The organism is Mucilaginibacter lappiensis, from assembly GCF_050433765.1.
Taxonomy (GTDB): Bacteria; Bacteroidota; Bacteroidia; order Sphingobacteriales; family Sphingobacteriaceae; genus Mucilaginibacter; species Mucilaginibacter lappiensis_A.
Genome location: NZ_JBNPWP010000003.1, coordinates 115,343 through 173,013 on the forward strand (window position 1 = coordinate 115,343; position 57,671 = coordinate 173,013).

Sequence of the window (57,671 nt, forward strand, 5' to 3'; positions counted from 1 at the left end):
GATGATCCGAAGGACACACACCGCCATTCATCAAACCTTTTTGGTTTGCACCCGGGCCGGCGTATAAGCACCATTAAAACACCTGAGTTGGCACAAGCTGCTAAGGTAAGTCTGCTGGCCCGTGGGGATGTATCAACAGGCTGGTCAATGGCCTGGAAAATGAATTTTTGGGCACGCCTGCAAGATGGCGACCATGCTTACAAGATCCTGACCAACTTTATAACATTGGTTGGCGGATCAGGTGTAAACTATAACGAAGGTGGAGGCTTATATTCTAACCTGTTTTGCGCGCACCCGCCATTTCAAATAGACGGGAACTTTGGCTATGCGGCCGGGGTAGCAGAAATGTTGCTTCAAAGCCAAATCGATGAGATCCAGTTATTGCCTGCCTTACCCAAAGTATGGGCAACCGGCAATGTTCAGGGTTTACGTGCCCGTGGCGATTTTGAAATTACCAATATGGAATGGAAGGCTGGTAAAATTGTTAAACTATCTATCAAATCATTAGTCGGTGGCGAATGCAAGCTGCGGGTTCCTAATGCTTTAAAAGCGGATGCCGGGGTTTCAAAAAATACAGGCGACGGACATGATTATAAATATAGCTTTAAAACCCAGGCCGGTAAGGTTTATAATTTTATGGCGGCTAATTAATAGGTTGAATTTATTTAATGGGTAGATGGTTCAATAACCGGTTAAATTGATATTTAATTGGTTATTCCGGGGGATTGTCCATCTACTTCAAAGGTTTATCCATTTTTTGAAATACAATAACCAAATACATTTACCCTAACCAATAAAACACATCCAGTTATATACCGCAACCCCACAATTATATACCTGGCTGTGCTTTAAATCGATAAAAATTTTAAAAGGCATATTAATTACGTTCATTTCTTTTGATCAATACTTCTATATAAAGGCATGATAAAATTTAAACACCTCATTACTTTAATACTATTAATCAGCACTTTTCTGTCTGTTAAAGGACAGGATAAAACCAGCCATTGGAAAGGATTCGAAAAAGTACAGTTAACAATTGATGGTCATGAGGCATATTATGTAAAACCGCCGCATCCGCTGGCTGGTAATCCCTGGGTATGGCGCGCATCATTCCCAGATTGGCATACTGAGATTGACAGCATATTGCTGACCAAAGGTTTCTATGTTGTATTTGTGAATGTTGATAACCAGTATGGTAGCCCTGCCGCTTTGCAGGTTTGGGATAAGTTTTACGCTTACCTCACCGGTAAATTGGCTTTCGCTCCAAAGGCAGCCCTTGAAGCGGTAAGCCGCGGCGGATTATATGCTTATGGCTGGGCCAAACGCAACCCTGATAAGGTGAGCTGCATTTATGCCGAAACACCCGTATGCGATTTTAAAAGCTGGCCAGGCGGCAAAGGAAAAGGTCCCGGCGATGCCAATGCCTGGGCCGAGTTAAAACAGGTATATCACTTTACCGAAGAACAGGCTATGGCCTATAATGATAATCCTATTGATAACCTGGAGGGACTTGCATCATTTCGTGTACCTGTATTGCATACCATTGGCCTTGATGATAAACTTGCCCCACCTGCCGAGAATACCTATTTATTTGCCCAAAGATATATAGCTGCCGGCGGACCGGTAAGCATCCACCCCATAACCCAGGGCCCTAAGGAGTTGCAGGGACATCATTTTAATATTGATCGCCCTGATTATTATGCCGATTTTATTTTCAATAATTCATATCCTGTAAAAAATATCCTGCCTTATAGCAATTACTTTAAAACAGCAGGCAAACTCAATAATTTTTATTACGCGGTTACCGTTAAGAAAAAAGCTACTGTTTCTTTTCTTGGCGGGTCTATTACTTTTAATCCCGGCTGGCGCCAAAAGGTTTGCCAGTATTTAAAGGAAACCTATCCGGCAACTGATTTTCATTTTATAGCTGCAGGTATACCTTCTTTAGGTAGTTTGCCACACACTTTCAGGCTTCAACGAGATGTGCTTGATTCAGGCAAAACCGACCTGTTGTTTGTAGAGGCTGCCGTGAATGACAGGGGAACTGATAGCACCACACAGGTACGTTCCTTAGAGGGGATTGTACGCCATGCAAAAAATGCCAATCCGCTAACGGATATCATATTTATGGCTTTTGTTGATCCTCAAAAAATGGATAATTACAGCAAGGGCAAAGTATCACCCGAACTGGTGAATCATGAAATGGTTGCCCGCCATTATAACATCTCCTATATCAACCTGGCGCTGGAGGTGAATGATAAAATAAAGAACAAAGAGCTAACCTGGGCCGACGACTTTAAGGATATCCACCCATGGTACCACGGTCAGGAGTTATATTTTGCCAGTATCAAAAGCCTGCTGCAGGCCTGTGTCGAAGATCAGTATAAACTTCCGTTTAAAACAAATCTGCCCAAACCCATTGACAAAGCACGTATTGAAAACGGCAGCTATTATGATCTGTCGAATGCCAAATTAGATAAAGGATGGCAGATAACCCCAAACTGGAAACCATCAGACGGGCTGCAAACCCGCGATGGTTTTGTTAACGTACCGGTGTTAAATGCTACTGAGCCAGGTTCAGAATTATCACTACCGTTTAAAGGTAACGCTGTTGGCATAGCGGTAGTTGCAGGAGGAGATGCGGGTACTATATCATACGCTATTGATAAAGGCGAATTTAAAGACCTTGACCTGTTCACTGAATTTAGCAGCTGGCTGCATTTGCCTATCTACCATTTGTTGGGCAGCGATTTAAGCAGTGGCAACCATGTGCTGAAAATTAAAATAAGCGATAAGAAAAACAGCTCGAGCAAAGGCAATGCCTGTCGTATCGTACATTTTTTGGTGAATAATAAGTAAACTATTAATAAACCTAATATGATAAAGAAAAAAGCGGGGCTAATGATAGCGCTGGCAATTAGCACCTGCATGGCTATTGCCCAGCAAAAAACTCCTAAAACGGTTATGGATCAGTTTATGGACAAACGTTTTGGCATGTTCATCCATTTTGGTCCGGTAACCCAGCGTGGTACCGAAATAGGCTGGAGCCGTAATAACCAAGTGGCACAAGCCGACTATGACAGCTTGTACCATGAATTTAATCCACAACTATTTAATGCCGATGCCTGGGTAAAAACCGCGAAGGATGCGGGTATGAAGTACCTGGTAATTACGGCCAAGCACCATGATGGTTTCTGTTTGTGGCCAACCGCATTTTCTGATTATAACGTATCAAAATCACCTTTTAAAAGAGATATAGTAGATGAACTTGCCAAAGCCTGCAAAAAGCAGGGGGTTATTTTTTGCATCTATTTTACCGTGTTAGATTGGCACGATCCCAATTACCCCATCCATAACCCCCATCATCCCGAAATTGGTGCAACAGCGGGCGATATGACCGCCTTTAAAACAACCATGAAAAACGAACTGCGTGAGTTGATCACCAAATACAAACCGTTTATGCTTTGGTTTGATGGTTATTGGGAAAAACCATGGACAGCAGCAGATGGTAAGGAAATTTACCAGTTTATAAAAAGTGTTGATGTAAATGTTATTGTAAATAACAGGCTGGGTAAGGTAAGCGATAAATTAAACGAAGAGTCGGTGGGTGATTTTTTAACACCGGAGCAAACCATAGGCAAGCTCAATATGAACGACCCATGGGAAAGCTGTATCACCATTTGCAACCAATGGGCGTGGAAGCCTAATGACCAGATGAAATCGCTTAAACAATGTATTCAAACACTGGTAACCACGGCATCGGGCAATGGTAACTTGCTGTTTAACGTTGGTCCGGCAATGGATGGCCATATCGAAGCAAGACAGGTGAAAAGGCTGCAGGAAATGGGTGCCTGGTTAAAGTTATATGGCGAAAGTATTTACAGTACACAAGGTGGCCCGTATGTGCCAAATGAAGTATATGGCGCCACTCGCAAGGGTAATAAGGTTTATCTGCATGTGTTTCAGCGGAAGGATGGCACATTAACTATTCCGGCGTTGCCAAACACAAAAATTACCAAAGCTTATTTTATGAATGGAAATGCCGTAATTGTAAAATCAGATAATAATAGCTATAAAATTGATTTGCCGGCTGTTTTGCCCGACGAAAACTGTTCAGTTATTGTTTTGGAGTTAGATAAAAGCTCCCTTGATATCCCCGTAATACCCATAAAAGCCTAATTATATTCGTACTGATGATCATCAAATATTTTACATCAATAACAACCGTATTGCTGCTTACATCAACGCTTGGCTTTGGTCAAAAACCTGCGTTAAGATTGCACTACAACAAACCCGCCGCAACCTGGGAAGAAACGCTTCCGCTTGGAAACGGACGCCTCGGAATGATGCCGGACGGGGGAGTGGACAATGAAAAAATTGTATTAAATGATATTACGCTTTGGTCGGGCTCACCGCAGGATGCCAACAACTATGATGCCTACAAAAAACTACCGCAGATCCGCGAGCTGCTACTGGCCGGTAAAAATGTAGAGGCCCAGGCCCTCATTGATAAAGATTTTGTTTGTAAAGGACCCGGTTCTGGCGGCAGACAATGGGGCTGTTACCAGCTTTTGGGCGACTTGAACCTGAAATTTGATTATCAGCAAGCCGGTGGAGCAGAAGTTAAATTCACCAATTACCAAAGAGCGCTTTCATTAGATAATGCCGTTGCCAATTGCAGCTACGAGGTAAATGGCGTTACTTACAAACGCGAATATTTTACCAGCTTTGGTGACGACGTGGACATGATCAAGCTAACAGCCGATAAGCCAGGTCAGCTAAATTTCAGCATCAATATATCCCGCCCCGAAAGATCGGTTACCAGCACCACTGGCAATACACTGCAAATGCAGGGCCGCCTTGATAACGGTACCGATGGAAACGGAATGCAATACCTGGCCAGTGTTAAAGCCAAACTAACCGGGGGCAGCCTTACCACAACTGCAAACAGTTTAGTGGTAAAAAACGCTACAGAAGTAGTTATCTATATATCGGCAGCAACTGATTTCAGGAAACCTGATTTTAAGCAGCGCATACAACATGATCTTGATGCTGCTATGAAAAAGCCTTATGATCTGCAAAAGCACTTACATATATCTAAATATCAGAAACTATTTAACCGGGTTAATATCAATTTAGGGGCAACCTGCGAAAACCCGGAAACAACCGACCAGGAACTGGTTAGTTTTCATAAAGAACCTAATAAAAACAAAGACCTGCCGGTTTTATTTTTTCAGTTTGGCCGGTATTTAAGTATCAGCAGCACACGTGTAGGTTTATTGCCACCAAACTTGCAGGGTTTATGGGCCAACCAGATCCATACCCCATGGAATGGTGATTATCATTTGGACGTAAATGTACAGATGAACCATTTCCCGGTTGAGGTAGCAAACCTGTCGGAACTTAACCTGCCATTGGTTGAGCTGGTGCGCGGCCTGGTAAAAAACGGGGAACGAACCGCCAAAGCCTATTATAATGCCGATGGATGGGTAGCCCACGTAATTACCAACGTATGGGGCTTTACAGAACCCGGCGAAAGTGCTTCATGGGGTGTAACCAAAGCCGGATCGGGCTGGTTGTGTAGCAATATTTGGGATCATTACGCATTTACCAATGACAAAGCTTACTTAAAAAGTATTTATCCTATTTTAAAGGGATCAGCACAGTTTTATAGCAGTATCCTGATCAAAGACCCCAAAACGGGTTATATGGTTACTGCCCCTTCGTCATCGCCCGAAAATAGTTTCGTAATGCCCGATGGGAGTGGCCAGCATGCCAGTATTTGCATGGGCGCTACTATTGATAACCAGATCATGCGCGAACTGTTTACCAACGTAATTACCGCATCTGAAACGTTAGGGGTCGATGCCGCCTTCCGTAATACTTTAAAATTAAGACTAAAGCAAATACCGCCCGCCGGTGTGATCAGTAAAGATGGCCGCATCCAGGAATGGCTGGAAGATTATAAAGAAACTGACCCGCAGCACAGGCACATTTCGCATTTATATGGGATCTACCCGGCTTCAGAGATCACCGCTGATGGTACACCCGAACTGGCCGAAGCAGCCAAAAAAACGCTGAATGTTCGTGGCGATGATGGGCCAAGTTGGTCAATTGCCTATAAACTGTTATTCTGGGCAAGGCTGCATGATGGTAACCGCGCTTACAAACTGTTTACCGAGATCATGAAGCCAACGTTACGTACCGATATAAACTACGGCTCGGGCGGCGGTATTTATGCCAACCTGCTGTCGGCCGGTCCGCCATTCCAGATCGATGGAAACTATGGCACTACCGCGGGTATTGCAGAAATGCTGATACAAAGTCACGAAGGTTATATCAACCTGTTACCTGCCATACCCGATAGCTGGAAAGCAACAGGCGAGGTAAAAGGTTTAAGGGCCCGTGGCAATTTTACCGTTGATTTTAAATGGGAAGATGGTAAAGTAACAAGCTACAAGGTCAAATCAACTACTCCCGGCAAGGTTAAGATAAAAGTTAACGGCGTAATAAAAACAGTAACAGCCCAAAAAATTTGAACCAAGCTATAAATCACCATAATGAATAATTTTTTAAGAACACCCGTAAAACTGATCATTGCTTTATTACTGATCCTGCCTTTTGCAGCGTCGGCAAAAACACCGGCAAATCCTAAACAGGTTACTATCCCTTACGGAGCAGGCAGCTCTATTTCATATGATCTGGAAAACGGAACATATACCGTTTATCAAGGTAAATACGCGGCATTCTCTAAAGTAATCGCCTCATTTAAAATTAATAATAAAACCGCTTCGTCAAAAGATTATACCGCCAGAGTATACAGTAAAACTACAATTAGCGATGGTTTTGGCAAGGGTACAAAACATGTGATCACCCTAACAGGTAAAAATTTAACCACAATAAAGCAGGTGTTTTACACTTACGCAAGCAGGGCGTTTTTTCTTATACAGATAGAAGCCACGGGTAAAAATCTTAAAAGCAATTCTATTACCCCGTTCTCAGGTAATATTCCGGCTGTTAATGGCGATGCACGCAGTATTTTTGTACCGTTTGATAATGACACTTTTATCCGATACAATGCCAAACCATTTGTAGCCCCATTCACCAATATGAGCGCCGAGGTAGGAGCGGTTTATGATAATACCAGCCGTAATGGTTTTATAGCCGGTTCAGTGGAGCATGAGGTATGGAAAACCGGCATCCGCAGTATCGCGAAAGCCGACATTGAGAATGCCATGGATGTTTGGAGCGGATATACCGAAGAAAGTGTAACCCGTGATAATATTGCCCACGGCGAGATAAGCGGTGATATTATTAAGTCACCTAAAATATTTGTAGGGTATTTTGCTGACTGGCGTACCGGATTAGAAGAGTATGCCAAAGCTAACCGTATTGCAGAGCCACCTTATGTTTTTAACTGGACAAAACCTACCCCTGTAGGCTGGAATAGTTGGGGCGTGATGCAGGAAAAACTTACTTACGAAAAAGCGACAAAGGTTGCTGACTTCTTTGCTGATAGCTTATCAGCCTTCCGCACAGGCAATACTGCTTTTATAGATCTGGATTCTTACTGGGATTTTATGCTGAAAGGTGGCCTGGAAGGTGATTATAGCAAGCTAAAGCAATTTGCTGATTACTGCAAAAGTAAGGGCCTGCAGCCCGGCGTATACTGGGCGCCATTTACCGACTGGGGATGGAAAGGCGGCCCGGACAGGAAAGTGCAAGGTAGCAATTATACCTACGGCCAACTTTGGACAAAAGTGGGCAACGGCTACCATGATATTGATGGTGCAAGAGCTATCGATCCAACACACCCGGGTACTAAACAACATATTGACCTGGTTATTGGTAAACTTAGGGAATGCGGTTTTAAAATGATCAAGATAGATTTTTTAGGTCACGCAACGGCAGAGTCGACCCATTTTTATGATCCGAAGGTTACTACCGGCATGCAGGCCTATCGTGAGGGAATGGAATATCTGATCAATAAACTGGGTGACCAGATGCTGATCTATGCTGCTATATCGCCAAGTTTGGCTACTGGCAGGTATGTACATACCCGTCGCATAGCCTGTGATGCTTTTAAAACCATAAAAGATACCCAATACACCCTGAATAGTGTAAGCTATGGCTGGTGGCAAACCTATTTATATAATTATGTTGATGCCGATCATGTGGTATTATCAACCGAAAGTGAAGGCGCTAACCGCGCCCGAATGCTATCCGCAACCATTACGGGTACTGTGATATCCGGCGATGATTTTTCTGTACATGGCCAGTGGAGCGCGAGGGCAAAAGCTGTGTATCAGAATAAGGAATGGCTTAAAGTTATTGAAAACGGTAAGGCTTTTGAACCCATTGAAGGCAATACCGGCGAAAACGCGTCTGAAATGTTTACCCGCAAAATTGGTAATGTTGTTTACCTGGCCGTATTTAATTACTCGGGTGATCCTAAGGAATTTACTATAGATGCGAAAAGGGTAGGACTTTCCCCGCAAAAGGAATATCTTGTTCACGAAATATTACAAAACAATAAAGCAGGCATGAACATAAAAATTGGCGCTGCCGATGCCGCATTGTATAAATTTGAAGAGAAACCATAAACTAATCTGATAACCTTATTTATTTACACTGAAAATAACCCGATAAAAGTGAGAAAAACATTCCGAAATCATTTAATGCCCTTTTGCCTGGTAGTTGGTACCGCACTTACCGCAGGCAATAGTTTTGCCCAAACCGTAACTATCCCGCTTGAAACACAAAACAATGCGCTGGTACTGCAAACCGATGCTGAGAAAAATCTTAAAATGGTTTACTTCGGCACAAAGCTGAGTAATGCGAAGGAGTACGAACGGATCCAAAAAATGTATAACCAGGCCGATGATTCTGGGATCCTTAATTCGGCTTATACGCCATCAGGGTCAGCAAATTTGGCCGAACCTGCCATTACGGTTACCCATGCCGATGGTAATAAATCACTAAACCTGGTTTATGTGAGCCATACCACTACCAAAATTGATGACGACGTTTCTTTATTGACGGTTGTACTTAAAGATCCGGCGTATGATTTTGAGGTAAAGCTGTTTTATAAAACCTTTTTTAAAGAGGATGTTACTGAGCAATGGTCGGTTATAAAACATGGCGAAAAGGGTATTGTAACGCTAAATAAATTCGCGTCGGCAAATCTTAATCTAAAAGGAGCAGGCTTTTGGCTTAAACAATACCACGGCAACTGGGCGCTTGAGATGCAGCCCGAAGAAGCAAAACTCACCCACGGCATTAAAACCATCGACAGTAAGTTAGGCACCCGCGCAAATTTGTATGAACCATCTATGTTCATGGTATCGATGGATAAACCGGCTACTGAGGACGAGGGCAAGGTTATGCTGGGTTCGCTGGAATGGTCGGGCAATTTTAAAATTGACCTGGAGCTTGATGTATCCAACAATTTGCGGGTAATAGCAGGCATAAACAACGCTGCATCAGAATATCACCTGAAACCTAATGAAGAATTTACCACTCCTGCATTTGTTTATACCTACTCAGACCATGGTAAAGGCGATGCCAGCCGTAAACTGCAACGCTGGGGACGCAAGTATAAAATTGTTGATGGTGAAGGCTCAAGATTAACCTTGCTGAACAACTGGGAGACGACCTATTTTGATTTTAACGAAAGCAGGCTTGCCCAATTATTAAAAGACACCAAAAAGCTTGGCGTTGACATGTTTTTATTGGATGATGGCTGGTTTGGTAATAAATATGCCCGCAATGGCGATAACGCCGGCCTGGGCGACTGGCAGGAGAACAAACAAAAACTGCCAAACGGTATCAGTTCGTTGGTTAAAGAAGCACAGGCTAATGGTGTAAAATTTGGTATCTGGATAGAGCCTGAAATGGTAAACCCGGCAAGCGATCTGTATCACAATCACCCCGACTGGGTAATTAAACAGCCTAACCGCCCTGAAAAATATTTCCGTAACCAGTTGGAGCTTGATCTGGCCAACCCTAAAGTTCAGGATTTTGTTTTTGGTATAGTAGATGATCTTTTTACTAAAAATCCTGATCTGGCGTATATTAAGTGGGATTGTAACGCGGTAATTTATAACGCATATTCGGCTTATTTGAAAAAAGATCAATCACATTTATATATTGATTATGTGCGCGGTTTATATAAGGTGCTGGAGCGTGTAAGGGCAAAATACCCAAAAGTACCTTTAATGTTATGTTCAGGTGGCGGTGGTCGTGTTGATTATGGCGCGCTTAAATATTTCACCGAGTTTTGGCCAAGTGATAATACCGATCCGCTGGAAAGGATCTTTATTCAATGGGAGTATTCGTACTTCTACCCGGCCATCACCAGTTCAAACCATGTTACCGACTGGGGCAAACAACCAATCAAGTTCCGTACGGATGTTGCAATGATGGGTAAGCTGGGTTTTGATATTGTAGTGAGTAAACTAAGCGAACAGGATTTAAGCTATGTTCATGATGCCTTAAAAAACTATGATAACCTGAAAGAGACTATTTGGCATGGCGATCAGTATCGTTTACAAAGCCCGTGGGATAATGATGCCGCGTCAATTATGTATGTTGATAATGCCAAATCAAAGGCTGTGGTATTTAATTATCTGGTGAATAACCGTTATGGTACCGGTACCAAAGTTCCTATTCGTTTAAAGGGCCTCGATCCGCAGAAAAAATACCAGGTTAAAGAAATTAACCTTTACCCGGGCTCAAAGTCTGCTTTAGATGGTGACTTGATTTTTACCGGCGATTTTTTAATGACCGTTGGCATAAACCCTGATGTAAACAGTGGCAGATCAAGTGTGGTTTTGCAACTGGATGAGGTAAAATAATACGGTTTTATTATAGAAAATATCAAATAAGGGAAGGCCTGCAAATCATATGATTTGCAGGCCTTCTTGTTTTTACCCCTAATCAGGTTTAACGTGTTTTTCCGCAGGTATAAATACGTGTATGATATTTAATTAATTGAGTGTAAATACGTTGCAGGTAAAGTAATTACCCTGCACCCTTTTCATGTCATCTAATCCACCTTTGATGTACAGTATAAAATGCTTGTTACAGTTTTAAGTTCTGTTAAAGACATTGGCACAAATTAACCTATAAACCTTTAAAAACCATTTACATGAAAAAATTCAATTACCTATTAATGTTATTAGCAATAGGTATGCTATTAACAGCATCGTGCGGAAAAGACGGTGCGGTTGGTCCTGCCGGTTCCCAGGGAACCGCAGGAGCACAGGGTGCAGTTGGTCCTGCCGGCCCTCCGGGCGCTAATGGACAAAGCGGAAGCGTTATTTTCAGCGGTTCTACTACTCCGGCTATTGCTACGGGCGCGGTTGGCGATTTCTATTTAAATATCTCTACCGGATTATTATATGGCCCTAAAACTGCTGCCGGCTGGGGAGCTGGCTTTTCACTCCAAGGACCAGCAGGAGCAAAAGGCGCACCGGGCAACAAGATACTTAACGGCACCGGCGCTCCGGCGGGTGCTTTAGGTAACCTTGGCGATTATTATCTTGATGCAGGAAATTATTTATTGTACGGCCCAAAAACTAACTCAGGCTGGGGAGCAGCAGTATCCTTTAAAGGAGCTACAGGTGCACAGGGCCCTCCGGGAACTGCCAACGTGATGTACACCGACTGGTTTACTCCGGCTACATACACTAAGGATACAGTTTTTGGATCATGGGGATTTTATCACGATATCAGTATTCCGGCTATTACACAAGCCGTACTTGACCATGGAACTGTAATAGCTTTTGCCAAATTAAACGGTTATAATCCATCTATTTGGCCTACCAACCAGGTAGGACAGTTACCAGTAGCTATTACTTATATACAGGGAACTGCCAATATAGATACATGGTCTTCTTTTTCATCTCTTGGTAAGGTTAGGATCAAATTAGTAAGCAGCCTGAACCTTTATATCAGTATTTCTAATGCACATCAGTTTCGGTTTGTAATTATTCCGGGGGGAGTTAGTGTTCCTGGTACTTTAAATTATACAGCATTACAGCGTTATTTACGCATACCAGAAAACCATTAATAAACAATAGCAAGGCCAATGACCATGAAGGGGAGCATAGAACTATGCTCCCCTTTTAATATTATGCTTTACGGGTGGCAGAGCCTGCTATTAAAATAGCTATTCCGCTAAATGCCAGTGCTACAAACAGGCTTGTCCATTCGGGCTCTGTATGAATGTTGGCGATAATCCGTGGTAAATGCAGAATTAAAACCCAGATAAAGAACATCAAACCCAAAAGAACTCCCGATAACTTCACTTGTTTTTGAATAATGAAACTAATGGACGAAGCAAAAAAAGCAGCCATAACCAAATAATTCCAAAACAAACGCGCTGGTATCCAGGCAGGGATCAGTCCAGCTACAAACTGCGCGTACATAAAATGCTGAATGCCAAATACCACTAATCCAATTGCAAAAATATAACTGCCGGTTTTTATCAGTTTAAATTGATCACGCTTCCAAATACTGCCTAACAGAATTAAAATTCCACTAAGGATTGAAATAACTTCAAATATCGCTGTCCATTCAGATGGGTTATGGAAATTTGAAACCAACAGGGAGATATGGATCAAGAGGAGCGCTAACAAGTAAAGCAGCGCAGCAGCAAATTCCCCGTAATGCATATATTTTTTTATAAAAATGAGTATGCCTGCTCCAATCATTAAAACGCCTGTAAGGTAGGCTAATATTTCTTTGCCGGGAAGGGATGCAGGCACAGGCAACAAACCCGTGGGAAAATGACCGGTTACTACATGAATTACGCCAATTGCAATGATACTTACACCCAGAAACAGCTTTCCGGTGTTTAGGTAAAGGTTACTATTCATTATTTAGGTTTTAAAGTTTCGCATTAAGATAAATAAAAAATATCTGATTAATATTTTATGATGCTCATAGCCAGATCCTTATCGTGGTTGTAAAGAGCGGATGGATGCGCTTAATGAAATAGAAAAGGTATACGGAGAAGTTGAGTTATGTATCGTCCCCGAAATTAAAGCTTTGGTTGATCAGCAGTTAGCAGCCTCTACACAGGCAGATCAATTATGCAAAGTAATTTCGCTCTGTACAGCATAAAGATTGCTTCGTGCCTCGCAATGACGCGTGGAGAGGGTAAAGTATTCTCTTGCGCTCGTTTGCAAACGAACGCAAGCCGGTTAGTATAGGATTATTTTGTTTTACGGTTAAACAGAGCAATGTTATATCCGTTCTTCCAGGTTAACGGTAACCTGGTCTCCAACATCTTTTCCAATGGTTTTACGCAGATCGGCCTTGATGGGTAATTTGTGTGTACCATTGCCTAATGCCATAAACGAACTTTGGAACGGGCACCCATCAACCAGGCCACGCACCTTTACCAGTCCTCTGGTTTTAAAAAACTCAACAGAATCGGGCCATACCAGGTAAGTCCATCCGCCCTTATTATCACTTTTTTGCAGCGTTGCTGTAAATTGTTTATTCAATGTGTTCATAATCATTTAATTTACTTGTGCATTTATTGATTGACATTACAAAGCTAATTCCATTTCATGGTGTCCGTTAGGTGCAAATGCGGCTTTTAAAGGTTGTTTTGCGACAGATACACAGGCGGTTAGGATTTGATCAAAAAACTCCTTTAATTCTTATATCAAATTAAATCGCTGTATTTTAGATAACCAAATTTTGCCTGCCTCCGATAGAACTTTCCGGAAGGCAAACCAATTTATTAAAACCGATAATTAATTAAAAAAAATGGAACAACAAACTAACCAGCCATCGCCTGAAAACATTATGAAAATTGGCACGGGCTTTTGGGCCTCAAAAATTCTTTTGACTGCAGTGAATTTTGAATTATTCACCAAGCTTGCTGAAAAGAAAACTATGAAGGCCAAAGATGTCAAAGGTATTTTGGAGCTTAAATGCACAGACAGAAATGTCTATGATTTTTTAGATGCTTTAACTGTGTTTGGTTTTTTAAAGCGTGAAGGTATTTTGGATACCGCTATTTATTCAAATACCCTGGACACTGATACATTTTTAGATAAAAACAAACCATCATATATTGGAGGTATCCTTGAAATGATGAACAATCGTTTATATGCATTTTGGGGTAACCTGGGCGAGGGGCTGCTTACAGGGCTTCCGCAAAACGAAGCAAAAAGAAGCGAGGATTTTTTCGGTTTGATATACAAGGACCCTGAAAAATTAAAAGAATTTACCAATGCAATGACCGGTATCCAAATGGGTAATTTTATGGCCTTTGCTCAAAAATTTGATTTTACAAAATATAGAACGCTAATTGATGTAGGCGGTTCGGCCGGGTTGCTTTCGCTTATGGTTGCAAAGCATAATCCCGATATGCATTGTATAAGTTTTGACCTGCCGCCGGTTGAGCCTATTGCAAATGCTACCATACAGCAATACGGGTTATCAGACCGTGTAAAAGCGGCAAGCGGCGACTTTTTCACTATGCCAATACCCAATGCAGACGTTGTTGTAATGGGAAATATCCTGCATGATTGGGACGAAGAAAATAAAATGTCATTAATGAGAAAAGCTTATGACGCACTCCCCGTGGGTGGGGCATTTGTAGCTATTGAGGGCATAATAGATGATGAAAGAAAGCAAAACGCTTTTGGTATGATGATGAGTTTGAATATGCTTATTGAAACAGGAACAGGATTTGATTACACATTTGCCGACTTTAACAGGTGGGCGAATATTGTCGGGTTTAAATCAACCTTACTGCTTCCGTTAGCAGGACCATCAAGCGCGGCAATAGCGTACAAATAAACAAATCGGCCATAAAAGAGTTAGATTTTTTTTATTTCTTTAGTCTAAGACTACAAGCACGTTAGTCCGAAGTTGGGAAACTTCGGACAGCAAGGGAAAGATTATTAAAAGCCTTTAGATGAAAACTAAAGGCTTTTTTATCTTTACGTAGTTATACGATGATGTATGCTTAAACTCAATTCGGAATGAATTTTATTTTAACCGGGATCATTATTTGCGTTGCTATTTGGCTTATAATGGCAAGTAAGAATAAATCAAAATTTGGAATAAACTTAAAAAGGGTTTATTGCCCAGTCTGTAATACAAAACAACCGATAGTAAGGATACCTGAGAACGGAAATCAATTTCTATATGGAGGAACTACTTGTTCTAAGTGCCATACAAATCTTGACAAGTATGGGAACGTTACCCCATAAAATGCGGCAGACGCTAATAATCCGGGACATAATAATGATGAGATAGAAACATTGTTTAGCGGTTTGGTATCAACCTGGTCGGTCACTTGTTGTACAACTTACTCAAATAAAAAAGAGCTCTACCTTTAAGACAGCCTCTTGTGTCGTGTCAATGTATTTAATCTTGATAAATAAAAATAATATACAGGCAACGGATACTGCATAGGCAACGTATTCCTAATAGGCAACGTATAATAAACAGGTATCGTAATCCTTTGGAAATATGTCACAAAGCGCTACAATTAAATCAGTATGTTAAAATAAAAAACGTCTGTTAAAATTGTTGTTTAATAAGTAATAGTATCATGTATGTGATATGGCGAAGCAATGGATAGTACGAATAATATACTATAATTATTAAGCCCCGGGCAGTAACCTTCCCGGGTATTGATGTTTATACCTTAAAGTCTGATTGCTGATTTAAAAATATAATTCATGCTTAAATTATTAACCATCCACGATAAAACGGAGTGGAATTTTTACGTTAAAAATTCTGCTGAATATGATTTTTACCACACCTGGCATTACCATTCGCTGGATACATCAGGCAGCCCGATTTTGGTAGTATATATTGAGAATGAAAATTACATAGCTTTTCCGCTTATTAAACGACAGATCCCGGGAACGGTATATTGTGACCTGACTTGTGTATATGGCTATACCGGACCGATCTCAAATAAAAGAATGGAGCAGTTGGAAGATCCATTAATGGAAAATTTTAAAGTTGCATTTCTTGATTTTCTTAAAGCCGAAAACTGTGTATCGGTATTTTCGAGGCTGAATATCTTTTTTAAACAGTCTTTGCTGCTTGAAAGGTTTGGCGGGATATATGATAATGGTCTTAGTGTTGTATTAGATCTGTCTATAAGTATAGAAGCTCAGCGAAAAAAGTACCGGCAATCAACCATTGATGCCATAAAGCGTTCCTGGAAAATGGGGTTCCGGCTTATTGAGGAAAGGGGTGACGATGCAATTGCTCTTTTTTTTGATGCCTATAAAGAGAATATGGAGAGGATTGGTGCTTCAGACTATTATTTATTTAATGAAGAATATTTCAAAAAAATTACCAACACCGATGAATATGATGCCAGGGTATTTATAGTATATGATGGCGATAAAGTAATGGCAAGCACTATTGTTATGCTAACTAACGGCATTATCGAGGCTCATTTATTGGGGACACGTACCGAATACATGCGCTTTAGTCCTTTTAAGTTTCTGGTTGATGAAATAACAGTGATAGGCAGATCGCTTGGAATGCGTTATTATAACTTGGGTGGGGGCATAGGCTATAAACAAGACAGTCTTTTTTTTGGAAAATTAGGGCTTTCTGATTTAACTATGGATTATAAAAGCTGGCGATTTATAGCTAACCCTGAGATCTATCAGCAGTTACTTGATGATAAAGGTATTGATAAGAATTTAGATGTGGATTTTTTTCCTTTATATAGGTATAACCCGACGTTAACCGTTTTATCAGAAGGAAAAGAAAATTAAGGAGATCTGATTTCCAACAGTATATTTAGTTTAAAATGAAAGAGGCCGTCTCAAAAAGACGGCCTCTTTCATTTTACTTTTACATTCCAAAGTTCACTTTAATTTAAGTGAATGCTGCTGATCCCTTTTTCTAAGGCGGTATCCTGTATGCCCGGTATAGCAGAACCTTCTACGCGGAATACACTAATATCGGTCAGGCCAATAAAGCTTAGTATATGTTTTAAATAGGGCTCAACAAAATCAAATGACTGCATAGGGCCATCTGAATAAACCGCGCCTGATGCCAAAGCGATATAAACCTTTTTACCTTTTAATAACCCTTCGGGGCCATTTCCATCATATTTAAAAGTAACGCCTGCTCTCACAATGTGATCTATCCATGCCTTTAGCGAAGAGGGGATACTAAAGTTATAAAGTGGTGCACCAATTACAACGATATCAGCATCGCGGATCTCCTGTATGGCTTCGTCCGAATGTTTTACAGCTTCGATGTTTGCCGGGGTTCTGCTTTCTGCAGGTGTAAAAAAAGAGGCCAAATGGGCTTCTTCCAGGTGAGGAAATTGTTTCGTGATCAAATTGCTTTCTTTTACCGTACTGCCGGGATATTCAGCTTTTATCTTTTCAATAATTGCATTTCCAAGTTTAATGCTCAGGGAGGCTTCGCCTCTTGGGCTCGAAATAATATGAAGTATTCTTTTCATCGTTTTAATTTTATCTGGACAAATCTATTTACATTTGCTTATAAAATATTAGTACTATACAAAAGGTTAGTGGTAACCTTTTGTATAGTTTTATGAAAATCAAATAGTTATGGAATCTGGCGTACAGGTAAGCACTCCGGAATGCGCGGGTATGTTAAACGCCATCGGCGATTCGCTGTATGTTATTGGCGGTAAATGGAAATTGCGAGTAATTGTAGCATTAGGAGAAGGCAATAAGCGCTTCAATGAAATACAAAGAACGGTAGATGGCATTTCGGCCCGTGTATTATCCAGTGAGCTAAAAGAACTGGAAATGAATGGTTTTGTAAAAAGAATAGTTCATACGCAAACCCCCGTAGTGGTTGAATACCAGCTAACGGATTATGCCGGGACATTGAGCGAAGTACTGCGCACCCTGGCAGAATGGGGTACCAAGCACCGCGATAAGATCAGGAGGGAGAGGTAGGCAGATTTTTGATCACTATAGTTAGTACTTCTTATACTGAAACCGAACAATTCACTGTACGCAAATGATACATTCAATTACAGAAATTAAATCATAAATATTTGATTTGTAAGTATTTATATAAGTGGCATAAAAATTTATCATTGGTTTTCATCAATTGCGTAAACCATGATCAAAAACTATCTTAAAACTGCCTGGCGAAACTTAATTAAAAATAAAGTTCACTCCTTTATTAATATTGTGGGCCTGTCTGTTGGTATGGCTGTAGCCATGCTCATCGGTCTTTGGATCTGGGACGAGCTGTCGTTCAATAAGTTCACCTCCAATTATGATCATATTGCCCAGGTAAAGCAAAATGTTACCAATAACGGCGAAGTACAAACCTGGGAAAATGTGCCGTATCCGTTGGCTGCCGAATTGCGCAAAAGCTATAGCAGCGATTTTAAATATGTAGTGATGACTGCCGGCATGGGCAACCATATTGTGGCCCTCGACAATAAGAAACTAACACGCAACGGTGGCTATATGGAGAACCAGGGCCCTGATATGTTAACCTTAAAGATGTTAGCAGGCAGCAGGGGCGCATTGAAAGACCCTTCATCCATTTTGATTTCTTCATCTACCGCCAAGGCTTACTTTGGTGACGCCGACGCTGTTGATAAAACTTTGAAAATTGATAACCAGATCATAGCTAAAGTTGGTGGTGTTTACCAGGACCTGCCGCAGAATTCTACTTTTGCCAATCTTCAGTTTATTGGCTCGTGGGAAATGTTTTATAATGCCAACGATATTAAGTCCATGAACGAGCCCTGGCGCCCTAATTTTGTAAGCCTGTACGTGCTGATGGCTGGTAATGCCAATATGGCCTCGGTTTCGCTAAAAATAAGAGATGTTAAGCTGCGCCATGTTAACGCGGTGCTGGCTAAAAAGAAACCCGCGCTTTTTTTGCAGCCCATGAGCGAGTGGCATTTATACGATCAGTTTAAAGATGGTAAGAATATAGGTGGCCGCATCCAGTATGTATGGATGTTTGGTATCATTGGGGTATTTGTATTACTGCTGGCTTGTATCAATTTTATGAACCTGAGCACAGCCCGGTCAGAGAAACGGGCCCGCGAGGTAGGGATACGCAAAGCCATTGGTTCGCTGCGCAGCCAGTTAATTTACCAGTTCTTCAGCGAATCGTTGCTATGCGTAGCTTTGGCTTTTTTATTGGCCCTGCTTTTTGTGACGTTAAGTTTGCCGGTGTTTAACGAGGTGGCTGATAAACAGATTGCTATACTTTGGAGCTCGCCATTGTTCTGGATATTAAGCATTGGCTTTAGTTTGCTCACCGGATTAATAGCAGGCAGTTACCCGGCGCTTTACCTGTCCTCGTTTAAGCCGGTTAGGGTATTAAAAGGATCATTCAGGGTGGGCAAACTGGCAGCTATGCCGCGAAAGGTACTTGTGGTGGTTCAGTTTACTGTATCAGTTATACTCATTATTGGTACGATTGTGGTGTTTCGCCAAATAGAATTTGCTAAAGACCGCCCGGTAGGTTACAGTCGTGATGGATTGGTATCGGTACCTATAGGTACCAATGATATCCATAAAAGCTACGAAGCGGTAAAGGACGAGCTATTTAAAACAGGTGCTGTTGTATCAATGGCCGAAGGTGATGTTGCACCTACCGAAACAGCGGGCAGTACAAGCGCGATTGAATGGAAAGGTAAAGACCCTAACCTGAGCGTTGATTTTAAGCAAAATGGGGTATCCCCGGAGTATGGTAAAACCGCGGGCTGGCAATTTGCAGCAGGCCGTGATTTTTCACGTGAGTTCCTGACCGACTCTATGGCCGTAGTGATCAATAAAGCCGCCGTGAAATTTATGGGCTTGAAAAACCCGCTTGCAGAAAGCCTTACCTATTATGGTAATCAATTTAAGATCATCGGTGTAATAAATGATATCATTGTCGATTCGCCTTACGGGCAGGTAATGCCTACCATATTTTTTATGAATAAGGGTACGGGTAGCACAGTATTACTAAAAATAAATCCTAAAATAAGCGCAAGCCAGGCATTAGAAAAAATAGAACCCGTATTTAAGCATTTTAACCCAGAGCAGCCGTTCTCCTATAATTTTGTTGATCAAGCGTACGCCAAAAAATTCGGCAACGAACAGCGCATAGGTAAGCTTGCCGCGTTTTTTGCCAGCCTGGCCATCCTGATCAGCTGTTTGGGCCTGTTTGGTATGGCATCGTTCATGGCCGAGCAGCGCATAAAAGAAATAGGGGTACGAAAGGTTCTTGGAGCTTCGGTATTTAATCTTTGGAGCTTACTATCAACCGATTTTATCCGCCTTATTACCATATCAATTTTAATAGCCAGTCCGCTTGCCTGGTACCTGATGCATAACTGGCTTCAGCACTTTGATTACCGGTCTATAATATCGGTATGGATATTTGTTTTAACCGGTTTGGGAGCCATAGCTATTACGCTTATTACCGTTAGTTTTCAATCTATAAAAGCGGCATTGGCTAACCCAATAAAGAGTTTAAAAACAGAATAGATGGTTTTGTATTGAACAGCATTTTTATTTCATAAGGTAAATGGGTATCCGGTTTGGCTAAAGCCCATATCTGGTTGCTTTATCCGTTCCATAAATGGAACGGCAATGAATGGAAAACCACCCCGTAGATTCGTTATATTTATCATTGCCGTTGGCTTTAGCCAACGGATTATAAGTTAAATTTATATGGCTTTAGCCAAAACTATCGTGTGATTTAACCATTGGTTGATGCTATCACCTCACCATCTTAAATAAACCTGATAAAAAAATTTTGGCAGGTATTTTGATGAGTTATTTACCTGTTATTTTTTGTAACTTTATAATACACAAAAACTTAGCGTTATGGAAATCGATCATGCATTCAATTTCCCTTTAACCTTTAAGGGACATGTAGTAAAATGTACTTTAGTGCCCTATGAAAGGGTATATGAAGTGCTAATTGATGATGAGCTGGTAACAGAGATACACCACGATACTAACGGATGGGTTAACGAAAACCCAGGTACGTTACCTGATGATGTCCTAAAGATCATTGGTGAAAAAATCGAAAAAAACTGGGTATAATAACAAGAAAACCCCGGTTTATACTGTTGCCGCGTTCTGAGTAGATCCAGGCTCTGGCAGTTTCTAACTAAAGATATATGTATGTTTAGCTGGAAACTGCTTTACAATCATCACACTAAGATAACCTTTCAGTGGCGACGCGGTAGGCAGGATCTTCAAGTATGTTCACATCAATTACATCAGCAGCATTTTTAAGCAGTAGCTGGCAATCGTCACTTAGGTGTTTCAAGTGCAGTTTCTTACCAGCCTGACGATATCGTTCCGTCAGTTTATTTAAAGCTTCAATGCCCGACATATCTGATACCCTGCTTTCCTTAAAGTCGATCACCACTTCTTCAGGATCGGTCAGTACTTCAAACTTTTCGTTAAAGGCTGTTACCGATCCAAAAAATAAGGGACCAAATATCTCATAATGTTTAACACCTGCTTCATCAATATATTTCCTGGCCCTGATTCTTTTGGCACTTTCCCAGGCGAACACTAAAGCAGATATGATAACGCCAATCAAAACGGCTAAAGCGAGATTATGAAGCAAAATCGTGATTAAGGCAACCAGTATGCCCACAAAGACGTCCTGCTTCGGCATTTTGTTGATTATGCGAAAACTTACCCATTCAAAAGTGCCAACGGCCACCATGATCATTACACCTGTTAAAGCGGCCATGGGTACACGCTCAATAATAGGAGCTCCAAACAGGATAATTACCAGTATAGTAAGCGACGCTATGATGCCTGATAACCTTGCCCTTGAACCGGCAGAAAGGTTAACCAGGGTTTGCGCGATCATCGGGCATCCGCCCATTCCAAAGAAAAACCCGTTTAGGATATTGGCGCTGCCCTGAGCAATACATTCGCGATTACTATTACCCCGGGTAGCGGTCATTTCGTCAACTAAATTCAAGGTCAGCAGCCCTTCGGTTAAACCAACACCTGCCATGATGAGCGCATAAGGAAATATAACTTTTAATGTTTCCAGATTGAATGGCACAGATGGAATATGAAACGGCGGGAAGCCGCCGCTTACCGCTGCAATATCTCTTACCGTTTTGGTGTGGATTCCAAATAAAAGTACAATTACAAAAACCACGATAATAGCTACTAAGGATGGTGGCACAGCCTTAGTGATACGTGGCAACAGTACAACAACGCCAATAGTTAAAGCAACCAGTCCTGCCATAATATAAAGCGAGGAACCACTTAACCAGGATTCATGACCTCCAACTACAGTCTTAAACTGTTCCAGTTGTGCCATAAAAATAATAACAGCCAATCCGTTAACAAAGCCATACATCACCGGTTGCGGAACCAGCCTGATAAATTTACCTAACTTGAACAGGCCAATCAGTATCTGAATGCAGCCTGCTAAGGCCACCGCAGCAAAAACATAATCAAGTCCATTTGATTTCATCAGGGCTATCAGCACAATAACAGTTGCCCCCGCGCCACCTGATATCAGACCAGGCCTTCCGCCGAAGATGGAGGTAACCAAACCCATGATAAATGCAGCGTATAAGCCCACCAACGGTGGGAAACCAGCCAGGATAGCAAATGATAATGATTCCGGCATCATAGTCATTGCAACTGTCAGTCCGGCTAATACCTCGTTTTTATAGTTTATGGTTTGTTTAAAATCAAATAAATTAAAGTAAGCCTTCATAGCATGTTGGTTTAGGTTGAAAAAATAAAAGTGAATTGATAGCAAAAAAACACTTAGCAAGAATTGCATTGCCCTGAGTAGTCAACCCCTGCTACTCAGGTTGGTGTAACGGTGGAAGATGAAATAATCCTGTTCATTCGACAGCGAAATTAGAAAAAAATGTGGGTTCTTAAGCTCCATTATAGTAAACAACGCAGGTGCTCAACCCATCTGGTTATTAAACTTCAGACATTTTTCGTTTGAAAATTTGGGTTTTAACTATATAACTTATACAGAGGTAGGTGTTTAAGTTAATAATCATAAATGTTTTAAAAACATTTATGGCTGTTAATGCATTCTATCAGAAATGTGTAAATTGTAATCGTAAACCAAATATAAAATCACGCAGTTATGAATTCACGTCGGGACTTTTTACAAAAATTAGGAGTATCAGCTTTGGCCTTGCATTTGGCCCCGCTTTCGGGATTTGCAAGTTGTACAGACGATCGTAATAAAGCCTATGATGGGCCGGTTTTACGGGTGGCCATTATGGGGCTTGGCAGTTATGGCACCCGGGTTGCCGAAGCCATGCAATCATGTACAAAAGCCAAGCTGGTTGGCGTAATAAGCGGTACGCCTTCAAAGGTTAAAGACTGGCAAAGCAAATTTAAAATTCCTGAAAAGAACTGTTACAATTATGAAAATTTCGACAATATTAAAAACAACCCCGATATTGATGCGGTATACGTTATAACCCCGAATGGACTGCATCATGACCAGGTAATACGGGTGGCCAAGGCAGGCAAACACGCCATCTGCGAAAAACCAATGTCGGTAAATGCTCAGCAAGGGCAAGAGATGGTTGACGCTTGTAAAAAAGCTAATGTGAAGTTACTGGTGGGCTATCGTATGCATTTTGAACCTAAAACACTTGAGGTGATCAGGATGAGGAAAGCCGGCGAGTTTGGGAAAATTATGTTTTTTCAGGGCCAATGCGGGTTTAAAATTGGCGATCCTACACAATGGCGGTTAAATAAGCAACTTGCCGGCGGCGGCGCCATGATGGATATAGGTATTTATGCCATCAATGGTTCGCGCTATATGATTGGCGAAGAACCTGTTTGGGTTACAGCGCAGGAAACCAAAACGGATACCGTGAAATTTAAAGAAGGTGTTGATGAAACCATTCAATTTCAGTTTGGTTTTCCGAGTGGAGCCGTAGCGTCATGCCTGTCAACCTATAATATGAATAATCTCGACCGCTTTTTTCTTGATGGTGAAAAGGGGTTTGCAGAGTTACAGCCATCTACAGGTTATGGCCCAATACAGGGGCGTACACATAAAGGCGAATTGAATCAGCCTGTTACCACTCATCAAACCGTACAAATGGATGAGATGGCCGGGATCATCTTTTCAAACAATCAGCCTGTTGTACCTGTAAACGGTGAAGAAGCGGTGAAAGATTTAAAGATCATTGATGCTATTTATCTGGCTGTTAAAACTGGCAAAAAGGTTGATATTAGTCTTTGATCAGGATTTGTGCTGATATACAGCAGGTAGCCAGGATCATATTGTTGTGTTTTTCATCGTGGGTTTTATAACCTAAACCGATGCGGGATAATGCTGTAATTTATCACCATCTATTGCAAAGCATATTTTGTCGATATAGGAAAACACAAGGATAATGAGCGCGGGCATAGCGGCTAAAATAAGGCGTTGATATTCGGAATAGCCACCAATTATGGCTACCGCTATCTGACCTGTAATAAGCAACCATAAAACTATTTTAAACCAGGGCACCATTTTTCTTTTGATCCAACCTGTAATAATCAATACCAGATCAAGTATGATAAAAAAATAAAGGAGATTAAAAGTTATACAAAACACTAAATATTCTATATTCTCCACTCTGAATGCTAAAACGGTGAGTTTGTGCTCCGCATAATTGGTAAATATATTTGCTGCCTGCAAATCAAGTAGCTTACCGCCAATATATTGTGCGTAAACTACAGGTTGGTTTTTTATGCAGTTAATTATAAATGAATGAACCCTTTCCGGTTCATACTTGGCCATAATATTTATTCCGGAAACCCTTTGACCAGCACTTTTTTGTTGCAGGTTTATATTACTTTTTATAGCCGCGGATATTTCAGGATCATTCCCGTTCATATATATACTTGCATTAACAATAACAGCCATCTGGTTATTGTTGCTTACCTGGGAAATACCATTAAAGCCAACGTTTTTTTTATTTAAATGCGAATAGCCCGATATTAAGAGGATAACAACAACCGATGCAGCTAAACCCGATAAACACATTTTCCAATCTTTTTTAAAGATCATTAATCTTAAAACCCAAAAAGCTATTACCAGTGGCAAAAGATAAATGAAGGAAGGACGCAGCATGATGGCAATAAATACATATAAAGTAAGCATCCAGGCTTTAATGTTTCCGGGTTTTTGCAGGTAATTAACTACCATATAAATAAAGATTAAACAACAGGTTACAGAAAGCGATTCAGTAAGAATAATTTTATCAAAGTTGATAACCGGCAGCATTATCCCGTATAGTAACGATGCTGCAAATATTACAGGCTGTTTTTCAAAAATGGCCCGTACTACCTTATAAAATATGATAATGGATAAAAAGGAGATCACGATTTGGACTGTAACCACATGGTTTATTAAATTTTGATGGCCAAACAATTCTATCAGTTTTATAAAATATGGATAAACAGGTGTTCTGCGGCCGTCGGTTTCACCCTTTAATATATTTGCATGATAGGTTATATAGGATGGGGTATCAACGGCTGTAGTGTTTAGCAGTACCGAGTAATATACTGACCGTACAACCCCACTAATAACCAATATCCAAAACAAATGAGCCGATACGATTTTTACCAATGTATTATTCCAGCGTCCCTTTTGCGCAAAGTGAGTTAGCTTTAATTGAAGATCATCTTTTATGGTCATATTAATATTGGGCTAACCCTGTATTACTGGTGATAATGGATAAAAGGTTGATTAAATAAATTTTTGTTAAATCCTTTTCAAGTTAACATCTTTCCGGAGCATGTTCAATAAGTTTACTTAAAATCATGTCTAAATTATTTATTGACAATATTTAGAATGGGTTTAAGCCCATATTTTTATTTCATTTAATATCGCCTGATAAGTGAACTAAAATAGGTAGCTTGGATCCGATTATTAATGATCACCTAAACCTTTTTCATGGCCCTAAATTCTGCTGCAAAACTAAATTTCAGATATGATATTAATGCATTAAGGGCAATTGCCATACTTGGGGTTCTTCTTTTTCATTATAAGGTTCCATGTTTTTCCGGGGGCTTTTCAGGTGTTGACATATTCTTTGTTATATCCGGGTACCTCATGAGCCGAATAATTATTAATGCTATGAACAAGGGTAATTTCTCGTTCGCAGATTTTTATGGTAAAAGGCTTAAAAGAATTGTACCTGCATTATTAGGTTTAGTGCTGGTTATTACCCTGATTGGTTTTTTTACCTATTTCCCGGATGATTTTCAGAAAATTGAGGCAAATGGCACTGCGAGTTTACTTTTCCTGTCAAATATTTATTATTGGGCACATTCTGGTTATTTCGACCCTTTGTCAGATACCAATATGTTTTTGCATACATGGTCATTATCGGTAGAATGGCAATTTTACATGATCTACCCGGTAGCTCTTTTATTATTACATAAGATTATTAAAAAGAAATCGGTTTTTAAATTTCTTTTTATAGGAATTACGCTATGTTCTGTTGTCGGGTCCTTTTTATTAACCAGACATAATGCCTCAGCCTCATTCTACTTTCTGCCCAGCAGGGCGTGGGAAATGATGTTTGGCGGTATCGCATTCCTGCTCGAGGATAATTTTAAATCATTCAAATACCGAAAGTATGTTGCCTATTTGGGTTATTTTATGCTTTTGGCTGGTCTTGTATTTCTTGATGAGCGTTTGAGGTGGCCGGGTTCTTTTACTATGCTCCCTGTATTTGGCACTTTCATCATCATCACCTCCAACTATAATCAATTCAAATTACTATCTAATAACGTTATTCAATTCATCGGAAAAATATCTTATTCATTATACTTATGGCATTGGCCCGTTTATGTGATCGCATTTTATTTAGGCTTTCAACTTAGCTTTTTAACAGTTGTTTGTATGATCATCATCTCTTTAGGGTTGGGGTTTTTGTCGTACAGGTATATTGAATCTATGCAATTTACTAATAGCAAACGGATACTTGCAGGCATGGCTGTTGTTGCAGGGATATGTTTTGTATTTAGTTTTACCAATTTAAACGAGATATTATTTAGCCGCCAGTCCATTTATTTATCCAACTATAACAGATCCCACTTTGCCGACAGGGATAAGCAATTTGATCATGGATGCTGCTTTGTGAATGTAACGTACGATGAGGATGAAAAATTTAATATGGCAAGTTGTCTTAAATTACAACCGGGACATCAAAATATTTTACTTATCGGCGATAGTCATGCAGCTCATTTCTCAGAATCCTTTAAAGAACAGTTTGCCAAAATGAATGTGCATTTGATCCAGGCTACATCAAGCGGTTGCTATCCGTTGATGAGAAAAAATGGTGCACCCAAATGTTATAATATGATCAACTACCTGTATACTAATTTTATACCGCAAAATTCCGGGCAAATTGACGGTGTAATGTTTAGCGCCAATTGGTATAAATATAAAGGTGGTTATCTGCAACTTGTTGCTGATTTTAATAAAACCATTGAGTACCTGAACCGCTATCATATTAAAGTTATCATTATTGGGCAAAATGAAATTTACAAATTGCCTTATCCTGTTATACTGGCCAAGGAATTACAGTATGATATTAAGTTACTCGGTAAATTCATATCGGCTGAGTCATACGCCATGAATGATCACCTGATAACTGGGCTGCCAAATAATTATATAGATATTATTAACCGTATACCTTTTACTACGCTATCGGCTAAAAATGCACCTTACTTATTTGACGAAAATCATTTTACCAAATATGGAGCTGACCTGGCGGTTCAAAAAATACTCGCCGATCCTTTGGCGCCTGCGTTCTTTAAGCCGATTGACAGGGCACTTAGCCCTACAAGTTCACTTCTGAACAAAGTAACAAAACCTGGTTTTTAGTCAGGTTTTGTTACTTTGGTTTAAATATATTGGGGCTTTGTAAGTATTGCCGGTTTCACAACGTTCCTGAGCAAAACAGCTTATTGACCTGGGTGAGGGGGAAACTCCGGACCCAGTATGGTACATATCACAGAGAGATGGATAAATAATTAAAAATAAATATAACACTTATTAAAGTATATCCTTTTTCCCCTTTTCTTTTAAATAAAGCCCATAATTATTAATGTCTTCATTTACGGAAAGCAGTAAACGGAATTTTGATTTATTAAAATTATTCCTTTTATTTTTTATTGATGTAGTTAATAAAAATAATAAATTCATTTTAGGCTCAACAAAACTTATATTTTTTGATGATTGAAGATAAAGTACTTTATTTAGGTCAAATAATTGTTCAACGATTCCGTCATAACGTTCTAAAATTCGTTGAAGTAAAACCGCATTGGCTTTAGAGAAAAGCCTTAAATGGTTTAATTGAACTCTTGTTTCGATTAATTCGCTCTCAATATCATCCATCGCTTTTTTATTAAATAACTTGTTAATAATTAGATACTTATTTAATAGTGCAAGAATCATACCCCATAGTAAACAACTTATTTATTAATTATGGTTAAAATTCTTATAATGATTTAATCAGCATTGAAGATGATAAAGTAGTTGGGCGGTCTTATTTATTTATAGTGAATAAAGTGGTCTGATTATTGTCTTGATTTAAAAGTAGTTAGCGATAATTATGGCGCTAAAATTAAACGAGGGGGAGAGTAAGCAGAAATGTTTATTCTCCTTTTTATATTACTGATTTTTGCAACAATTTAAATTATACAATCGTATAACAATGTGTAGCTCAGAATAATAACTTCTTAGGTAGATGGATGAGTGAATGGGTAGATTGAAAGAAGTTAGTTTCACAGCTAACTTCTTTTTTTAATTAAGGCCAAAATCAATTCCTTATACAGTAATGCCTACGTGTCTTAACTGTACGTGGGTTTTTTTATATCCGTCTATTATTATATCTACAGACTAAAGCTATTATCTTCAACCCGCTAAAAGCAGACGCAGTTCCGGACCGGCCGTTAAATGAAGTTATCTGGAAAGCGATAAAAGGGTCGCAAAGCCGGATGCCGGAACCACGGAGGAGCGCCTTTGTGAAAATATCCTCAGTTAAAGATGACGATGATTGAGTATGGTTAGTCCGCGCTGTATGTCCTCATTTCGCCGATGAAGGTGCTGATATTGAGCTATCCCATAATTCTTTAGCAGTTAAATTTATTGATACCCACGCTGATGATATAGATTGCGCCATTTTTGCTTTGCCCGAAGGTTTGGCGGCCGGGGAAAAAATCATCCAGTTCAGCGCTCCAGGTTTTCCTGAGCTGGAACTGGTTGGTTCAATCTTATGCACATTGGTCTGCTGGTTGAGGCTTACGCCGCCTGCTGTAGCGACATTTATGGCCTGAAAGCCTATTACATATTAAAAAAAGACGACAGGGGCAAAAAACACGCTTAATGTTTTAACTTTATGTTGATGGATGGCATAAAAACATTTTCACTTTCAAGACACAGCAGGCTTTTTTCTGTACCCGATCCTAATAAGGAATATCTTTTTGTGAGTTCTGGTAATCGTCCATATCATGAAGAACCCTACCGGGCCGAGAGTTATGCGATTGCATATATTAAAGAAGGCACCGTTAAACTGAATGCTGGCTTGACATCGTGGGATGTTGACGCGCCGTCAATTATTACGTTGGGCCCTTCTGTTATACGATATTTCACTAAAAGCAGCGACCTGTTGAAAATGGATGTTATTTTTTTTAAGGACGGGTTTTTAATGGAAAGGTATGCAGACCTTTTTTTTCTTTTTAAATATGACTTTTTTAAAGATAGTGATCTTATTGTTTTACCGCTGCAATCGTCTTATTTCATTAAAATCAACAAAATATTTGAGCTCATCCAACTAACGCAGGCTACAGGTAACTATCATGAGTCTGAGCTTGTCCGAAGCTATATTTTCGCCCTGGTTTATGAGATAGATGCCTATCACCGGCAACATACTCCCGAAACGCCATCTCCTAAAAAGGGATACCCTTTGTTTAACAAATTCAGGCAGTTGCTGAGTAATAACTATATGCAGGAGCATAGGCTCTATTTTTACGCCGACCATCTTCATTTAACGCCCAAATCTCTTTCGGCGGCCATTAAAAAGCAAACCGGCAAATCCGCCGGAAAATGGATCGACGACACCGTGATCCTGGAAGCTAAAGTTTTGCTGCAAAACAAAACACTCACCGTATCGCAAGTCAGCGGGTTGTTGAATTTCTCAGACCAGTCTGTTTTTGGCAAATTCTTCCGGACTAACACAGGCATGTCTCCGATTGAGTACCGGAAAAAGTTCAATTGAATATTTAATCTCTCCATTTAAATATATAAGCCATTTCGACGAATATTGAGGTGGTTTTGTCTACTTATACCTGTCGTTTAGCCGGAAATTTGCCTTGTAGAAAAAATCAAAAGGAGGTTTTAGATAAGTCATGTATAATTATGTTTACCACAGCACAAAGCTGTGTTTGTCAGCTGCTGTTCTATCGCTGGCTATTTTAATATGGAATACAACAATTGCAAGTGCCCAGGCCCAACCAGGGAATGGTTACAGACTTAGCCTGGCTGAGGCGGTGCAGTTTGCCAAAAGCCAGAACAAATGGGTGCAAGCCGCCAATATCGAAGAAAGCGCTGTTGGTGAAGACCGTAAAGATGCTTACAACACTGCATTGCCGACGGTTAATGTCAGCGGCTCTTTTCAGCGTTTCTCTAACCTTACGCTGTTTACGGAAGGGCTTAACCACTCCACTACAGGGCCAAGAAAACCGACACCTAATAGTGCGGCTTTAGGCGTTGACGCTTTATTTAATATTTATAGTGGCGGCAGGCAGCGGGCTTTGCAAAAGGAACAAACATCGCGCTTAAACCTGGCAAAGCTGAACACCCGGGATCAGTCTGGAAATATTGGTTTACAAACGGCTAACCAGTACCTTGATCTGGTCAGTCTTAATGACCTGCAGAAATTCATTCTGGATCAGCTGAAAAGAGCACAAACGCGGCTGAATAATATTAACGCGCTTTACAAAAATCAAAAAGTGACCAAAAGCGATGTGTTACGAGCAGAGGTGGCGCTCTCTAACGTTGAGCTTTCCTTACAGCAAAATGAAAATGATATTACCATTGCGAACCAGAAATTAGACGTTTTAATTAATGTTCCTGATTCCGTAAGAATATTACCTATCGATTCTGCCGGGATGGCCAAACCGGAAATCCGTTCACTGCTGCCGCTTATCGAGGCTGCTGGAGTTTCGTCATATAGCGTGCAAAAAGCCGCTGAAAACGTTGAAGTGCAGCGGGCCAGGCTTAAAGGTGTTCAAAGCAATAATAAGCCCAGTTTAAGCTTTTATACTGCTTATGGCTTAAACTACCCAAATTATCTTTTCTTTCCGCCGGTTAATCAAGCCTATGCAATCGGTTTCGTGGGTCTGAAGGCGCAATACAGCATCTCATCGCTGTACCACAATAAAAGTAAGGTGGCCGCAGGCAAACTCCGGGTAAAAGAACTCGAAGTGCAGCAAGAGGCTTACAGCGATAATGTGCGTACGGAGATCAAGTCCCATTATATCAAGTATGTAGAAGCGCTCACCAGGATTTCGGTCAATGAGCACTCTGTGGAGCAGGCCCGGGTCAACTACCGCATCGTAAATACCAAATATTTAAACCAGCTGTCCTTACTAACAGATCTGCTGGATGCGGACAATCTCTACCAGGAATCAAGGTTCAATTTGATCAGGGCCCAAACGGATGCGCTGGCTATTTATTACCATATTCTTTATACCAGCGGGAATTTATAAACAAACAATTAAAAAATGAAAAAAGAGAATCATAAAACACATCCGGGCAACATTGTCATTACGATTATTGCGGTAGTTGTAACCCTTATCGGGGTAGTGTATTTTTTTCAATATTGGAAATATAGTGAGCATTACGAAGAAACCAATGATGCCCAGGTTGAATCCTATATTAACCCGGTCTCTGCGAGGGCTGGGGGATATATTCAACGTGTCAGCTTTAACGAGCATCAGCTGGTTGAGCGGGGCGATACGCTGGTTATACTGGATGACAGGGAATACCGTGCCCAACTGGAGGTGGCTGAGGCAGCGATAGAGGATGCCCGCGCTCAGCTAACAGTACTTACAGCAAGTATCCATTCGGCCGAAACAGGTACGCATGTCAACCAGGATCAGATCGACGGCGCGCGGGCCAGATATGTGCAGCAGCAGCAGGATATCAGGCGCTACACAAACCTGGTAAAAGAAGAAGCCGCTACCGGTGCAGATCTGGAACAGGTAAAAGCACACTATGATGTGGCGGAAAGCGATTATAGTGCCGCCCAAAATGGCCTAAGAACTAACGAGGCGCGCATAGCGGAGCTTAAAACGCATTTCGCCTTGTTGCAGGCAGATATTAAGCGAAAACAAGCTGCATTGGAGCTGGCACAGCTTAATTTATCTTATACCATTATCTGCGCGCCATACTCCGGTAGGTTGGGCCGCAAAAATATTTTAAAGGGCCAGCAGATCCAACCCGGGCAGCCACTGGTGAGTATCATTAACGAAGGCGATAAATGGATTACCGCAAACTATAAGGAAACACAGGTTGCTGGTATGTACGTAGGCCAACCTGTGGAGATACGTGTAGATGCCATAGATGGTAAAATATTTAAGGGCAGGATCATGGCTATTGCGGGCTCTACCGGTTCTCGTTTCTCGCTTTTACCGCCGGATAATTCCACCGGAAATTTTGTGAAGATCATCCAACGTGTACCTGTAAAAATTGAATTTACAGACGCACAAGCTGGCAATGTGATTCCCGGTATGAGTGTAACCGTAGCCGTTAAAAAAAGATCATGATCATGAAGCCGGTTTATTTTAAAGATTGGATAATTGATTGGCACTGGGGAGTACGCATTGCGCTGTTGCTAATGTTACTATCTGGTTTGGTGCAGCTGGGTATGTTTGTGCTAACCCAGAATTATATGGTCGGTTACCTTGGTGCGCAGCCCGAAGATATTCAATTTGGTGTGATGGCAACCTATGCCGGTATTATCACTGTTATACCGGTACAATTTCGATTTTTCAGGTATTTCGATACGCGGGGCTATTTATTGGTTAGTACAATGCTGGCCATCATGTTGAATTGTATTTGTATCCACTGCCAGGATATCAATTTATTTTTAGTTATCCGGTTTCTGCAAGGCATTTTAACAGGCAATGTGCTTGTATTTACGCTGCTGCTGATCTTTTCGCGCTTGCCCTCAGAGCGTGTGAAAACGATAGCCCCGGCGGTATTTTATGGCGCGATACTGAGCAATACGGTTGTGATAGGTTTAGTTGCCGGCGTGGTAGTAGAATCTGCTGACTGGAAAGTAACCTACGATTACCTGATCCTGTTTCAATTGTTGACACTCATGATGATGTTGCTGATGTTAAGGCAGTCGTCCGGGCACAGGCGTTATCCTTTATATCAAATTGATTGGGGCGGAATGGTCTTATTCGCCTGCGGCATGCTGGCACTGGCTTATACGCTTATTTACGGCTCCAGGTATTATTGGTTCGCCGACCCACGGATACGTTGTAGTACGTTTGCCACCGTGATTGCGGCCTTGTTATTTTTGTACAGGCAGCACATCGTCAAAAGACCGGTAATTCACCCGGCCGTGTTTAAATCCCGGAATTTTGTGATCGGGATTTGTCTGCTGGCTATCTATTACGGCAGCAAAGATAGTGTGAACCTGATCTATAACTACGCCGGGGGAGTACTTAAGTGGAGTACACTGCAAGTGATTATACTGAGTTTGTGCAACATCGCAGGAATGGTGATGCTGCTTGTCTTCGCAATCCGCTTGATGCTTGTAAAAAGAATTACCATCAAAGTGCTTTTGGTAACGGGGTTTGGATTGATGGCGGCATTCAATGTATGGATGAGCTTTTTATTGACACCCGACTTATCTTTTACTAACCTGCTGCTTCCGGTATTTATTCAGGGTGCTGCATCAGGGCTGCTGTTTGTGCCCTTAATGATATTTGTGCTTTCATCAGCGCCTGCGTATACCGGGGCTACCGGTTTGGTAATTGCAGCATTTACCCGTTTCACCTCAACTTTAAATTCATTCGCCGGGTTTTATAATCTGCAGTTGTACTTTAATCAATATTTTAAAGAAGGGTTTCTTGGTTACCTAACGTCAGATAATCAAAACACGATTGTCCGCTTGAATGGCTACCGCGCTCTTTATGCTTCAAAAGGGTTTACTTCAGACCAGGCATCGGGTTTGGCGAATGCGGCTGTATGGCAAAACCTTACACAGCAAAGCCAATTGTTAACAAACCGGGCAGTATTCATGGTGTTCGCCATAATGCTGTTTGCTGTAGCTATTGTGATGCTGGTCATTCCGGCAATTGGTAAAACGGCTATCTATTGGAAACGTATGGTGATGCCGTTTAAGGAGGAGCAAAAACGGGAATTATCACTCCCAACTGTTTATCTTATTAAAGAGAAGGTTTAAATTTCGTTTTTTACTGCGTAGATTTAATTAACCTAATCCAACCCCATTAACAAAGAAAAAATATAATAAAAGATATCATTATGCAGACAACCAATAACTCCATTCATATGCCCGTCCTGGGGTTTGGTACCTTGATTCCCGATGCGGCCGCGACGATAAGTGCTACCAGGGACGCGCTGGAAGCTGGATTTCGACACTTCGATTGTGCGGAGCGATATCGAAACGAAAGTGAGGTGGGCGAGGCGTTGCAGGCAGGAATTGCCGCTGGTGGTATTGCCCGCGAAGACATCTTTGTTACCACGAAGTTGTGGAACACCAATCATCGGCCTGAGCGTGTTGAACCGGCATTCGAGGCGAGTTTAAAGAGGCTACGGCTCAGCTATCTGGATCTCTATCTCATTCACACTCCATTTGCATTTCAACCAGGGGATGAGCAGGACCCACGGGATCAAAACGGCAATGTCATTTACGACCGCGGCGTTACTTTGCTCGACACCTGGCGGGCAATGGAGAGACTCGTGGACGGTGGCAAATGCCGGGCTATCGGACTGTCTGACATCGGTTTAAACGAACTGTTGCCCCTCTATGAAGCGGCGAGAATAAAGCCAGCTGTGATCCAGGTGGAAGCACATCCATATCTGCCGGAAACGGAGCTTCTGGAATTTTGCAAGGAGAAGGGTATTGTACTTTTGGCTTTTGCGCCATTGGGTCACGGAATAAAGCCGGGGCCGCTCGAAGATCCAGTTGTTTTGGCCATTGCCGCACGAGTTGGAAAGACGCCCGCACAGGTGCTGTTGGCCTGGGCGGTGCAGCGTGGCACGGCTTTGCTTACCACGGCCAGGACTGCGGCCCGTGCGCGAGAGAATTTCGATATCGCTCCTCTGCCAAAAGACGCGTTTGATGAAATCAGTCGCATTCAGACCAGGCAGAGATTCAATCAAGTAGTGAATACTGGCGTACCGGGTTTCATCCCAAAAGTAATTTAAACGGAAAAATCAAACATTAGGAGCGGCCCATGGAAGAAGAACAAATACGCGAAACCCTGAATGCGCATTGGCACGCGTCGGCAGTCGGTGATGTAAACGCGGAACATGATATTTATGATGACAATGTTATATGTGATTATCCCCAGTCAGGCGAACGAATTGTCGGACGAAGCAATTTGCAGGCCTTGCGGAGTCATCATCCAGGTAAGCCGTCAGGCTTCAATGTAAAGCGGATTCTGGGAAAAGGTAATCTCTGGATCACAGAATACACAATCACCTATCAGGGGCAACCAGCATATACCGTGAGCATTATGGAGTTCCGCAACGGTAAGGTTGTGCACGAGATACAGTATTTCGCAGATCCCTTTGAGGCGCCGGCCTGGCGAAGTCAATGGGTTGAGCAGATCATGTGACGCTACATTGAGGCAAAATTGATGGAGGTCTACTACTACGCTGATTCGGACAAAAGAGCGGCGGCTACAAATAACTTCACTAAAAGTCGACTCCAAAAAAGATAGCTAACGTTATCAGATGGGTGTAACTGAGTATACCTTGTTTTAGGTATAGAAAAAAGGAAACAAACAGTATCTGGTGTTTCCTTAAGTGACCCGGAGGGGTTCGAACTCAAAAAGTGCCTCTATTGTATGGAAGCGCAATATCGAAAATTTACGCAAAATGAAAAACCGTGTTTAATGTATTTAAACGCGGTTTTTGGCCTTTAATACACAATTTTCGAACTCTTTTTTACAAGATTTGAAAGATTTAGCTGCTACTGCAGAGAATACTTTAAGAAAGTTCAGGATAGGTTGGAAAAATAGGAGGCTACAGGAGGAATACCCACTCACAACGTTAATATCTCCGGTTTTCATTACAACGCCCCTTAAAAAGCTAATTATTAGCGCTAATCCTCCTTTTGTAAGGCTTGTTTGACCTTTTTTTCTTCGCTTAATAAGCGGTTTTAACCCTTTTTTTTGATGCCCCTTACGTTGACCTTTAAGTAATGAAAATGCATCACCAATATGATGATCTTTTCATCGGAAATCTGGTGAATGATTTAGGTGTGCGGGCGAAAAAGCAAGTTGTCCTGATAAAAATCAGATAGCGGGAAAAGTCAAATTGGCGCAGCTGCTACATCAGTTGTCCGGTATATCGCCCTGGGTGATGCATTATTTCTGATGATGGTAATTATACATTTTCATCTGCCGTCCTGCTTTTAAAACATGTAACAGTTTCCCAAAAGGAGGCTGCAAATTCAAATCATAAGGTATGCTTATTAAAGAGATCTATTCAGATGAGAGTCCGCTTAAGGGAAAAATCATCTTTCAGCAAAACCAGATACCACCGTTAAATGCCGGTAAAGGTAGTATCACCGTCCATCAAACCGTTTCAAGTTCTAACGGTGATGTGCCGAAAACCACTTATGAAAGCCTAAATCAATTTGCGGTAAATGGTCCCCGGTTTATGTTGCCCGTTGGGGCTATAACATCAGTTTTTCCGCCTGAAAATGCACATGGCGACTATGCAAGGGTATTGCCGCATGTTTGTTTTAACCGGGCCACGCTGCCCTGGGAACGCACGGCGGCAGCATCATCTGCCCAGGGTTTACTCGCGGCGGCAGACCAGGCCCCGTGGCTGGGTATCCTTTCTGTTTTTGATACCGACGTGGCCGTTAAAGTGTCGCAGATTGAGGTAAGCGGACTTGTAAAATCTCCGTTAACATCCAATAAAGATGCCGATACGTTGCCGGCGCATTATTTTCATCCTAAATTTACGCCCGACCCAACCACAGAAAAGTATACCGATAAATGCCTGGTTGTGGATATACCTGTAGCCCTGTTTAATAAAATAGCTCCTTGTGAGAAAGACATGCCCTGGTTGGCACATGTACGGGAAATACAGCCGAGTAATACACAGTCGGCTCGTTACCTGGAACGGTTGAAGGCAATATCTGATCAGCAAACATTACCTAAAATATCAACGGTGATTGGCAACAGACTGCCGCGGGCCGGAGCAAAGAGCACCGCTTACCTGGTATCTTTTGAAAATTGGGCCTCTTATTTGCCCGGTGAAGATTGCCTGCCTGATGGAAACCGGAAAAGCAACCTGCCAGCCGGTACTACCCATGTGCGACTGGTGCTGTTTAAACAGTGGGACTTTTACGCTATAGACCGTTACGCTAAAGGCCGTAATCAAAGCTTTTTTGGCTATCTGCTTCACCTGAATGATAAAGGTAATAAGCATCATAATAACGACCTGTTGCAGTTACAACCCGATTATGAGCCCGGTAATGCAGGTAATGCGATAAACAATGCCTTTAATATGGGCTATGCCCCCTTGAATCACCATACCCGGCAGGGCGCTAATACCGTATCCTGGTATCATGGGCCGTTTGTGCCGTATGATGTGAAGGAAAGTAAAATTGATCTGCCTGTAAATGGGCCCGACACTTGTACGGCTTACAACCCCGATACGGGTATGTTTGATGTTTCTTATGCTGCCGCCTGGCAACTTGGACAATTGCTGGCCTTACAGAATGGCAATTTTGCACAATCGCTTTACAATTGGAAATGGGATAATACACGCGATGCCATTGCAAAATTTGAAGAGGAGATCATCAGGAAAACGCTGAAAGAGATAGTAGATGAACAGACCGGCCCCCACTCGCAGGAACAACTGTTAGAGGCGACAGGATTAAATGCCCAGGCCAATCTGCTAAACCTGATGAATGCTGGTTTAAGTAAAATTTTATCACAATTTATAGCCAATAAAAACAACTATTCTGATGAAAATTGATAAAGCGGTGTTACTGGAAACACTAAATAACCCGGATGAGCTAAAAAGGCTCTGGAGCCTTAACCGCCCGCTTAGGGCTTCTAATAATCCGGAAAATACTACAGAGCATAACCTGGCCGACTGGCTTGGCCGGCTTAAACTGCTGCATGGTGTACCCTTTAACTACCTGGTACCCGACGCTGATATGCTGCCAATGGAATCGATAAGGTTCTTTCACTGCGATACAACGTGGCTCAATTACCTGGTGGAGGGCGCCTTGAGCATTGGCCGTTCGGCCTCGTCAGATAATGCTCATGATAAGGCTTTCCTGCCACGGCTCCATATGTTTTCGCGCCGGTCTATGAAAGCAGAACGCGGCAATGTGTTAGGCCATTTATCAGGCCATTTAAGCGAGACCGAGCATCGGTTATTGAACGCTGAGCCTAACAAGACTCCTGAAATTATCACCGGGTTTCTTTTACGTTCAGGTATAATAAGCGATTGGGAAGGGTTACAGGTTGCCGCTTTTACGGATGCCGGACAAAAGCACCCCTGCCAGTTGTTGCGTATGGATCACCTGAGCCCTAATGTATTGCTATGCATGTACGAAGGCGTAGTTAAAAGCATCAGGATAAACGAACAACCGGAGGGTATGCATTTCGGCTTTGAGAATCCAGATACTAAGGATCCAGATAAAAAGCCGGCTTCGCTTGAGAAATCATTTCGTTACCTGGTGGATAAGCAGGAAAGCGGACAGGAAGCCCATAAAGCGGGTACGCAAGTAGATACGGCAGTTGCCCCGGCGTTAAAAGCCGATGACTATACATGTAAAGATAGCGGTGTTGTGCAAATAAATAAGCTGGTCACCGTTATGGCGGAGACGCTTAAAGAAAAAATTGGTTATCAAGACTCATTTACGGCAGCCGAGTTTGCACTCGAAATGGTTGCAGGTGCAGAGGCAGTTAAGTTCATTATAGCAAAAGCTGATATAATATGAAAACAAAATTAGAAGCAGATGGCATTGGTTTAGTTGTTCCGATGAACATAGAGGCTATGTGCGTTGCCGAAAATGTAGGGCCAAAGTTTCAGCCCGAGCCTTATGATTTTAGACTATTGCCCGAAACAGGAGGTAAAACAAGGCCATTTCTTAGCAAAGAAGTGATGACCACCGATTTGAGGCCGATGGATACAGGCGTGCATTTGCACTGGGCCTTGCCTGACGGACTTACCAAAGGTGCCGCCCGGCAGGATGGAGAGGGAGCAATTGCTTTTCCCAAAACTCCGGACAGGTGGCTGGTTACCCGCATTTTTTCCGATCTGTCAAATGTGGCAAAGCCGGTGAATAAGATAAAATCATGGGTTGTGGAAAGCAACTACGTATCAAAGAACCGCCCGGATCCTGATCGCCCCAGCATGGCAGTCCCATTTAAACCTGATGAGGACAAACATCCGGATGATCATCAGCAGTTTCGATACCTGGGCCGCGTGCTGGAGTATGAAACATGGCGTTCAAATTATTTGCAAAACGCTAACGATTCGTTGAATAACAACGATAAATATGCCAACGGATTAAGCGCGGTGGGTTATGGTTCGCCCACATTTTCCGCATCTTATGCCACCAGTAAAAGCATTTTCGGTTTTTTTGATATCGATAAGGATCTTGCCAAGCTTGGTAATGACATTATGCTGTCATACCAGGTGGTTGGCTGGTATCATAACGAAGGCGACGATCCGGTAAACCAATTGCCGCTGCAATTTAATCAGGTTGATTTTGATGGGATATTGGAAGCTGCATCAAAAGAGGATAAACTCACCCTCAATCAATTTTACAAGATATTTATTGAGGATGGCGCGTATGTTTTAGTAAAAGATATCAGCGCTGAGGATCAGCTGCGGGTCATCAATGCCCTTACTTCGTCGGGGTTTGATTTCCTGGGTAGTTTACTAAACAGGTGTAAATGGTCGGTTCCCTCAGGTACGGTCGAAACAAAACCGCAGGTTACCCATACGCTTTTTACCGGTCTTATCAGTAATGTAAAATGGAACCGGGATAAGAGCGCTTTTAACGGTCTTGGCGAAGAGATGCGTATTGCTATAGGGGATACGTCATCGCAGGCGCTTGCGGCCCTTATCGCCAAGGTAAGTGATCTGTCTGATCCTGCATTGGTAGAATGGTTGCTTAATGCCTTGCAATTGGGCAAACTAAAAGATCTCAGCAAGCTCCAGGAGGGTGACCGCATTGAGCAGCTTAACATGGCGCTGCACACCAGCGGGTACAATTCCTCAGCAGGCGGCGAATTGTGGGAAGTAACCAAAGTTGACGATAAAGACAAGGATGATCAGCGGAGTTTAAAGAGTCTGGCCCAAAATATGGGTGCAGATCTTAACGAGTTGAACAAACGCCAGTTTGCCTATGACCAGGGATTGAATGAGATCGAGTCGGCGCGTAAGCAGATCTTTATGGATTGGTACCGGTATATACAGGTGTTGCGCAGAAATCCTGATACGCCGCCGCCACATGGGTTAAGTGCCCGTGATATCATGATATTTATTACGAAGCAAATAAAAGCGCTCGAAAATAAGACGAAGGCTACTAATCAGCAATCAGTCAACCAAAAAGCCGAAGAGATCAGGCGGAAACTGCCTAAGGGTTACCAACTGGTTACAACATCTGCATTGCGTTACTGGCAGCCTGCCGAGCCTGTGATTCTGTTTCATGGCGATGAAATTACCCCACCGGAACGCTACGGCGGCGACGGTCGTTTTATGCCTGATAAATCGTTGGTATGCCGGCTTTCGTCTCAATTGATTAACAAGGCTATTATTTCAAAAGGTGCGGTAGGTAACAATACCGAACTTGTTTTCAGTAAAGAAAATTTGCCCCATCTTCCTCTTAATATGCCATTGCAATATGCAGAGCAGATTTATGCGCTATTTACAGAAAGCTGCCTGGTAAACCCCATGGTTATGAGTGTGCTTTGCAAAGCCGCCGGGGCAATAAACACGCAAAGCAGCATTGAAAAAGCCATTAAAGCAGAACGTGATAAATCGCTGACACCGGCGGTTCCGGCCCTGATTTCCGCAAGTACAATGGATCAAATCAGCGGCACAATCAGCGCAGCTGATTATGCCTTCTTACTTAAGTTTTATAAAAATGAAGGGGATAGTTATGCCTTAAAGGTATCCGAAGCAGACATTGCCGAGAAAGATCTGAAGCGGTTACAGTATATCCTGATCTCTGCTTCTGTAACTCCCGAAAGTTTCCTGCACTATAGTGGTATAGTGCCTTCCCTGGTTTATTTTGTGGAATGGGATAATAATCCGTGGCTGCCTTATCTGCTAACATGGAAAGTTAATTATTATCCGGTTGCAGAAATTAAGCCGGATTCGGATAAGGATATCAACTACGAGCCCGACTTCATAACCAGCAATTTTGAACTTGGGTATGCAGATAATGAATTTATGGGCGAGCCTGGAACAATAACTCAAACCTTCAAAAACTCCATTTTCCTGACTCCGCATGCCCAAGAAAATTTTCAGGAGCAGATACAAAAATATATTGATGGGCAGCCTTTAGACAAGGTAGACAAAGAGAAACTTGAAGAGATAAAGGAAAAGCTGAAAAAGGTGGGTTCTGTCCTTTCGCAATCGCTCAATGGGTTTAACGATGGTTTGGTGATGCGTGATCAGGTGATGCAGTTGCAGGTTACAGATTTGGTAAATGATGATTACCAGGACTTTACTAATGAAGATGTGCGGAATACTGTAGCCAACCTGTCAAAAAGCGCTCCCAAACCGTCTGATTATTACAACCCTATCCGTGCGGGGTACATGAGAATCGATTCTGTCACCATTGTGGATGTATTTGGCTATACGCTTCAGCCAAGTATAAAAACGTATGGCAAGGTCATCATTGCGGAAAATTTAAAATCGCACAAGGATAAAAAAGATGATTTTGTATACCTGGCGCCACGGATAGCGCAGCCAAGCCGGTTACAGTTCAGGTGGCTTGCTGCCGAGCATGATAACATGGAAACCAACTCGCATCCGGATACCACGCCGATATGCGGCTGGATCATGGCCAATCATCTTCAGCCGGGTCTTTGGTTTTATAACGCAGACGGAACTCCTATAGGTACCCTGACGCTTTCTGAAGATCGCAAAAATGTATTGTGGCAGGCCGCCCCGAAAAAAGACGCCGCATCAGACATCTCCCTAACCAATTATTTTAAATCTGAAGACGGGCAAAAGGTAAATAATGAAATGAAAAACATCATGCTTGCACTGTACAATGATCGTAACGGCGCTTACCTTGACGATTTTCTGCGTGCAAACGATGTTGCTTTCAGAGCTATAAAACCGGCAGGCCAACAGCAAACGGGCAGTAATGCTGTACTGATGAGTTCGCCTATTGCGGTTGCGCAGGCGACTTTAGGCATTCAAATCAAAGGCTGGCCGGCATACAGCAACGGCTGGGCCGACCTTAAAACAGAGATTGACCAATCACGGGTGTACCCGGATCGGATTGAGAACGGATTTACAAACGTTAAGTTCCCGGTTCGCCTTGGCAATAGCGCGCATACCAATGATGGCCTGTTGGGTTTCTTTAAAAAAGAGGATAACTATGAGGTTTACCGCGCGAGAGAAGCAGGGAGATCATTGTCTGGCCACGTTGTCCAGTCGACAGATAGCGATGTTGAACTGGCACTGCGTGACTCGTTGCGCGAAACAGTAGTAACCCTGCTGCTTGATCCGCGCGGATCGGTACATGCCATTACCGGAGTGTTGCCCGCAAAGGCTATCGATATCCCGCCTTCACAATACGCAGACGCGTTAGACAATATCCAGATAGCATTTTTGACCGCCCCGGTACTTTATGATACGGGCAATCCGGCCATGCCGATGCCTGCCCAAAGCGGGGGTGAATGGGCCTGGCTGCATAAAGAATTAGAGGAATGGGCCGAATCGCAGGTACAACCGGTAGATGACCAGGCCAGATTAACGGGTGTACCGCAGGAAATACGGGAAGGGTGGCTATTATTAACCAATTTTAGCAAGTAAAACATGGCAAAGATATTTAACGAGAAAAATTTTATTGTGGTTAATAAGAACAACAAAAACGACTTGTTCCGTACCGACGATCCCAATGTTAACCAGCTTACCTTCAGTTTTGAAAACATATCAACAGAGGATGTAATATTTAAGGTTGGCGAAAAAACATCAACCATTCAGTTTAATATGGCTTTCCTGAAAAAAGACAATGATGATCCGGTAAAGGATTTCATTATCAGCCTGCCTGAAGGCTGGAAATGCGGTTTGCAAATAAATCCTAAAGGGAAATATGCGGAATGGAAGCTTACACCCAAAGGCGATGTAGCAGTGGCCCCCGGTCAGAAACTCAGTTTTGTGATCAAAAATATTATTTGTAAAAGATTTGATCCTGGATATTTTTCTATAAAAACCACTGATATACCGGATTACGAAAATGTGGAACCTTCTATGATAAAGGGGATTACCATAAAAGATCCGGATAAAACCAAAGACCGCCTGCCTCTTGTTGCCGGGTTTACCGATCCGATACATCCGGTAAACAACCAAACAGGGTTTCCCTGCAATAACACTAAAAGCGGCAGAATTCAGGAAATTACTCCCAATCGCGAAGCAATTCCGATTTATATCAATTACGATCCATTTGCAAAAATAAAAAACGGTTTCAAACTGATTCTTACCGCCGAAGACGATATCGTTATCCCTGAGGTTACCGATGAGACCAGGAAACCAACTATCAGGGTGATGTTCATGTTTGGTTCTTATCCTTACGAGGTAACCACGCAAAGTAAAGGTAACGATATCGAGATCAATGCCAATCAAACCAAATGGATGGTAAGGCACAATGACGACAATCCTTTTTGGGAACTTATTCCTGAACCGCAAACAATAAACCAGTACACAACTTTTTCATTCAATGTTCGAGGTATAGTAACACCGGAGCAGGCCCTGCAAGGGGTAAGCCTTATGTATGTGCAGGTTAACAACTTTGGCGCCTATGCCGATGACGTTTATAGGTTTCAGATAGAGAAAAAATCGGTGGTAAAGCCCGGTATGATTAGCCTGCAAAGAGACACGGAGACCATCAACATTGGCGAAAATCTTAAACTCTGTTGGGATTCATCGCTTGCAAGGATGGTTGAAATTACCTACGAGACCCGAGAAAGAGAACGCGTGGTTTTAAGTACCGCGCCAGGGCCGGGCGAGCACAAGATTGAGCTAACACAGTGTGAATTTGAAGTGCTGCCTGTGCCACCAACGGCGCTGGTTACTACTTTTAAGGCCACGGCCTATGGCCCAAACGGTTCCAAATCAAGTTTAAGTGTTGCGGCCAGCGTAAAACAGCGTATAGCAGAAATTGTCTCATTTACCGCTACGCCGAATGTAATTAAGAAAGGTGTAGCCACAAAAGTGACATTTGCATGGAATGTGCGTGATGCCAGTCAGTTAAAGCTGTTTAAAGGCGATGTAGAATTAGATATCAGTAAAAGGGAAATTGAAATTGATGGCCCGGGTGAGTATAAGTTGGTGGCCCGCTCTTATGGTGATGAACTTCCGAATGTAAGTAAAACGATAAAGATATATGCGTATGATAATCTTACAACTATACCATTTAATTTCCCGGGTGACAGCCCAGGGGATCGGCCAAGAACACTACTGTATAACCTTTTCTTACCTAATGATGAGGGTAAGACTTTTAAGTATTTAATGGCGCATTGCGGGCGAGATGAGATGTACGCGATTCATGCCGAAAAGAAAGGGAGGGTCGGGACATATTCTACCAAAAGAGATTGCTTTGCGCTTGAACCGATAGAACAAAAGTTATTGCCCCTTTACAGTACACGCCCAGGACACCAAACGGGTGTTTATTATATTGTAGGTGCCCTTATTGTTCCTATGCCTTTCAGGCTGCCAGATTCTGAAGATATCGCAACGCCAATGAGGTTTTCGCCCGATGGCAGTAAGCTTTTTATAACCTACAATTCCACATCTTCCACCCGTGAAAATGAGATTAATGTTAATACCGGCGTAATTTCCGGCCCGCAACGCGCAACTTATTTTGAAAGTGATGGAAAGCTTCCGTTACCAAAATTAAAGCCCGGACTAATGAATGAACTTATAACGGATGGCCCTACGCTTATCGGTTTTGATGCAAGCAATTCATCGGTATTTTATATTTCATATAATGATAAGCGTATCCATTGCGCGAATTACAAAACGGAAGGTCAGATCTCCTTTACAAACGTAGATCTTAAATACGACAAGACTATTCTCATGACAGAGCCAAAGCCGCTGTCGGCTAAACATAAGATGTATTTAGCTTCCGAAGGTCAAAACTTTATAACCGTATTCCTAACCGATAAAAAATGCCTTGACGAAAAACTGATCGATGTTGGCGGACAACCATTTGATATGGTGCTGAGTAATGATGAAAAAACTTTGTACGTGGCTTGTATTAAAGAAAATAAAGTAGTGGTAGTAAATACCGAAGACGGTTCGAGCAAAGCCGTTTATGCATCCATCAATACACCGTCATGCCTTACATTGTCAGCAGATGAGGATTTGCTATTTGTAGGCAGTCATCGTACAAGAACACTTACTGTAATCAACCTGAAATTAGGTACGGTGGGTACGCCTGTTTCCACAGGCGCGGCGACCGGAAATCCAATGGTTACCACAATTATCGAAACTAAGGAGTGCTACAATGTTTACGTTACAAAGGAATGTTATTCAGAACGTACCAGGTGGGGTGCCACAGACGTAATTACACCAAATACTCAACTTAATATGAGTGTTGTATCCATTTATAAACCGGTATAATCATATTTTACAAATCATGTCGAAACATGCTATGAGCTTTAACGAGCTAAAACAATTGATTGAAAACAGCTTAATCGCAGGATCGTTTAAACTGGATACCACCGGCCTGCCCAGGCTAAAAGATTTGGGTGCCGACTACCTTGCCGGGGCAACTCTCGGGCTGTCATCGGCATCGGTTGAGTCGATAACGGGTGAAACCATTACGGTGAAAGGTACGGGGATTGCCAAACCGTTTGTGAACCTGGCGGTGGAAGCGGAATTTTACCTGGTTAACAATGAGGCCGCTTTGCACATGAAGGCGGTGGCCGAAGATAAAGGCTGGAAGCTTAACAAAGCGATACCTGCCTTTGACGGAACCATTGCCGATAAAATTCCTTTTAAGGATGACGCCGCGACCAAGCCGACATTCTATCTATTGTCTGACGCTAAAAAGAGCAGGCCGGCGGGTTTAACGTTTGAGGGCACCACCGATATCAGCAAAATACCAGAGCAGATAAGGGATTTCCTGGGCATAGATAAGGAGGATGTAAAGGGTCCGGTGATATTGAAAGAAAATGGCGAAAAGTTCGTTTCGCTTGATCTTACGGGGCCCGATATTGTAAATGTCAGTCTCGGCAAGCTGGGCACCTTTACACTCACGTTTAAAATAACGAGCGATACCATTGAAGATGCTGTACAGGGGGCCAAATCTGTTGTACCGTTTATTGAATTGTCCACGCGGCTGCCGCTTAAAGACGAAGCCGGGATAGTAATAGCTGCTAAACTAACCAATTTTTCGTCGTCCCTTATTTTCGAAGCCAGGATAGGGCAGGGAATAAACCTTGGGCTAAACGCCATAGAGGGCTTGTTAGATGATATTAACCTAAAGGGCGTTCTTCCGAAAAATTTCGATATCGAAGACTACGTAGATATGGCGAAGCTTTATATGGAGATTGCTATTAAGGAAAAGAAAGTTAAGGTAGCCGGATTCAAACTGAAAAGCAAAAAAGAATGGGAGATAGCCAAGGTTAACGAAAATCCTTTTAATGCCGGGGAAATTGTTCTGCAATACACCATATCAGATCCATTTAATAAGGAGAAACGCACAACGGCCCTTCGCATTGATGGCGAAGTAACGCTTACAAAAAATGCCGATTTATCCATAGACGGTCATTATCCTGATTTTAAAGTACATGGCCAGCTCAAAAAAGGTTCCGTATTAAGTATAAAGGACTTTATTGATCAATTTGTGGGTAAATCTGCAGGTGTGCCTGAGTTGCTGGATGTTGACAAGCTTGATTTCATGGCCAGCAGCAGCGATTATTCTTTCATGATAAACGTTAACGGCGCATGGGAGATCAATGCCGAACAGAGCGTTGCGCTGAGTGTTAACGATCTGAGCTTTGACCTGAAATATGAGTCAAAGAACAAAAAACGGACGGCCGATTTTGTTGGAACGCTGAAAATAGATTCAGTTGATGTAAATGTAACGGCAAATTATAAGACCGGTGATAAAAAAAACGGCTGGGAGTTTACCGGGAAAACAGGTAAAGACCAGCCTATCCCGATGGGGAAATTCATTGCCTGGCTGGCTAAAAATTTTAAAGCGGGAAACCCACCGAAATGGGTGGAAAGCATTAGCCTGCAGAATCTGCATACCAGGTTTAATACAGGTACAAAGGCGTTTGATTTTGGGGTGAACGGTGAAATAAAAGTTGGCCACGACGAAACGCTTTTGATATCGATGAAATTCGATATGACCCAGGCAGGAAAGGGCTATCAAAAAACTTTGTCGGGCGAGGCTATCATCAAAACTTCGTTGTTTAAACTTGATTTCTCCAGTGGCGAAGATGAAAACACGCTTTCCGCAAGCTGGAGCGCCGACAAACCAGGCGGATGGCTTCAATTTGGGGATATTGTTTCGGTATTCAACCTGGGGGCGCTACCTGCTATACCCGAAGGCTTTGACCTGGCGCTGAAAAGGGCAGCCTTACAGTATCATTTTGACCAGCAGGCGTTTGTATTCCGGGCAGTTTCGGCCAATTATGGTAAAGCAATATTTGTGGCCAAAAAAACTGATGGTAAGTGGATCTATGCATTTGGCATTAACATGAGCGCCGATGTAAAACTTGAAAAACTACCGCTTATAGGCACGGATCTGGCCGCTATTGCCGGCAAGGATGTTGGGTTGAATGGGTTCAGATTTATCGGCGTTTCAGCTACTGTTAAAGCAGATGAGATAAAAACATTTAACAAGCTTATCAGTGCTAAAGACGATGAAGAGTATCCAACCCTGCCCGAATCGGAAAAAGATCTGGCAAAAGCTGTTTATGCGGTTATCGATCTGAATTTGGGTGCAGATAACAGCTATGAATATGAATTTAATTCAGCGCAAAAGAAACAGGCGGCACTTATACTAACCAATACGGATGGAGACGATGGCATAAAATGGCGTGATCTTCAAAAGAATATCGGTCCTGTACATTTTAACAGGGTAGGTATTGGTTATAAAGACAAGCGGGTGAGCTTATTGATTGATGCAGGACTGGTATTTTCGGTGCTTAAAATAGAGATGCTGTCTTTGGGTGTAAGCAATCCTATTGATAAGTTCGAGCCTGCTTTTGAGTTAAGCGGTGTAAATGTTAACTATAAAAGCGGCCCGGTTGAGATAGGCGGCAGTTTTCTGAAAAGCCGTGCCGATAATGTTACAGAGTATAGCGGCACCGCAGTTATCAGTCTTCAAAATTTCCGGATGTCGGCATTAGGGTCCTACGCATCTGTGGAAAACGAAAAAACTAAAGAAAAAGAAACATCGTTGTTTGTATTTGCGATGCTTACTTCACCTGCTCCCGGCGGGCCGCCGTGCTTCTTTGTTACCGGTCTTGCAGCCGGCTTTGGCTACAATCGCGATTTGAAACTACCTACAGTGGATACGGTAGGTGATTTTCCATTGGTACAAGCTTTTGTACCCGGCAAAGAAAGCCCGTTTAACGGCAGCGATCCTAAAGCAGCCCTGAAAGTGCTGATGGAAAAAAAGCTCGTTCCGGTTGCTATAGGGCAAAACTGGCTGGCTGCCGGTATACAATTTACATCATTCCAACTGGTGCAATCGTACGCGCTATTGTCGGTCTTCTTCGGGACAAATTTCGAAATTGGAGTTATAGGTGTTTCGGAAGTCTCTATCCCGGCTGCCACACGTGATAAAAAACCCGAAACGCCTGTGGCATATGCACAACTGGCGCTTAATGCCCGCATTCTTCCAGAAAAAGGCGTGTTTTTTGCCGAAGCCAAACTAACGCCGGCCTCGTACATATTGTCAAAAAAATGTGTTCTTTCCGGCGGTTTTGCCTTTTACCTGTGGACAGCGCCAAATGAGCACGAGGGAGATTTTGTGCTAACGCTCGGTGGTTATCATCCAGATTTTAAGGTGCCTGAGCACTATCCCAAAGTTCCGCGACTCGGCTTCAACTGGCAGGTAAGCAAGGAGATACTGGTAAAGGGGGCTATGTATTTTGCCTTAACACCAACCTGTCTTATGGCCGGCGGTGTGCTGGAAGCCACTTACAACAGCGGTAACCTAAAGGCCTGGTTTATTATGGGGGCTGATTTTCTGATTGCATGGAAGCCTTATTATTACAAGGCCCGCATGTATGTCTCGTTCGGCGTTTCCTACACCTTCAGTATCGATCTGCTGTTTACAACCATAACCGAAACCATATCGGTAAGCATCGGTGCAGACCTCTCTGTTTGGGGGCCTGATTTTTCGGGCATTGCCAGGATTCATCTATGGATCATTTCTTTTGATGTCTCCTTCGGCGCAGCAAATAACCTCGCACCGGCAGCAATTAGCTGGAAGGAATTTAAAGAATCGTTCCTGCCTCCGTCAAATAATAAAGAAACAGTTTTGTTATCCAACGGAGAAACTGTTGAACGAAACAGTCCATATTGTTACAGCAAACCGACAGATGGCTTAGTTAAGGAGATGAGGCCCGAAGACAAAAGCGATGTTAACTGGATCGTTTCCCGTGATCGTGCCGCTTTTGAAAGTTATACCATTTACCCGGCGAAGGAGTACAGTATAAAAATTTTGGACAGTGCCGGCAACGAGGTACCTTACAATGTAACCAATGAAAACGAACTGGACGGCAGAAATACCGAATTCGGTGTCGGAATGGTCAATGTGGAAAATGATGACTTTCAATCGATACATGAAGTTACCATTAACCTGCGTTACAAAGTAGAGCAGGATACCCGTAAGTATGATGTCACTGCCATTCTTCGCAATGTGCCAAAATCATTATGGGAAAAACGGGCGACCGGCTTTGACGATGATGCAATGATAGAAAATGTCCTGGTAGGTTTCAGGATAAGTCCGCAATCGGTAGCGCCAAAAAACATCTGTCCAATTGAATTAGAAAATTTAGAATACTTCCATAAACCTTACGGCCACGATATAAAATTTGCGAACCCACAACTTGTTCCCGGACCAACCAATCCCGAAGATGGCATAAAGGTTTTAAAGAAGACGATAATTTCAGATGAAGTGGCAAAGACCAGGAGAAATATTTTAAACGAGCTAAAAGCCCGCGGCCGAAAGATCAATCCGCAGGTAAACGTGAACAAAATAGCCGAACATGCCGAAGATAATTTGCTGGCTCCTCCCGTAATTAGCTATACATATTGGAAAAAATCTGCTTAGTATTTTGGTACAGTTTTCCTTCGGTAAATAATAATATGCCGAGGATAAAAATCGGGATGTGCTGCCGAAAGCTTTAAACAAATGAAAGCCTCAAGACTTATGACTTGAGGCTTTTGCCTGAATTTTCGTGACGGTTGCGGTCAAACGACATTTCTAAAAAGGCCACCATCAGATTACTATTAATAAATTCGTTGGCTTCGCGACTAAATTGTGCAAAAAATAACTACGAGATTAACTTAAGTGAAAAATAACAATTGCAAATCACCCGAGCTTAGTGACGAATAAATAAACGAACTATTGATTAAGCCGGCGGGCGAAGGCCTGCAGGCTGCGAAAACGATTACTATGCCATTAATTGAAAATCAACTGGCTCCTGACTTTCAGGCCAAAGACATTTCGGGAAACACCGTCCGCGTTAGCGATTTAAAAGGAAAAAAGATCCTGCTTACATTTTACAGGCACGTAGGATGCCCGTTCACGAACCTTCGTTTTCTCGAACTTGAGGCATTAGACTGCTATTTCAGTGAGATGGGTCTGGTGGTACTGGCAGTTTATGAAAGCAGCAGCGAAAATCTTCAGCGCTACAGTCACGGTGAGTCGTTTTACGCCCGGATGATCGCCAATCCGGAATATGATCTCTATTCCTTATACGACATTGAGCAAAGCACTCTGAAAATACTTTATTCTATGTACAAAGGCGCATTTGCCAAGGGGGAAGAAGGGCGCCGGAGATTTAAGGAAAATTTCTGTCCGGAAGGCCGTACCAATACGTTGGGGGGAGATTTTCTTATCGATGAAGATGGCTGTATCAAATATGCTTATTATAACCAGTATTTAGGTGACGCCCTGCCGGTGAACGATATTATACGCTTTTTGAAAAACGATAAAATGGAAATCAACAAAGTTTCGTGTTAAGGCAGTTTACTAATCATATGTACATGCCGCTGAGATCAAACGGTTAAATTCAACTCCATCTTTCTTTTTAACTTAATACTAATCCTTCTTTCAATGCCAATTCATACTTCTCTTTATCAAAGCTGTACAAATGTGGTGAACGGTGTGCCCCGATACTTCGCTTTTCCTCCAGTTTTTTTAACAATTTGAGCGCTATTAACTTCTTAGGGAAATTGCTGATGTCCAGTTTTTTTCCCAGCAAGGTTTCATACAGCGCATGGATTTCGCTTAGTGTGAACTTTTCGGGCAGCATATTTAGACCAATCGGATAGTGATACAGATGCAGCCGCATGGTATGCAGCGCATCCCGTACTATTTCGTCATGGTCAAACTCTAACGGGGGTAAGCTGCCAATGTCAAACCAGGCGCACGCTTCAGTACTAATATCAGTTTGAAGTATGGTTTTCGAAAAATCAGTTATGGCGTAAAAGCCAACAGTAATGGTTTGATTCATAAGCCAGTTGCCTTCCCAAGAAACCAGTCCCGTAATTTCGAGCCATTTTTTTTTGTCAAACTTGTCAAACTGAATGCGGTCGGGATCACCAAAGGTTTTAAATTGCTGTAAAAAGAGATTGTCAACCCCGGTGCGGACCTTAACATTACGGGTAGCAGCTTCCACCAGCTTTTCGGTACGTTTAATATGACCACCAGGCAAGCTCCAGCTATCCATATTTCTGTGTTTGATAAGCAGTAATTTGAGCTGCTGCTCATGATACCCGAAAATTGCACAGTCGATAGATACATTTGGGATATAATGCAGGTGCCCGTTAAGTATAAAATCCTTAAATTCTTCTTCCGTTTGCATGTTCAAAAATAACATTTCAGATGGCAAAATCATGCTTTGAAAATTTATTTAGTGAATTTAACTAAATAACAAATTATTATTTCTACCTTCATTTAGTGAAACATACTAAATGTATTAACTGCTAACTAAGCACATAAGATCAACTATTAAAATCAACATGAAAAAGTTTAAGACAATTCTTCTGGTATTTTTAAGCCTGTTCGCTGTAGTGAGTGCAAAGGCGCAAACGAAAGATTACTACCCTGGCAAGTGGGACGTGATGGTCTTCGGAACACCAAACGGTGATGCAAGATTGACTTTTGTTCTCGAAAGAAAAGACGGTAAGTTAGGCGGAGTGGTACAGGATTCAACCGGTAAGGAAACCGCAAAGATCACCCAGGTAGATGAAAAGGATAAAACGGCAACGATCTCTTTTACGACCCAGGGCTATGATGTAGCATTAACAATAGATCCGGTTGATGAAGATCATGTAAAAGGCAGCTTAGCGAGTTTTGATGCCAAAGGTACACGTAAAAAAGAGGGTCAATTTTAACTTAAGTTAAAATCCCGCCGGTTACCAACACCGAAATTTGACCTGTTTGACCGTTTTACAACGGTAACTGTGTCCATTTATTGAACTTTAAAACATTCTGCGATGATTGAAAAAAATGAAATATTAGCCCGGCACCTGCGAAACTTTGCAGCATTAACGGACCAGGATATTGCCGAAAGCCAGGCATTTTGGAAGCCGCGTAAGATTGCTAAAGGGGATTTCTTCAATATGCAAAGCATGGTCTGCAACGACCTCGGCCTGGTCGTCAAAGGAATATTCCGTATTTATTACCGTGAACCCAACGGCGTGGAGGAGAAGAATCTTTTCTTTTTTTCAGAAAACCAGTTCGTCGTTTCCTTCAGAAGCTTTATCTCGCAAAATCCCTGCTGGTATTTTATCGAAGCAATGGAAGATTCTGAGGTCATTTTCATATCCTATCAGGATCTCAACGGTTTGTATGAAAGAAATCCGAATTGGGGAAAGTTCGGCAGGCTGCTGGCGGAAACATTTTTTGCCTACGCACAGTCACGCACAGAGGAGTTTGTATTCTTCTCTCACGAGAAAAGGTTTCTCAGGCTATTGGAGGAACATCCTAATATCGTTGAGCGAATTCCGTCTTATCATATTTCTTCCTTTCTTGGCATCACCAATCCATCGCTAAGCAGGATTAGAAAAAGATTGAAAGATAATCAGGCTTTACTATCCCCATGATGTTGTGAATGGCAAATACCTGCCTTCTCCGCGCCCTATATCATAAAAAAATGAACAAAATCCTGTAAATAAATAGTTTACAGGATTTTTTGTTTTCTGTCAACAACACAAAATTTTCAGATACATAGTCCTTGGCATTACGCTTAAGGATGCGCGGTTTGTTGTTATATCCAGTAAAGTATCCAGGCCCAATTTAAAGCTGTCGAAATCATGCAGCTCAGTTGGTGGCCTCCATAGACCGGTTGCAGCAGATCCGTGGAACAAACTGCGCTAAATTGTGGCTGAATCACGACATCAGCCAGCAGGCAACTTTGCCTCATGCCCCGGACTTATTTGATTGATTGAATAAAACATTTTTATGACAACTTATTTCGACGGAGTTAACTTAAGTGAAAAAATCACCCGTCCGATAAGCAGACTTTTGACCTAACAAAAGTTTAAAATCATGAAAAGAACAGCAAAAGCCTTTTGGCAGGGGGACCTTAAAATGGGTCATGGCACAATATCAACTCAAAGCCAGGTACTTGATCAAACACAATATTCGTTTAACACCCGTTTTGCCGATGGCACAGGTACCAATCCGGAAGAATTACTTGCGGCAGCACACGCAGGTTGCTTTACCATGGCTATCGCCTACGCATTATCTCAACAGCAATTTTATCCGGGTGACCTGAACACAACGGCTGCAGTTTCACTGGATATGGCAACAAGTTCTATCAGCTTGATCGAGCTTGAGCTTTCTGCAACAGCGATCGAGGGCCTTTCACCGGAAGAATTCCAGGAGATCGCCTTACAGGCTAAAAACAACTGCTTAATCTCCAAAGCATTAGCCAATGTGCAGATCGAACTTACTGTAAATTATCAGTAATAACCATTTGCATCCTGGTTTTTAAGCGGTGGCGATGAAAGCCGCCGCTTTAATCAAATCAATTTCATTTATCATGGAAACAGAACATATTAAGTGCCTGATCATTGGGTCAGGACCGGCCGGTTATACCGCTGCAATTTATGCGGCAAGGGCTGGCTTAAACCCGGTAATGTATACCGGAATGAATCCGGGTGGGCAACTCACCCAAACCACAGATGTTGAGAATTTTCCCGGTTATCCAAAAGGGATACTCGGTCCAGACATGATGGAAGATTTCCGGGAACAGGCTATCCGGTTTGGTACGGATATTCGCTTCGGTTATGTAAGTGCCGCGAACTTTGTTAACGATCCCCATCAGGTAATCATAGATGACAAAAAAACGGTTATAGCAGATACTGTCATCATTTCCACCGGTGCCTCTGCAAAGTGGCTCGGTCTGGAATCCGAGGCAAAATATAATGGCTTTGGTGTTTCGGGCTGCGCCGTCTGCGACGGTTATTTCTTCAGGGGGCAGGACATTGCCCTTGTAGGTGGTGGTGACACAGCGGCGGAAGAGGCGACTTACCTGGCCAAACTGGTCAATAAAGTTTACATGCTTGTCCGCCGCGAAGAGTTCCGTGCATCAAAAACAATGATCGACCGCGTGCGGAATACGCACAATATTGAGATTTTGTACAATACGGAAGTGCTGGAAGTACTGGGAGATGGCCTGAATGTGACCGGCGTAAGCCTGTTAAATAACCGGACACAGCAGCAACTTCAAATCCCGGTAACTGGCTTGTTCGTTGCCATTGGCCACCACCCCAACACGGGGATATTCAGGGGAATGCTGGACATGGATGAAACCGGCTATATCAAAACCATACCCGGAACAACTGCTACTAACATCCCTGGCGTATTCTGCGCCGGTGACGCTCAGGACCACATTTACCGGCAGGCGATAACAGCAGCCGGAACAGGCTGCATGGCGGCATTGGATGCAGAACGCTATCTGGCAGCCAAAGAGGCAGCAAGAGCCCTCGTGACAAAGCTAAACCGGTAGTAGATGGAGGCCCGCTATCGTTTCATTACCTTATTCGCCGAAGATTTAGGAAGTGATTTATTATATGGCTTTAAGTAAACGAGCTAAAAATTTAGGTTCTACACATATCAAACCGGTCAATGGATCAACCGTAAATAATGGTCAATTCCTGGCCAGGGAGATTACGTACGATTAAGCGATCTGAATTTTAAAGGCGACAAACCCATTGCTTTTCGAAAGGATCGAATAAAATAGGAGTAATCACTATAACCTAATTTATGAGCAACTTCCTTTACATCCATATCGCTATAATATAATAAGCGCCTGGCTTCATTGAATGTTTCCTGCTGAATCCAATAGCTCACCGTTGAACCGGTAACCTTTTTTACCGCTTCATTCAAATAGCCTGGAGTAACGTTAAGTTTTGAAGCATAAACCGACGGGCTTTTTATTGTGAGCACACCTGTTTTAAGCAGTTCCTTAAACTGCCGGGCAAGTTCTGCAGCTCGCGTATGATTGTTTTTTGGTTCTTCTGAATAATTGTAGGTGCTGGCTGCCATGGCCAAAAATGCTTGCCCAAGGGCATGGACAATTGGCAGGAAATACGTGTCGGCCTGCCGTTCATTAAATTCACAACGAAGGAGGTTGAGCAGGTTTGAATATTGCACTAATTCGTCATCCGTAAGCGTGCGGGGCAACTGTAAATTAAGCCTGCACTCAAAAACATCCCGGATATCAGGCGCAATTAATGAGGTGTCTATTGCAAGAAACCATCCCTCGGCCTGACCGGTTTTTATCAGGGAATGTACTTGTGACGGCAATACATAGTAAAGTTGCCGGGCAACAAGTGTGATGTCCTGGAAGTCGACCTTTAAGGCCCCTGAACCAGCGGTGAGCAGGAAAAAAATATAATGATCATCACGGTGAGCATCGAAGTTTTTCGTGTTGTTTTGCTGGTCGTAACCGGGCCGGAAAACTTTGATTTGCAGCCCTGCGCTTGTCTTATTCTGCAGAAGATCGACCGGGATATTATTCATCATCACAAAATTACCCTTATATCATTAAATTCAGCAGTTTATCTGCATTCCCGTGAGCGATCTTTGCAATTTTTTCATCGGGAAGTTCAATCGCATTCAAAAATTCAATGCCCATTTCATTCGTACTGAATGGGTAGTCGACTGAAAACAGGATGTTATCGATGCCGAAAGTATCTAAAGCAACTTTTAATGGGGGCTGTGTAAAAAAACCGCTGGTAGTAATATGAACCTGCTGATGAAATGTTTCTGTTAATGTACGCTGGTTGGCGCCCCCGCTTCCGGGTTTAAACGCCCGCTCAGACCTGGCCATCATCATTGGCAGCATTTCGCCCATATGGCCGATGATGAGGTTTAGTTTAGGATATTTATCAAAGATGCCCGCATAAAGTAGGCGCAAAACGTGCAGCGCGGTTTCTGAATGCCATCCCCAGCCGTAACAGGCCAATGCTTCTGACATTCCTGAATGATTCGGCAACCCGCTATAGTAAATATCTGCAACCTGTTTTGGCGGTAGGCCCGGATGCAGGTAAACAGGCACATCCAGTTTCTGCGCGCGTTCAAATATTGGTGCAAATTCAGGCTGATCTAAAAACTTGTCCTTTGTTAGTCCCCGGATCATCGCACCGCGAAAATTATATTCTTTTACTGAACGTTCCAATTCGTCAGCTGCGGCAACTGGTGCCGTCATTGGCAGATGGGCAAAAGCAGTGAACCGACCCTCAAAACCTGCAATCTTTTCGGCAATCAGGTGATTGTATTGCCTGGCAAAAGCCGGGCCTTCATAAGGACTTAACAAGTTTGCGCCTGAACTATCCACAGACAATACCTGTATGGTAATGCCATTGTCATCCATTGATTTTAAACGCTCACCCGTAATATCGGCCAGTTTTGGGATAAGTTGCTGCATCCGCTCAGACCGGCCAAAACCGCCCAAAGCTTCTTTTGGTATTTGATCAGCCATTTCCGGCAAGGAAAT

39 protein-coding genes (2 of these 39 running past the window's edge) are annotated in these 57,671 nt (G+C 42.3%); 30 read left to right on the top strand and 9 right to left on the bottom strand.

Annotated elements, in window-relative coordinates:
• The 7 genes from M2273_RS10780 to M2273_RS10810 form a co-directional block, all read left to right on the top strand.
• On the top strand, positions 1-651 hold the 3' end of the coding sequence (locus M2273_RS10780) for a glycosyl hydrolase family 95 catalytic domain-containing protein (RefSeq protein ID WP_429396604.1). The gene continues 1,632 nt to the left of window position 1, outside the view; the window shows 651 of its 2,283 coding nt (coding positions 1,633-2,283); its start codon lies off the left edge, out of view; it ends in the stop codon at positions 649-651.
• Positions 652-921: 270 nt separating this feature from the next.
• Positions 922-2,859, top strand: a complete 1,938-nt coding sequence (locus M2273_RS10785) for an SGNH/GDSL hydrolase family protein (RefSeq protein WP_429396606.1) — start codon at positions 922-924, stop codon at positions 2,857-2,859.
• An 18-nt stretch (positions 2,860-2,877) separates the two neighbouring features.
• Positions 2,878-4,179 carry an alpha-L-fucosidase gene (locus tag M2273_RS10790; RefSeq protein ID WP_429396608.1) on the top strand — a complete coding sequence of 434 codons (1,302 nt, stop codon included), beginning with the start codon at positions 2,878-2,880 and terminating at the stop codon, positions 4,177-4,179.
• Positions 4,180-4,193: 14 nt separating this feature from the next.
• Positions 4,194-6,539, top strand: coding sequence for a glycoside hydrolase family 95 protein (locus M2273_RS10795; RefSeq protein WP_429396610.1), 2,346 nt, complete (start codon positions 4,194-4,196; stop codon positions 6,537-6,539).
• A 21-nt stretch (positions 6,540-6,560) separates the two neighbouring features.
• The gene (locus M2273_RS10800) at positions 6,561-8,603 is read left to right on the top strand and encodes an alpha-galactosidase (RefSeq protein ID WP_429396612.1); all 2,043 of its coding nucleotides are present in this window, start codon (positions 6,561-6,563) and stop codon (positions 8,601-8,603) included.
• A gap of 48 nt (positions 8,604-8,651) precedes the next feature.
• Positions 8,652-10,856 carry an alpha-galactosidase gene (locus M2273_RS10805; RefSeq protein WP_429396614.1) on the top strand — a complete coding sequence of 735 codons (2,205 nt, stop codon included), beginning with the start codon at positions 8,652-8,654 and terminating at the stop codon, positions 10,854-10,856.
• A 293-nt stretch (positions 10,857-11,149) separates the two neighbouring features.
• Entirely contained in the window at positions 11,150-12,073 is a 924-nt protein-coding gene (locus M2273_RS10810) for a hypothetical protein (protein WP_429396615.1), read from the top strand.
• Positions 12,074-12,134: 61 nt separating this feature from the next.
• On the opposite strand, the gene M2273_RS10815 is transcribed toward M2273_RS10810, so the two are convergent.
• Positions 12,135-12,881, bottom strand: coding sequence for a hypothetical protein (locus M2273_RS10815; protein WP_429396617.1), 747 nt, complete (start codon positions 12,879-12,881; stop codon positions 12,135-12,137).
• Between the two features lie 369 nt (positions 12,882-13,250).
• Positions 13,251-13,523 (bottom strand): DUF1905 domain-containing protein, encoded by a 273-nt coding sequence (locus M2273_RS10820; protein WP_429396618.1) that lies wholly within the window; start codon positions 13,521-13,523, stop codon positions 13,251-13,253.
• Between the two features lie 259 nt (positions 13,524-13,782).
• Between M2273_RS10820 and M2273_RS10825 the strand changes: the two genes are divergently transcribed.
• Together M2273_RS10825 and M2273_RS10830 are read left to right on the top strand one after the other, a co-directional pair.
• Complete coding sequence (locus M2273_RS10825) at positions 13,783-14,823, top strand: methyltransferase (RefSeq protein WP_429396620.1); 1,041 nt, start codon at positions 13,783-13,785, stop codon at positions 14,821-14,823.
• Between the two features lie 890 nt (positions 14,824-15,713).
• A complete protein-coding gene (locus M2273_RS10830; protein ID WP_429396621.1) occupies positions 15,714-16,775 on the top strand; it encodes a GNAT family N-acetyltransferase in 1,062 nt (353 codons plus the stop codon).
• 98 nt (positions 16,776-16,873) lie between these two features.
• Here the strand turns inward: M2273_RS10830 and M2273_RS10835 are convergent, their stop codons facing one another.
• Positions 16,874-17,476 (bottom strand): FMN-dependent NADH-azoreductase, encoded by a 603-nt coding sequence (locus M2273_RS10835; RefSeq protein ID WP_429396623.1) that lies wholly within the window; start codon positions 17,474-17,476, stop codon positions 16,874-16,876.
• Between the two features lie 109 nt (positions 17,477-17,585).
• Between M2273_RS10835 and M2273_RS10840 the strand changes: the two genes are divergently transcribed.
• From M2273_RS10840 to M2273_RS10850, 3 genes are all read left to right on the top strand, one after another.
• Entirely contained in the window at positions 17,586-17,942 is a 357-nt protein-coding gene (locus M2273_RS10840; RefSeq protein WP_429396625.1) for a winged helix-turn-helix transcriptional regulator, read from the top strand.
• Positions 17,943-18,110: 168 nt separating this feature from the next.
• Positions 18,111-20,492: an ABC transporter permease gene (locus tag M2273_RS10845; RefSeq protein WP_429396627.1), complete on the top strand. Its 2,382-nt coding sequence runs from the start codon at positions 18,111-18,113 to the stop codon at positions 20,490-20,492.
• Positions 20,493-20,834: 342 nt separating this feature from the next.
• Positions 20,835-21,056 carry a hypothetical protein gene (locus M2273_RS10850; RefSeq protein WP_429396629.1) on the top strand — a complete coding sequence of 74 codons (222 nt, stop codon included), beginning with the start codon at positions 20,835-20,837 and terminating at the stop codon, positions 21,054-21,056.
• A gap of 115 nt (positions 21,057-21,171) precedes the next feature.
• Here M2273_RS10850 and M2273_RS10855 read toward each other — a convergent pair whose 3' ends face one another.
• Positions 21,172-22,713 carry a SulP family inorganic anion transporter gene (locus M2273_RS10855; protein ID WP_429396631.1) on the bottom strand — a complete coding sequence of 514 codons (1,542 nt, stop codon included), beginning with the start codon at positions 22,711-22,713 and terminating at the stop codon, positions 21,172-21,174.
• Between the two features lie 390 nt (positions 22,714-23,103).
• Here M2273_RS10855 and M2273_RS10860 point away from each other — a divergent pair, with 390 nt between their 5' ends.
• Positions 23,104-24,222: a Gfo/Idh/MocA family protein gene (locus tag M2273_RS10860; RefSeq protein WP_429396633.1), complete on the top strand. Its 1,119-nt coding sequence runs from the start codon at positions 23,104-23,106 to the stop codon at positions 24,220-24,222.
• Between the two features lie 72 nt (positions 24,223-24,294).
• Here M2273_RS10860 and M2273_RS10865 read toward each other — a convergent pair whose 3' ends face one another.
• Entirely contained in the window at positions 24,295-25,665 is a 1,371-nt protein-coding gene (locus tag M2273_RS10865) for a hypothetical protein (protein WP_429396635.1), read from the bottom strand.
• Between the two features lie 258 nt (positions 25,666-25,923).
• Between M2273_RS10865 and M2273_RS10870 the strand changes: the two genes are divergently transcribed.
• Entirely contained in the window at positions 25,924-27,864 is a 1,941-nt protein-coding gene (locus M2273_RS10870; protein WP_429396637.1) for an acyltransferase family protein, read from the top strand.
• A 171-nt stretch (positions 27,865-28,035) separates the two neighbouring features.
• Here M2273_RS10870 and M2273_RS10875 read toward each other — a convergent pair whose 3' ends face one another.
• Positions 28,036-28,377, bottom strand: a complete 342-nt coding sequence (locus M2273_RS10875; RefSeq protein WP_429396639.1) for a hypothetical protein — start codon at positions 28,375-28,377, stop codon at positions 28,036-28,038.
• 1,009 nt (positions 28,378-29,386) lie between these two features.
• On the opposite strand from M2273_RS10875, the gene M2273_RS10880 reads away from it, so the two are divergent.
• The 12 genes from M2273_RS10880 to M2273_RS10935 all read left to right on the top strand — a co-directional run bounded on the left by M2273_RS10880 (position 29,387) and on the right by M2273_RS10935 (position 51,682).
• On the top strand, positions 29,387-30,259 hold the full coding sequence (locus tag M2273_RS10880) for a helix-turn-helix domain-containing protein (RefSeq protein ID WP_429396641.1): 873 nt from the start codon (positions 29,387-29,389) through the stop codon (positions 30,257-30,259).
• 166 nt (positions 30,260-30,425) lie between these two features.
• A complete protein-coding gene (locus M2273_RS10885; protein WP_429396643.1) occupies positions 30,426-31,751 on the top strand; it encodes a TolC family protein in 1,326 nt (441 codons plus the stop codon).
• Positions 31,752-31,766: 15 nt separating this feature from the next.
• Positions 31,767-32,810 (top strand): HlyD family secretion protein, encoded by a 1,044-nt coding sequence (locus tag M2273_RS10890; RefSeq protein WP_429396644.1) that lies wholly within the window; start codon positions 31,767-31,769, stop codon positions 32,808-32,810.
• Positions 32,807-34,462, top strand: a complete 1,656-nt coding sequence (locus M2273_RS10895) for an MFS transporter (protein ID WP_429396646.1) — start codon at positions 32,807-32,809, stop codon at positions 34,460-34,462. Before M2273_RS10890 ends, M2273_RS10895 begins: the two co-directional genes overlap by 4 nt.
• Before the next feature lie 80 nt (positions 34,463-34,542).
• Positions 34,543-35,448 carry an aldo/keto reductase gene (locus M2273_RS10900; protein ID WP_429396648.1) on the top strand — a complete coding sequence of 302 codons (906 nt, stop codon included), beginning with the start codon at positions 34,543-34,545 and terminating at the stop codon, positions 35,446-35,448.
• A 29-nt stretch (positions 35,449-35,477) separates the two neighbouring features.
• A complete protein-coding gene (locus tag M2273_RS10905) occupies positions 35,478-35,861 on the top strand; it encodes a nuclear transport factor 2 family protein (RefSeq protein ID WP_429396649.1) in 384 nt (127 codons plus the stop codon).
• Between the two features lie 853 nt (positions 35,862-36,714).
• The gene (locus M2273_RS10910) at positions 36,715-38,241 is read left to right on the top strand and encodes a hypothetical protein (protein WP_429396651.1); all 1,527 of its coding nucleotides are present in this window, start codon (positions 36,715-36,717) and stop codon (positions 38,239-38,241) included.
• Positions 38,231-39,217, top strand: coding sequence for a hypothetical protein (locus M2273_RS10915; RefSeq protein WP_429396653.1), 987 nt, complete (start codon positions 38,231-38,233; stop codon positions 39,215-39,217). Before M2273_RS10910 ends, M2273_RS10915 begins: the two co-directional genes overlap by 11 nt.
• Positions 39,214-43,281, top strand: a complete 4,068-nt coding sequence (locus M2273_RS10920) for a hypothetical protein (protein ID WP_429396655.1) — start codon at positions 39,214-39,216, stop codon at positions 43,279-43,281. Before M2273_RS10915 ends, M2273_RS10920 begins: the two co-directional genes overlap by 4 nt.
• Positions 43,282-43,284: 3 nt before the next feature.
• A complete protein-coding gene (locus tag M2273_RS10925; RefSeq protein WP_429396656.1) occupies positions 43,285-46,089 on the top strand; it encodes a YncE family protein in 2,805 nt (934 codons plus the stop codon).
• A gap of 16 nt (positions 46,090-46,105) precedes the next feature.
• Positions 46,106-50,767 (top strand): DUF6603 domain-containing protein, encoded by a 4,662-nt coding sequence (locus M2273_RS10930; protein ID WP_429396658.1) that lies wholly within the window; start codon positions 46,106-46,108, stop codon positions 50,765-50,767.
• A gap of 297 nt (positions 50,768-51,064) precedes the next feature.
• Positions 51,065-51,682 carry a redoxin domain-containing protein gene (locus tag M2273_RS10935; protein ID WP_429396660.1) on the top strand — a complete coding sequence of 206 codons (618 nt, stop codon included), beginning with the start codon at positions 51,065-51,067 and terminating at the stop codon, positions 51,680-51,682.
• A gap of 67 nt (positions 51,683-51,749) precedes the next feature.
• On the opposite strand, the gene M2273_RS10940 is transcribed toward M2273_RS10935, so the two are convergent.
• On the bottom strand, positions 51,750-52,526 hold the full coding sequence (locus tag M2273_RS10940) for an NUDIX hydrolase (RefSeq protein WP_429396662.1): 777 nt from the start codon (positions 52,524-52,526) through the stop codon (positions 51,750-51,752).
• Between the two features lie 157 nt (positions 52,527-52,683).
• Here M2273_RS10940 and M2273_RS10945 point away from each other — a divergent pair, with 157 nt between their 5' ends.
• The 4 genes from M2273_RS10945 to trxB all read left to right on the top strand — a co-directional run bounded on the left by M2273_RS10945 (position 52,684) and on the right by trxB (position 55,679).
• Entirely contained in the window at positions 52,684-53,058 is a 375-nt protein-coding gene (locus tag M2273_RS10945) for a hypothetical protein (RefSeq protein ID WP_429396664.1), read from the top strand.
• 102 nt (positions 53,059-53,160) lie between these two features.
• Positions 53,161-53,769 (top strand): Crp/Fnr family transcriptional regulator, encoded by a 609-nt coding sequence (locus M2273_RS10950; protein ID WP_429396666.1) that lies wholly within the window; start codon positions 53,161-53,163, stop codon positions 53,767-53,769.
• A 445-nt stretch (positions 53,770-54,214) separates the two neighbouring features.
• The gene (locus M2273_RS10955) at positions 54,215-54,637 is read left to right on the top strand and encodes an OsmC family peroxiredoxin (protein ID WP_429396668.1); all 423 of its coding nucleotides are present in this window, start codon (positions 54,215-54,217) and stop codon (positions 54,635-54,637) included.
• Positions 54,638-54,671: 34 nt separating this feature from the next.
• Entirely contained in the window at positions 54,672-55,679 is a 1,008-nt protein-coding gene (gene trxB / locus M2273_RS10960) for a thioredoxin-disulfide reductase (protein WP_429396670.1), read from the top strand.
• Between the two features lie 161 nt (positions 55,680-55,840).
• On the opposite strand, the gene M2273_RS10965 is transcribed toward trxB, so the two are convergent.
• The gene (locus tag M2273_RS10965) at positions 55,841-56,698 is read right to left on the bottom strand and encodes a helix-turn-helix domain-containing protein (RefSeq protein ID WP_429396672.1); all 858 of its coding nucleotides are present in this window, start codon (positions 56,696-56,698) and stop codon (positions 55,841-55,843) included.
• A 13-nt stretch (positions 56,699-56,711) separates the two neighbouring features.
• Positions 56,712-57,671, bottom strand: the 3' portion of a protein-coding gene (locus M2273_RS10970) for an amidohydrolase family protein (protein WP_429396674.1). The gene runs 27 nt beyond the window's last position; only the last 960 of its 987 coding nucleotides appear in the window; the start codon falls outside the window, past its right edge — the gene reads right to left on this strand; the stop codon is at positions 56,712-56,714.

Excerpts from the sequence above, each read along its gene's own strand:
- M2273_RS10870 (WP_429396637.1), top strand. The coding sequence starts at position 25,924 with ATGGCCCTAAATTCTGCTGCAAAACTAAATTTCAGATATGATATTAAT.
- M2273_RS10860 (WP_429396633.1), top strand. The coding sequence starts at position 23,104 with ATGAATTCACGTCGGGACTTTTTACAAAAATTAGGAGTATCAGCTTTG.
- M2273_RS10855 (WP_429396631.1), bottom strand. The coding sequence starts at position 22,713 with ATGAAGGCTTACTTTAATTTATTTGATTTTAAACAAACCATAAACTAT.
- M2273_RS10850 (WP_429396629.1), top strand. The coding sequence starts at position 20,835 with ATGGAAATCGATCATGCATTCAATTTCCCTTTAACCTTTAAGGGACAT.
- M2273_RS10845 (WP_429396627.1), top strand. The coding sequence starts at position 18,111 with ATGATCAAAAACTATCTTAAAACTGCCTGGCGAAACTTAATTAAAAAT.
- M2273_RS10905 (WP_429396649.1), top strand. The coding sequence starts at position 35,478 with ATGGAAGAAGAACAAATACGCGAAACCCTGAATGCGCATTGGCACGCG.
- M2273_RS10910 (WP_429396651.1), top strand. The coding sequence starts at position 36,715 with ATGCTTATTAAAGAGATCTATTCAGATGAGAGTCCGCTTAAGGGAAAA.
- M2273_RS10890 (WP_429396644.1), top strand. The coding sequence starts at position 31,767 with ATGAAAAAAGAGAATCATAAAACACATCCGGGCAACATTGTCATTACG.
- M2273_RS10790 (WP_429396608.1), top strand. The coding sequence starts at position 2,878 with ATGATAAAGAAAAAAGCGGGGCTAATGATAGCGCTGGCAATTAGCACC.
- trxB (WP_429396670.1), top strand. The coding sequence starts at position 54,672 with ATGAAAGCCGCCGCTTTAATCAAATCAATTTCATTTATCATGGAAACA.
- M2273_RS10810 (WP_429396615.1), top strand. The coding sequence starts at position 11,150 with ATGAAAAAATTCAATTACCTATTAATGTTATTAGCAATAGGTATGCTA.
- M2273_RS10880 (WP_429396641.1), top strand. The coding sequence starts at position 29,387 with ATGGATGGCATAAAAACATTTTCACTTTCAAGACACAGCAGGCTTTTT.
- M2273_RS10825 (WP_429396620.1), top strand. The coding sequence starts at position 13,783 with ATGGAACAACAAACTAACCAGCCATCGCCTGAAAACATTATGAAAATT.
- M2273_RS10900 (WP_429396648.1), top strand. The coding sequence starts at position 34,543 with ATGCAGACAACCAATAACTCCATTCATATGCCCGTCCTGGGGTTTGGT.
- M2273_RS10930 (WP_429396658.1), top strand. The coding sequence starts at position 46,106 with ATGTCGAAACATGCTATGAGCTTTAACGAGCTAAAACAATTGATTGAA.
- M2273_RS10820 (WP_429396618.1), bottom strand. The coding sequence starts at position 13,523 with ATGAACACATTGAATAAACAATTTACAGCAACGCTGCAAAAAAGTGAT.
- M2273_RS10835 (WP_429396623.1), bottom strand. The coding sequence starts at position 17,476 with ATGAAAAGAATACTTCATATTATTTCGAGCCCAAGAGGCGAAGCCTCC.
- M2273_RS10840 (WP_429396625.1), top strand. The coding sequence starts at position 17,586 with ATGGAATCTGGCGTACAGGTAAGCACTCCGGAATGCGCGGGTATGTTA.
- M2273_RS10915 (WP_429396653.1), top strand. The coding sequence starts at position 38,231 with ATGAAAATTGATAAAGCGGTGTTACTGGAAACACTAAATAACCCGGAT.
- M2273_RS10830 (WP_429396621.1), top strand. The coding sequence starts at position 15,714 with ATGCTTAAATTATTAACCATCCACGATAAAACGGAGTGGAATTTTTAC.
- M2273_RS10875 (WP_429396639.1), bottom strand. The coding sequence starts at position 28,377 with ATGGATGATATTGAGAGCGAATTAATCGAAACAAGAGTTCAATTAAAC.
- M2273_RS10895 (WP_429396646.1), top strand. The coding sequence starts at position 32,807 with ATGATCATGAAGCCGGTTTATTTTAAAGATTGGATAATTGATTGGCAC.
- M2273_RS10945 (WP_429396664.1), top strand. The coding sequence starts at position 52,684 with ATGAAAAAGTTTAAGACAATTCTTCTGGTATTTTTAAGCCTGTTCGCT.
- M2273_RS10950 (WP_429396666.1), top strand. The coding sequence starts at position 53,161 with ATGATTGAAAAAAATGAAATATTAGCCCGGCACCTGCGAAACTTTGCA.
- M2273_RS10865 (WP_429396635.1), bottom strand. The coding sequence starts at position 25,665 with ATGACCATAAAAGATGATCTTCAATTAAAGCTAACTCACTTTGCGCAA.
- M2273_RS10815 (WP_429396617.1), bottom strand. The coding sequence starts at position 12,881 with ATGAATAGTAACCTTTACCTAAACACCGGAAAGCTGTTTCTGGGTGTA.
- M2273_RS10965 (WP_429396672.1), bottom strand. The coding sequence starts at position 56,698 with ATGATGAATAATATCCCGGTCGATCTTCTGCAGAATAAGACAAGCGCA.
- M2273_RS10785 (WP_429396606.1), top strand. The coding sequence starts at position 922 with ATGATAAAATTTAAACACCTCATTACTTTAATACTATTAATCAGCACT.
- M2273_RS10795 (WP_429396610.1), top strand. The coding sequence starts at position 4,194 with ATGATCATCAAATATTTTACATCAATAACAACCGTATTGCTGCTTACA.
- M2273_RS10800 (WP_429396612.1), top strand. The coding sequence starts at position 6,561 with ATGAATAATTTTTTAAGAACACCCGTAAAACTGATCATTGCTTTATTA.
- M2273_RS10920 (WP_429396655.1), top strand. The coding sequence starts at position 39,214 with ATGAAAACAAAATTAGAAGCAGATGGCATTGGTTTAGTTGTTCCGATG.
- M2273_RS10955 (WP_429396668.1), top strand. The coding sequence starts at position 54,215 with ATGAAAAGAACAGCAAAAGCCTTTTGGCAGGGGGACCTTAAAATGGGT.
- M2273_RS10925 (WP_429396656.1), top strand. The coding sequence starts at position 43,285 with ATGGCAAAGATATTTAACGAGAAAAATTTTATTGTGGTTAATAAGAAC.
- M2273_RS10940 (WP_429396662.1), bottom strand. The coding sequence starts at position 52,526 with ATGCAAACGGAAGAAGAATTTAAGGATTTTATACTTAACGGGCACCTG.